Origin of the sequence: Pseudomonas sp. NFACC24-1, from assembly GCF_900115235.1 — a bacterium.
GTDB classification, from domain to species: domain Bacteria; phylum Pseudomonadota; class Gammaproteobacteria; order Pseudomonadales; family Pseudomonadaceae; genus Aquipseudomonas; species Aquipseudomonas fluorescens_AA.
In genome coordinates, this window is record NZ_FOVS01000004.1 from 229,082 (window position 1) to 286,752 (window position 57,671).

The following is a 57,671-nucleotide window of genomic DNA, read 5'->3' on the forward strand; positions in this document are numbered from 1 at the left end:
TTCGAGGACTGTCTTGTGAAGCGCTCAACGCTGTTTATCGGCCAGTTGATGTTTACCCTGCTGGTCTGCGCATTCATGTTGGTGCCCGTGCTGATGTCGCTGCTGGCCGGGCTGACGCGCAATTATTTCCAGGGCATCGCCAGTGGCCTGACGTTCGATTGGTTGCAGCAGGTCTGGCAGGCCTATTCGCCGACGGTCTGGCTATCCCTGCAACTGGCCGTGGCCTGTGCGCTGTGCGTCTGCGTGGTGGGTGTCCCGGCGGCTTACGCGCTGGTACGGATGAACAACCGCTTCAGCCGTGCGTTCGAGGAACTGATGGTGCTGCCGGTGGCGATGCCAGGCTTGGCCAGCGCCCTGGCGTTGCTGCTCACCTATGGGCAATTCGGCGACTTTCGCAGCAGCTGGCTGTTCATTCTCGTCGGCCATGTGCTGTTCACCTTGCCGTTTCTGGTGCGCCCGGTGATGGCGGTGATGCAACGTCAGCACTTGCCCGTGCTGGAAGAAGCCGCGGCCAGCCTTGGCGCCGGGCCGCTACGACGATTCTTCAGCGTAGTGGTACCCAACTGCCGGGCGGGGATCCTCGCCGGGGTCTTGATGGTCGTCACGCTGTCGTTGGGTGAGTTCAATCTGACCTGGATGCTCCACACCCCGATGACCAAGACATTGCCGGTAGGCCTGGCTGACAGCTATGCCTCGGCCAGGCTGGAAGTGGCCAGCGCCTACACCCTCATATTCCTGCTGATGATCGTGCCGCTGTTGATTGCGTTGCAGGCCATCAGCGCCCGCCTTTCCCGTGGAGAAAAACGATGACCGGAACCACCATTCGCCTGGCGGGTTGCCGCAAGGCGTTCGCGGACGGCACCGTTGCCGTACATGATCTGGACCTGACCATCAATGCCGGGGAAACCCTGGCGATCCTCGGCCCATCCGGTTGCGGTAAAACCACGACCTTGCGCCTGATCGCCGGTCTTGAGCGTCCGGATGCGGGACAGGTGTTTTTTGGCGACACCGACGTCACCCGCCTGCCCATCGAACGACGCGACGTAGGCATGGTGTTCCAGAACTATGCGTTGTTTCCCAATCTGGATGTGGCCGGCAACATCGTTTATGGCTTGAAAATTCGCGGCATGGCACCTGCTGAGCGAAACAAGCGTTGCTCGGAGTTGCTGGAACTGGTGGGGCTTGAGGATCATGGCAAGCGCAGCATCCACGAGCTGTCCGGCGGTCAACGCCAGCGGGTCGCCCTGGCCCGCGCCCTGGCGCCCAAGCCTCGGGTATTGCTGCTTGACGAACCGTTGGCGGCACTGGATGCGCAGTTGCGCGAGCGCCTGCGCAGCGAGTTGGATCAGTTGCTACGCCATCTGGGCATTACCGCGGTGTTCGTCACCCATGACCAGGGCGAAGCCATGGCCTTGGGCAATCGGATTCTGGTCATGGAGCACGGTCGCGTCGCGCAGTTGGCCAGCCCAAGGGACATCTACCAACACCCGGCCAACACGTTCGTCGCCAGTTTCGTCGGCAACCTCAACGCTTTTCCAGTGCTCGAGCACACGCCCCAAGGCTTGAAAGTCCATGGCGGAGAGTTGCCATGGCGGGGGGCTGGCCGGCCTGCCACCGTCTATTGCCGCCCGGAGCATCTGCGGGTGATGGACAGCGAGGGGCATCTGCGCGGGCGCCTGGTGGGCCAGTTTTTCCAGGGTGCCCAAAGCCGCCTGTTGGTGGAGGTCGGTGCCGCCCAGCCATTGCTGGTAGACAGCACCGACAGCGTCATCCACGCCCCAGGTGCCCTGATCGCCTTGGCCGTCGAGCCGCAAGTGCTGTTCACCCTGTCATCGTGACATTCGTATTTTCAGAGGGTTTGTCTTGAAGCGTCCGTTTCTTGTTGCGCAAATCAGCGATTTGCATCTTAAAGCCGGGGGAAAGCTGACCTATGGTGTGGTCGATACCCTCGCCGCGTTGCGTCGTGCGATCGATCATTTGAATACCCGCGTGCCGCGTCCCGACGTCGTGGTGATCAGTGGCGACCTGGTCGACTTCGGTCGCCCTGATGAATATGCCGTGCTGCAGCCCGAACTGGCGCGCCTGCACATGCCTTGCTACCTGGTGCCCGGTAACCACGACAACCGCGAGCATCTGCGGGCGGCATTTGCCGATCACGACTACTTGCCAAGCCTGGCCGGAACCCCCTTGGACTGGGTCGTCGAGGCGCATCCGCTGCGCCTGATCGGCCTGGACAGCACCATTCCCGGTGCCCATGGCGGCCGCTTGCTGGACAGCCAGTTGCGCTGGCTCGATGAACAGCTGGCTGCCCGCCCCGATGCGCCAACATTGCTGGTTTTGCATCATCCGCCGTTTATCAGCGGCATCGGCCACATGGACCGTGAACCGTTCATCAACGCGCCGGCATTGGAGCAGGTCATCGCCCGCCACCCACAGGTTGAGCGTTTGCTGTGCGGGCATTTGCATCGGCCGATGCAGCGGCGTTTCGGTGGCAGCCTGAGCTGTGTATGCCCCGGCGTCTCCCATCAAATCGTGTTGGATCTACAGCAAACCGCTCCAGCGCACTTCAATCTGGAGCCGCCCGGGTATTTGCTGCATCACTGGCATCCCCACGGACTGGTGACCCATAACGGCGTGTTGGGTGAGTATCCCGGACCCTATCCTTTTTATGACGCTCACGGATTGATCGACTGATAACCCAAGGACTTTCATGGTGCTGTTCTGAAGGTGTTCCTCGGAGGTTTGAACCACTGTCCCATTCCATTGATTGAAGTTTCTTAACGTTTTTTTTCACGCCTCGGCCAATCGACTGATCGGCTGAAGGCTTCCTGCTGCCTTTTCAATATGCCCGGAACAGTGATTCCGCGGTGGAGTTCGTCCTGATGAAAGCCCTATTGCAAACACTGAGTCTTTTAACTGGCGGTGTGAGTCTGGTCCTGAGTCCATTGGCGTCGGCTGATTTTATCAGCGACAGCAAAGCCAACTTGAACTTGCGCAACTTCTACTTCAACAACGATAACCGTGATGGGGCCGCCGCGCCTTCGAAGACCGAAGAATGGGGCCAGGCCTTCATGCTCAATTATCAGTCGGGGTTTACCGACGGCACCGTGGGGTTCGGCCTGGATGCTATCGGGTTGCTGGGCCTGAAGCTCGACAGTGGCGCGGGCCGTCATGTCGGTGGCTCGATGTTTCCCAATGACGGGGACAAGGCGGCGGACCAATGGGCGCGTCTCGGTGCCACGGCCAAGATGCGCGTCTCCAAGACCGAGCTGCGGTACGGCACCTTACAGCCGAAATTGCCGATCCTGGTCTCCAACGATGGCCGTTTGTTGCCTCAAACGTTCGAGGGGGGGCAAGTCACCAGCAATGAAATCGACAACCTGACCTTCACCGCTGGCCAGTTGGAGCACGCCACGGGGCGTGCTTCCAGCGACAGTGCCGGCCTGGCCGTTGCTGGCGGCACCCAGGAAAGCAATAAATTTACCTTTGCCGGTGGCGATTACAAACTGACCAAGGATCTGACCGCGCAGTATTACTACGCCAATCTCGAAGACTACTATCAACAGCACTTCGCCGGCTTGCTGCATGTCTTACCGTTGGGTGAATACGGTTCGTTGAAAACCGACCTGCGTTACTTCAAGACCACGTCCGACGGCAAGAACAGCAGCGCCGCCGGTCGCGCCAGTGGTTACAAACTCGGTGGCTATACCAAGGACGGCAGTGGTGAAATCGACAACGATACCTGGAGCGCAGCGTTCATTTATTCGTTGGGTGGCCATGCCATTACCGCGGGTTATCAGCGTGTTTCCGAAGACAGCAACTTTACGCAACTGAACCAGGGCGGCCTGGTGGGCAAAGGCGAAGGCGGCGCGAGTCTTTACCTCTACACCGACCGCACCATCCAGACGTTCATCCAGGCCGGCGAGCGCACTGCGTTTGCTCAATATGCCTATGACTTCGCAGCACTTGGCGTTCCAGGCTTGAAGGCGTCGGTCATGTACCTCAAGGGCGATAACATCCAGACGACCAGCGGCCAGGACGCCAGTGAATGGGAGCGTGATATCTCCCTGGACTACGTGATCCAGAGCGGCGCGTTGAAGAATGTCGGCTTCGGCTGGCGCAACGGGATGTCGCGAAGCGATATTGCCCGCGACCAGGATCAGAATCGCCTGTTCGTGAGCTATAGCATTCCGTTGATGTAACCTGCAGAAGGAAGGAGCCGGAAGCACGCCCACCGCGGCGCCTTTCCTCCTTCCCTGTTGCACTGATAAAACAGCGTGCACCTTCGCGGGGCACGCTGATTCGCATGATCAGGCAATAATCAGCCCGGATCGTGCAAGCCCCCCCAACCATTCCTTCCTATAGTTAACCAGAGCCAAACCATCTGGAGCTGGTCCCCCTATGAGCGCCCTGAACATCAACGGCCGTGAGTACACGGTCGACGTCGACCCTGGCACCCCTATTCTCTGGACCCTGCGCGACACGCTGGGCATGACCGGCACCAAGTTCGGCTGCGGCGCGGCGCTCTGTGGCGCCTGCACCGTGCACCTGGATGGCCAGGCCATTCGTTCCTGCGTGACCCCTATCGCCGCCGCCGAAGGCAAGAAAATCACCACCATCGAAGCGGCAACCGACGGCAGTGATCCGGTGGGCAGCGCCGTGCACGAGGCGTGGGTCAAACACGACGTGGCGCAATGCGGCTACTGCCAGAGTGGCCAGATCATGAGCGCAACAGCTTTTCTCAAGGCCCAGCCCAAGGGCAAGCAGCCTACGACGGCCGAGATCGACTCGGCCATGGCCGGCAATATCTGCCGCTGTGGCACCTACGCCCGAATCCGCGCCGCGGTGGCTGATGCCGCCAAAGCCATTGCCTGATCGGAGCTGACCATGCTGAACGAGATCTTCCCAAACGAGCTCCCCCGCGCCTTGCAACATATGCTTGAACGTGACGAGGCTGACGGCCCCGCTGCCCTGCCCCGGCGCAGCTTCCTCAAGATCGTCGGCATCGGCGGACTGGCATTGGGTGCGTTTCCACACCTGGCCCTGGCGCAGGAAGCCAATGGCGCCGTCGCAGCGCCGCTCAAACCGACCCAGCAGCCCTCCGCATTCGTGCAGATCGCGCCCAATGGCGAGGTCACGGTAACCATCAATCGCTTGGAATTCGGCCAGGGCGTGCAGACCGGCCTGCCCATGATTCTCGCCGAAGAGCTGGATGCCGACTGGAGCCTGGTACGCAGTCGCAACGGCAGCAACGACGCCGCCTACATGGACCCGGCCTTCGGCATCCACCTCACAGGTGGTTCCAACACGATCAAGAACAGCTACACCCAGTACCGCGAACTTGGCGCCCGTGCGCGCGCCATGCTGCTGGGTGCGGCCGCCGAACGCTGGAACGTGGACGTGGCGAGCCTGACTACCCAGGCCGGCATGGTGCTCGGCCCGGCGGGCCGTAAAGCGAGCTACGGCGAACTGGCGCAAGCGGCGATGGCGATGCCTGTACCCGAGCAGATCACCCTCAAGGATCCCAAGGATTTCCGCATCATCGGCCAGGCCACCACACGCATCGATGCCAAGGCCAAGAGCAGCGGCCAGCAGGATTTCGGCATCGACATGCACCTGCCGGGGCAACTCACGGCGGTCGTCGCCCGACCACCTGTGTTCGGCGCCAGAATCGCTTCTCTGGACGACAGCGCGGCGCGGGCCACCAAAGGCGTGAAGGCCGTGTTGCGCGTACCGCTGGATGGCGGCGCCGAAGGTGTCGCGGTGATTGCCGACAGTTACTGGCAGGCGAAGCTGGCACGCGATGCACTGAAGGTGGAATGGAATGCGTCCGCCGTGGAAAAGGTGGACAGCGAAAAACAATTGGCTCAATACCGCGAGCTGGCCAACCAGCCCGGCCCGTTGCACTTCGATGCCGATATGACGCCACTCGCCACGGCGCCGCATCGACTGGAGGCCGAGTTCCTGTTCCCCTACCTCGCCCATGCCCCCATGGAACCGCTCAATTGCACCGTGCAGCTTGCCGGCAATGGCGCTCAGTTGTGGGTCGGCACACAATTCCCCGGTGGCGATGCCGCGGCCGCCGCCAAGGTGCTGGACCTCAAGCCCGAGCAGATCCAGGTGAACGTGCAAACCGCTGGCGGGGGTTTTGGCCGGCGCGGCGTACCCACCAACGATTTCGTGGTACTGGCTTGCGAAGTGGCCAAGGCCGCCCGCACCGCTGGGGTCGATGCGCCTATCCGCACGCTCTGGAGCCGGGAAGACGACATCAAGGGCGGCTACTACCGCCCCATGCACCTGCACCGTGCGCGCATCGGTTTTGATGACAGTGGCAAGGTTCTCGCCTGGGACCACGCTTTGGTTGGCCAATCGATCATCACCGGCACCGTGTTTGGCGGGCGGGTAAAAAATGGCATCGACCCGACCGCTACCGAGGGCCTGCGCAACCCGTATCCGCTGCCCATGCGGCTGACGGTGCATCACCCCAAACTCAACGTCCCCGTACTGTGGTGGCGCAGCGTCGGTTCCACCCATACGGCTTTTGTGATGGAAACACTGATCGACGAGATCGCCCGCACCACCAAACAGGATCCGGTGGCCTACCGGATGAAGCTGTTTGGCGACCAGAGCCCACGCCATCGCGCGGCGCTGCAATTGGCCGTGGACAAGAGCGAATACGGCAAGCGCCAGCTAGCGGCGGGCCGTGCCTGGGGCGTGGCGGTCCACGAGTCGTTCAGTTCGGTGGTGGCTTATGTGGTCGAGGCCTCGGTGCAGGATGGCCGGCCGGTGCTGCACAACGTGACCGCTGGCGTGCACTGCAACCTGGCCGTCAACCCACGCAGTGTCGAGGCCCAGGTCCAAGGCGCGGCGCTGATGGGCTTGTCGATGTGCCTGCCCGGTGGCGCCATCACCCTGAAAGACGGTGTCGTGCAGCAGAGCAATTTTGCTGACTTCAGCGTGCCGCGCATTACCGACATGCCGGAATTCGCCGTCCACATCGTGCCCAGTGCCGAGCCGCCCACGGGAATGGGCGAACCCGGCCTGCCGGCGTTGGCCCCGGCGTTTGCCAATGCCGTGGCGAGCCTGACGGGCAAACCGTTGCGTGAGTTGCCGTTCAAGTTGACGTAACGGGCGATGTTTTCACCTGCTTCGGTTTGCGCTGTTAACGCAGATGATCAGCATCGATCACAGCCTGGGCGAACGCCTGCGGCGCCTCTTGCGGCAGGTTGTGACCGATGCCGCCATCGATCAGGCGATGCTCATATTTGCCGGTGAAGCGCTTGGCATAGGCTTCAGCGGGCGGATGGGGAGCGCCGTTGGCGTCGCCTTCCAGGGTGATGGTCGGTACGCCGATCGAGGGGAACGTTGCCAGTTTCTTTTCCAACCCGTCGTACTTGGCTTCGCCCTTGACCAGGCCCAGGCGCCAGCGATAGTTGAAGATTGAAACCGCGACATGATCGGGGTTCTGCAAGGCGGCGGCGCTTCGGTCGTACGTCGCGTCATCGAAGTTCCACTTCGGCGACGCCAGCTTCCAGATCAGCTTGGCGAAGTCGTGGGTGTTTTTCTCGTAACCGAGGCGGCCACGTTCTGTCGCAAAGTAGAACTGATACCACCACTGCAACTCCGCGGCCGGCGGTAGCGGTGCCTTGCCGGCCTCCTGGCTGCCGATCAGATAGCCACTCACCGCCACCAGCGCCTTCACCCGCTCCGGCCAAAGGGCCGCGACAATGTCAGCGGTGCGTGCGCCCCAGTCATAACCGCCCAACACAGCCTGCTTGATGTTCAGCGCGTCCATGAAATCGATGAGATCGCTTGCCAGTGCGGAGGGCTGGCCGTTACGCAGGGTCTTGGCAGACAGGAAGCGCGTATCGCCATAACCGCGGGCATAGGGAATCAACACGCGATAGCCCTTCTCCGCCAGCGCCGGCGCCACATCTGCATAGCTATGGATGTCGTAGGGCCAACCGTGTAACAGGATCACCACGGGCCCATCGGCGGGACCGACCTCGGCATAGGCAACGTCCAGCAACCCGGCCTTGACATGCTTGAGCGGGCCAAACGATGTGTGGCTGCCGGGGGTAATCGCGCCGACAGTGCTCGCCGGCACATCGGCCGCGCTTGCCTGGGACGAGGTCAATCCCAAGGCGCCAAGCTGCATCATTGCCAACGCCAGAAGGGTTGGCGCGAGCAGGCGGCGATGCCGGGAAGCAGAGGTAGGGTTTATGTTCATGTGAAGCTCCTTGCGAACGACGTGGGGTGAGCCGGTGAGACGGCTTGGGCTGTCTCGGTGGGCCCCATTTGACGTTGGCCAGGTATCGCGGATGTGTCAGCGCCGGGCTTGAATGCAACGGCTCGTATCGGTCGTGAGCCTGGATACACAGAGATACATTCGTATCGGGAGGATCTGTTTTGTGTAGGAGCTGGCGAAGCCTGCGATCTTTTGATCTTTCGCTTGAGACTCAATTGTTTGGGGAAAGATCGCAGCCTCGTTGCACTCGACAGCTCCTACGCAGCTCCTACGCGCACCTACGCGGCTTTTACACGGCTTTTGCGCTTGCTGCGGGGTTCTATCGAGTGGACAGCCAGTCGCTTAAAGTGGCTTCCCATGAAACGCCTGCCCCAACACCGCCAACCGCTCCGCCAACGGTGGCAAGCATTGGCTGCTGCGGGTCAGGATGCCGATGTTGTCGGCGTTGCGCTCAGCCACGGCCTGTACGCTTTGCAGGCGCTGGTTGATGCCCATCGACGCCTTGGATTGTTCCTGGGTGGTGCTGGCGATCAGGTCGTTGAAATGATTGATCACGGCGATGTCTTCGACGACGGCATGTAACAGCTGCGAAGCCAGTTGGCTGGCGGACACGCAGCGCTCCACCCCATCGCGGCTGTCTTGCATCGCGACGGCGGCCTGGCGGCTGCCTTGCTGCAGCTTGGCGATGATTTGCTGGATCTCGGTGGTGGACGTCGAGGTCTTTTGTGACAGCGTGCGGACCTCGTCAGCCACTACTGCGAACCCTCGGCCTTGCTCACCAGCGCGGGCCGCCTCGATGGCGGCGTTGAGGGCCAGCAGGTTGGTCTGCTCGGCAATGCCGTTGATCACATCCAGCACCTGGCCGATCTGCTGTGCCTGATCGGCCAGGACCTGCACGGTTTCGTTGGTCAGGTTGATGCGCCCTGCCAGCTCGACAATCTCTTCCCGGGTCTGGTCAACCGTGCTGCGTCCGCGGTTGACCTGCTCGTTGGCCTGGCCGGCGCGCTGCAGGGTCTGGTCGACATGGCCGGCGATGTTCTCCATGGCCGTCACCAGATGGCTGATCGCACCACTCATCTGGGCCACTTCGTCGAGTTGGTGACGGGCACCGGTTTCCAGGGTCTGGCCAACCTGGGACAGGTCCTGGCCCAGGTCCGAGAGGTTGCGGGTGTCGCGCACCACGCCGTCCACCAGTTGGGTGACCTGCTGGAGGAAATGATCGAAACGCTCGCTCGAAGAGACCTTGACGCCGTCGCTGTGCTGCCTGTCGGCGTCGTGGCTCAACTGCGCGGCCGCCGCCAGCACCTTGTCGAGCACCTCCTGGTTTTCCGTGGCGTCGGCCAGGCTCTGGTTCGCCAGGTAAATCAGGATCACGCTTTCCACCACCACATAGAACGCGTGAAGAAAGATCATCGACCAGCCACCGTGACTGTCCATGACGAATACCGGATAACCCTGGTGTTGAAGCCAGTGAAAACCAAGGTGATGAACCGCAATGGTGGCGGCGGCAACGACTATCGGCAGCCAGTCACGGTAGAACGTCAGCACGGCCAGCAGCACGAAGATCCCGAAGTGGAATTCGATCACGCCGTGGGTCTGGTTGATGTGCAATGCCGCCATGACCATCAGCGCCACCGCGATGACGCAGCGCATGGCCCGGGTGCCGGCCAGGACGCGATAAAGCGCGGTGCTCGCCACGCAGGTGGTCGCCCCCACCAGCAGCGCCTGGGTGAACGTCGAGTGCAGGAATGCCAGGCTCAGGGAATACAGCAACGTGAGCCACAGTAGCCCCAGCATGATGCGGTCGGCCTTACGGTGGTGATCGTTAAAGCGCACGGGCGATGTCATGGGGGGCGTCCTTTTCAAAGGCTTGGAGGTCCGTTATCGAATGCCACTAACGGCTTAGCGGCGTTTCGAGAGGGAACTTTAACTGATTATCATCAATTAATAGCACTACGCCACCAAGCTTTTCTCAGCGACCTTTGCTTTATGATGTGCGCCATCTCATGACTGACTGATGGAACCCCCATGACTTTCGATTTCGACACCGTATTGGAGCGCCAGGGCACCGGCAGTACCAAATGGAGCCGCTACCCGGCCGATGTGTTGCCAATGTGGGTGGCCGACATGGATTTCCCCGCCCCACCGGTGGTCATCGACGCGTTGCACAAGCGCCTCGAACATCCGATGCTGGGCTACAGCGTCGCCCAGGACAATCTGCGCGCGGCCATCGTGGCGGACCTGTGGAGCAAGTACGCCTGGCGCGTCGAGCCTCAGCAGATCGTGTTCCTGCCTGGCGTCGAGCCGGGTTTCAATATGGCGCTGCATGCCCTGGTGGCCCCCCGACAGAATGTCGTGGTGCAGGTGCCCAACTACCCTCCGCTGCGCCACGCCCCCGGTCACTGGCAGTTGAACAAAGTGGAATTGCCGTTCACCTCGGTCAAGGGTGAATTCCATACGCCGTTGGCCGCGTTGCGCGAAGCGTTGCAGGGCGGCGGCGCCCTGTTGCTGAGCAATCCTCACAACCCGCTGGGCAAGGTGTTTGGCCGCGAAGAACTCAAGGCCGTGGCGGACATTTGCCTGGCGCAGGACGCCTGGATCATCTCCGACGAAATCCATGCCGAATTATGCTTCGACGGCCGGGTGCACATTCCCACCGCCTCCCTCAGCCCGGAGATTGCCGAGCGCACCATCACCCTGATGTCCGCCAGCAAGGCCTACAACATCGCCGGGCTGAAAACATCGTTCGCCATTATCCAGAACGCCAAGCTGCGCGAGCGGGTCAACAACGCGCGGGCCGGCATGGTCGACAGCGTCAATGCCCTGGGCCTGGAAGCGACCCGCGCGGCCTACAGCGAAGCCGGCCCATGGCTGGAGGCCTTGAAAGCTTATCTGCAAGCCAACCGCGATTACCTGGTCGAGGCGGTGAGCACCCGTCTGCCGGGCATCACCATGACCGTGCCCCAGGGCACTTACCTGGCCTGGCTGGACTGCTCCGAACTGGGGCTGGATAACCCACAAGGATTCTTCTTGAATGAAGCCAAGGTCGGGCTGAGTGCCGGGCTGGATTTTGCTGACGATGCCGGGCAATTCGTGCGCCTGAACTTCGGCTGCCCGCGGGCATTGCTGGAGGAAGGCATCGCGCGGATGGAGCGCAGCCTGAAAGCCAGGGGCTGATTCAACTGCCAATGCCCCCTGTAGCGAGGGGATTTATCCCCTCGCCACAATAGTCATCTGCCGCGATCGTTTTATTCATGCATATCCGGTGCATGGACAAAGCACAGCTTGTTCCCCTCCGGATCGCGGCAATAGGCTCCGAAATAACCTTCGCAATACTGCGGTCTCGGGCCGGGTGGACCTTCGTCGGTACCGCCCATGGCCATCGCTTGCTCCCAGGCAGCGCGGACGGTTTGCGGGGAATCGGCGGCGAAGCTCACTTGCATGCCGTTGCCCCAGGTCGCGGGCAGGCCATTGAAAGGCAACTGGACAAAAACCTGTGGCCAATGCTTGCCGGGCTGACGCCAGCCTTCTCCCGGCGGGCCCGAATCTTTTTCGCCCTCGATGCGCTCCAGCCCCAGGCAGCCGAGGACTGCATCATAAAAAGCGACCATTGTCGGCAGGTCGCGCGCGCCGATCTGTATGTGGCTGAACATTGCCCTGCTCCTTAAACGACACCTGTACTGACATTGGAGAATACAGGCTCGTCCAATGTTCGCCACAGCCCACCCTTCACCGACGAACGACCACCGTCACGCTCATCGACTGGCCGGACAATCCGACCGAACTCTGCCGGAAAACCCAAAGTCCACCCTCCATCGCAACCCACCTGGAGAACGACGATGGTCGACTACCCTTTCCCGCCTTTCCCTAAACAAAGCCAGCCGGTGCCCGGCACCCAGCGCAAAATGGACCCTTACCCGGACTGCGGCGAACAGAGCTACACCGGCTCCGGACGCTTGGCGAACAAGATCGCCCTGATCACGGGCGCCGACAGCGGTATCGGTCGTGCCGTAGCCATTGCTTTCGCCCGTGAAGGTGCGGATGTGGCGATTGCCTACCTGGACGAGCATGAAGACGCCCGGGAAACCGCACGCTGGGTCGAGCAGGCCGGGCGTCAGTGCCTGTTGTTGCCCGGTGATCTGGCGGACAAAAGCCTGTGCCGCAAGATCGTCGATGAAACCGTCGCCCGCTTCGGCCATATCGACGTCCTGGTCAACAACGCCGCGTTCCAGATGACCCACGAAAACCTGGAGGACATTCCCGACGAAGAATGGGTGCGTACCTTCGATATCAACATCACGGCGATGTTCAGGATCTGCCAGGCTGCTGTGCCGCACATGAAGCCGGGTGGCTCGATCATCAATACCAGCTCGGTCAATTCCGACATGCCCAAGCCCACGTTGCTGGCCTATGCCGCCACCAAAGGCGCCATCGCCAACTTCACCGGTGGCCTGGCGCAGATGCTCGGGCCCAAGGGCATTCGCGTGAACAGCGTGGCGCCAGGACCGATCTGGACGCCGCTGATCGTGGCGACCATGCCCGAGGAAGAAGTGCAGAATTTCGGTTCCCAGACACCCCTTGGCCGCCCTGGCCAGCCGGTTGAAGTGGCCCCGATCTATGTGCTGCTGGCCTCGGACGAAGGCAGCTACATTTCCGGGGCCCGTTATGGGATTACCGGGGGCAAGCCGATGCTTTGATCAAGGTTAAGACTGTTTTTGTGGCGAGGGGATTTATCCCCGCTGGGCTGCGAAGCAGCCCCAAAAAGCTCACTCGTTATATCAGGCTGGTCCCGGGGGCTTGTTTAGTGGGGCTGCTTCGCAGCCCAACGGGGATAAATCCCCTCGCCACAATGAGGTTTACCAGCACTCGGGGCTACTCCTTGGCAATCACCGATATCTTCCCGTTGCGCTCGATGATCGCAAACTTGATCTGTTCCAGGGTCTCAATGCCCTGGCTGGAGCGTGCCGCTTCCATGATGTCCGCCTCCACCAACCGCGCATGACGCATCCGCCCGTGCAGGATTCGCCCGTCCTCGACGATGATGGTCGGACCTCCGTCGATCAGGCGCGACACCCATTGGGAGCGCAGCTTGAGCAGTGAGAAGCCGACATCGATGGCAATCAGCGTCACGATGACCATCAGCGCGTTGGTCATCGAGAAGTCATCTCCCAACAGCGCCTGTTGAGTGGCTTCGCCGATGATCATCAACAACACGAAATCAAAGGTGGTGAGTTCTGCCAGCGAACGTCGCCCGGCGATCTTGAACAACACCATCAACGCCGCGTACATCACGGCAGCTCGCAGCACCGAGTCCATAGGTCACCTAAGGAAAAATGAACTGATTGAAACTCACCGAGGCACCGCCGGGGGTTGCGATGCGGCAGTGATAGGTCCCGAAGCCATCGCCGAGCAATGACAGGTGCAGGCTGGCCTGGCCTCGTTCATCGGCCTGTACCCAGAGGGTCATGCCCTGCCCCGCGCCCGCGGAGCGCATCGGTAGAGGTTGCAACGCTTGCACCTCGAAACCTTCCAGCCAATCGCCGCCCAACTCGACTTCCAACACGGCGTGGGGCTGGCCCTCGAGACGGATGACCAAGGTGTTGCTGGAGCCGTTGCGGTGGAAGGCCTGGTACTCGACGCCAAGGCTGCCGTCGTCGGTATGAAGCTCCCGGTTGCTCAGCGGACCACGGGAAAACAGCCCCAGCAGGGCCAGGATCACCAACAGCACCAACACGTACCAGCCAACTCGCTCGAAACGCCAGACCTTGTGCTGGAACGCCATGTCTTCGCGTACCGGGAACTGGCGGCTCCGGTGGTCGTCCTGCTCGTATGGGTCGCTCATGGCCGCCCCTTAGCGCCGCTCGCCGGCCACGGCGCGTTGGTGAAAGCTGGGCAGTTGTTGCAGCACATATTCGGCGGCCCGCAATTGCACCTGACCGCGACTGCCGAAGAACCGCATGCAGCGGCTGAACAGTGCTCGCTGACCGTTCACATCGAACGCCCAGGCAAAGCAGACGGTACCGGCGGGTATTCCGTCCTTGTCGTCTGGCCCGAGCAGACCGGTGGTGGCCACTGCCGCGTTGGCATTGGCATCGTGCAAGGCTCCGAGGGCCATCTCCTCGGCGACTTCGCGGCTGGTGAGATTGAACGTCTCGATGGTGCGTGGGCTGACACCGAGCAAGCGCTGCTTGGCCTCTGGGGAATACACCACATAACCGCTTTCGATCAGTGAACCACTGCCGGGCACCTCGGCCAGCAATGTGACGATCTGTCCGGCGGTGCAGGATTCGGCCGTGGTCAAGCGCAGGTCATGATCGCGCAGGTAATCAACCAGGATTTGAGCAACAGTCATGGCAGACGGTCCTTCAGGGGGAGCTGATGGGTTGACCTTCGCCGTTGTGATTCATTCCCTTTATCGCCCCGTCGGCCAGGACCAGCAAATAAATGAAACCCGGATGTTTTTCCGTGCCTCAAACCCAATAAGGGCCTCATGCAGAGGCCGTCCTGATCAGGAGGTCGTCATGTCCGCACCTTTCGTCAAACTGTTCACGCAGCCCGAATTCGCCTGGGCCGACATACGCGAGCAAGAACAGGCACATCCACGCCATTACCTGGCTCATTTGCTATTGCTCGCGCTGATTCCCGCGGTATGCCTGTTCATCGGCACCACCTGGACCGGATGGAGCCTTGCCGAAAACGAAACGGTACGGCTCAGCAGTGCCAGCGCCCTTCAATTGTGCGTGCTGCTGTACCTGACCATCGTCGTCGGCGTCACGTTGATGGGGCTGTTCATCCGCTGGATGTCCCGCACTTTCGAAGCGCGCCCGACGGTCAATCAATGCATCGGCTTCGCCGCCTATACCGCAACGCCGTATTTCCTGGCCGGAATCTTCGGGCTTTACCCGAGCCGCTGGTTGGCCGTGGCGGTGCTGTTGCTGGCATCGGCCTACTCGACATTCCTGCTGTTCGTCGGGCTGCCCAAATTCATGGGTCTCAAGAAGGAACAGGGCCTGCTGTATTCGGCAAGTGTCTGGGGCGTGGGCCTGCTGGTCCTGGTGACGATCCTGGTGGAAATGATCCTGCTCTGGTTCAACTACCTGCAGCCGGAATATCTGCGTGTCCCGGTGGGCTGAACGCATTTCAGATTACCGATGCCAGGGGCTTGAGATGATCAGGTTCATCCTGTGGGAGCGAGCTTGCTCGCGATGGCGGTGGTTCAGTCACCTGGATATTGGGCTTGATGGCCTCCTCGCGAGCAAGCTCGCTCCCACAAAGGGACTGCGGCGTATAGCCGCTACACCTTAAACTTTCTTCATACCGATACGCCTGCGCATCTCAGCCGTAATACTCTGTCGAGTCTTCTTCAACCCAGCCCAAGGCTCATGCCCCACCTCCGCCAGACGCTCATGAACATTGTGCACATTCCACAGGTTCGCCCCCTTGAGCTCAGCCACCTCCTCACGAAATATCGGCACCGACACCGGCAACCCCTCCCGGGTCCGGGCGGCGTAGGCACAAATCGTCGTAGCGCCCAGCCCATTGCGCAGGTAATCGATGAAGATCCGCCCTACCCGGTTCTTCGGTCCGGACACTGCCGAAAAGCGGTCCGGCAGCAGCTTGGCCATGTGGCTGACAATCGCATGGCTGAAGCCCTTGACCTCGTCCCACCCCAGTCTGCGCGTCAACGGCACCACCACATGAATGCCCTTGCCGCCGCTGGTCTTGAGGAACGCCTTGAGCCCGAGCTCATCGAGCACCGACAAGGTGAGCTGCGTCGCCTCGACCATGCTTTTCCAGGGCAGCGCCGGGTCCGGGTCAAGGTCGAGGACGAAGCGGTCGGGCTTGTCCAGATCGACAGACGTGGCATTCCAAGTGTGCAGTTCCACCGTGCTCATCTGCACTGCGCCGATCAGGGCTTCGGCGTTGTTGATGATCATCACCGGCTGCCCGGTCAGTTCCTTGTCCAGGCTGGTGATACCGGGAATCGCCAGGCGCTCGGGGTTCTTCTGGAAAAACAGCTCACCGGCGATACCCTCCGGCGCCCGGACCAAGGCGACCGGGCGATCTTCCAGTTCCGGCAGGATGAATTCGGCAACGCTGGCGTAGTACTCGGCCAACTGCAGCTTGGTGGTGCCACTGCTGGCGTCGATGACCCGCTCCGGGTGCGTGATGCGAACCTTGCCGTCCATGGCCAGGGCCTTGGCTTTTGTCTTGGTCTTTGCCTTTTCCGATTTCGTGTCAGACTCATCCTGGGTGCTGTTTTTTTTCGCCGCAGTGGTTTTTTTCACGGGTTTGGCAAGCTCCTGAGTGATGTCCTTGGCCGGCTTGTCGTTGCGCAAGCCATGGAAGACCGCATGGCGCACCGAGCCTTCCTTGGTCATTTCGGCAAAGGCCACTTCGGCCAGCAGCTTCGGTTCCAGCCAGTGCACGCCCTTGGCTTCGTAGCCGGTGGGCGGGTTCACCACGGCGGCCTTTTTCGTCTCCAGGGGCAGCAATTGCTGGTAGATGCTTTTAAGGGTGGTTTCGTTGAACCCGGTGCCGACCTTACCGGCGTAGCGCAACTGGCCGCTGTCGGCATCATGCAACCCCAGCAGCAAGGCACCGAAGGCACTGCGGGCGCCTTTGGGATCGCTGAAGCCGACCACCACGAACTCCTGGCGATTCTTGCATTTGAGCTTGATCCAGTCATTGCTGCGCCTGGACACATAGGCGCTGCCGACGCGCTTGCCGATCAGCCCTTCCATCTGCATCTGGCAGGCGCTGTTGAGCAGCGCTTCAGGGGTTTCTTCAAAGGCATCGGAAAAACGCAACAAGGGGCTTTCGTTGGGCTCCAGCACGGCGGCCAATGCGGTCCGGCGGTCTTGCACCGGCACGTTGCGCAAGTCCATGCCGTTGAGGTAAGGCAGGTCGAACAGGTAATAGGCGATCTTGCCGCTGCTGCCGGCCTCGAAGGCGTTTTGCAAAGCCTGGAAGTCCGGCACACCCTGCTCGTTGGCGACGACCATCTCGCCGTCGAGCCAGGCCGACTCCAACCCCAGCGCGGCCAAGGCCTCGGCCTGTCTTGGCAATTTGTGGGTCCAGTCATGACCGTTGCGGGTGAGCAGCCTGACGTCACCGTTTTCGATCCGCGCCATGATCCGGTAACCGTCGAACTTGATCTCATAGAGCCATTCGCCGTCGGGCGCGCTTTCCACCAGGGTCGCCAGTTCCGGCTTGAGGGTTTCTGGCAGCGGCCCGGCGACCGCACCGCTGAGGGAGGTTTTCGAGGCGCGTTTCGGCGATTTCGGTGGCGCGGCTTTTTTCGGTTGTTTCACCGCTTTGGCGGCAGCCTTGCCTCGACGCTTGGGCACGAGGGTGCGATCGCTGAGCACGCTGTCCGGCTCGGCCTGGACCACGTCATATTCGCTTTCGGGACGGGCGGCCTGGTCCTGATGCTTGATCAGGAACCACTGTTCCTGCTTTCCGGGCATGTGGGTGCGTACCAGGTTCCACAGGCCGCTGAGCTTTTCTCCTTGCAGCTCGAACTTGAGCCGGCCTTTTTCGTAGGCTTCTTGGGCGTCTCCCTGGGGAATCCAGACGCCCCGGTCCCAGACGATCACGTCACCGGCGCCGTAGTGGCCTTCAGGGATGTTGCCCTCGAACGTGGCGTAATCCAGCGGATGATCTTCGACATGCACGGCCAGGCGTTTGGCTTTGGGGTCCAGGGAGGGCCCCTTGGGCACCGCCCAGCTCTTGAGCGCACCGTCCAGCTCCAGCCGAAAGTCGTAATGCAGCCGCGAGGCATCGTGCTTTTGAATGCAGAACTGCAAGGCGTGGGCGGTTTTTGCCGACTTGCGCGAACGTTTCGCCGCCGGTTCCGGGGTGGCGGCGAAATCTCGCATGCGGTTGTAGTCATCCAGAGTCTTGCTGCTCATGGACCACCTGCCACCTGTTGCAAGGTTGGGTCGGCTACCGGCATCCCGGCGGTTTCCGCGAGCAACTGATCGACCACCCGGCTCAAGGCCTGTTCGACCGAGTCGCCGAGCAGCAGGCCTTGTTCGTAGAGCACGATTTGCCGATCGGCGCTGGTGCCTTCCTGGACGATCCGGCGGGCCTGCTTGAACACGTCCTGGACGCCCAGCTCGGCCGCGGTTTCACCAAAAGTCTGCTCTGCCAGGGTCAGCCACTCACCGATCAGCATCGGCTGTTCCTGGCCCTCGACGATGAACTCCGCGAGAATCCCGTGGCGCTTGGCCCGCCAGCGGTTTTCCTTGAGGATCCACTGGGACATCTGGCTGTAGTGGGCGCCGGGCCGGTGCTGCGTCACGGCATGGGCCACCATCAAGCGAAACAGAGAGACCAGACAAAGGACGTCGTCCGCCCGTGGGCAGGCATCGCAAATGCGCAGCTCCAAAGTGGGATAACGTGAGGAAGGCCGTATCACCCACCAGCAATCGCTGGCCTGGCGAATGGACCCGGTGCGCATGAGCATGTCGACGTAGCCGCCGAACGCCGACTCATCTTCGAAATACTCCGGCACCCCCATGCGCGGCCATTCATCGCAGGCCACTTGTCGATAGCTGCTGAAGCCGCTGTAGCCACCGTTCCAGAATGGCGATGACGCGCTCAGGGCCAGGAACATCGGCAACCACGGCAGGACCTCATTCATGATCCGCACCCGATCCTGCGTGGCCGGGACTTCCACGTGTACATGCAGGCCCGACAGCACGCTGCGCCGCGCCACCCGCTGGTAATCATCGAACAGTTGCTGGAAATGCAGCTCGTCGGTGGGTTGCAGCACCTGGGTGGCCATCGGGTGTGAACCGGCACTGACCAGGCCCAGGCCATAGGGCGCCAGGCGCTGGTTCAGGCCCGTACGCACTTGGCTCAGGTAGTCGGCAGCCTCGGGCAGGCTGCGAAAGATGGGCGAGGCCATTTCCACCTGGCATTGGAACATTTCATGGGCGAAATGCTTGCCCAGCTCAGCCTGGCACGCGGCGACCGCCTCCGCAGGGGGTTCACCCGGCATGCAACGGGTGTTCAGGTCAGTGATGAAATACTCCTCTTCAACGCCGAATTTCATGCGTCTGTTCATCGATAGTCCCTCCGATAGCCCCGCCCAGACCTGCGCCAATGCGGGTTACAACCAACGCCACCACGGCGATCCTTTCCACGTCCTGATAACCCGGCGTGAGCAGTTCTTCACCGAACACGTCCGGGTCCAATTCCTTGTAGGTCCAGCCGAAATCCGCCGAGTCACGCCATTGCCCCAGCGCTTCGAGGAACGGATCGCGCCCATCCACCATGGCCACGCCGGTGTAGAGCACCAGCGAGCCGCCAGGTGTGAGCCGGGGCAAGGCTTGCTCGACGATGCGCAGCGACAGCCCGGCGCCCAGTGTGCCGCCGCCATGGCGATAGGCGCGCTCGGAGGGGTCGGCCATGTACGGCGGGTTGGCGACGATGAGGTCGAACTGGCCGGGCACGTCCTGCAACACGTCGCTGCGGGCGACCTCGACGTTGGCCACCTCCGCCAGCGCGGCGTTCACGGCGCTCAGGCGCAGGGCTTGGGGGTTGATGTCCACGGCCAGCACTTGCGCTTCACGACGGGCGCGGGCAATCACGATGGCCCCGACACCCGCACCGCAACCGATGTCCACGGCGCGCTGCACAGCCGTGAAGTTCTGTTGCAGATGAGTATGGATCAGTTGGGCGAAACGATAGCTGTCAGGGCCGAAGAACACCGCATCGCTGGCTTGCGTGGGAAATTGCGAATGGGCAAACAGCAAGCCATCCAGGCTCGACCAGCGTACCCGGCTACGCAACAAGCCGTTGTGTGCTTCCAGCACCTGGGCGTCTTGCAGTTGCCGCTGTTCGTCGGTGCTGATCAGCCCCGGCGCAAACGGCCGCGACCAGCCGAACACGTCCCGCAAGGTCTTGGCGCGCTCATTGCCGGGACGCTGGTTGACCCGTTCATGGGTCAACGGAGTCGGGGTGATGAAACGGTAGCCGTCGGCTTGCAGGCGTCGGCCCAGTTGCAGCAGTGCAAGGTCCGGCTCGGACAGGCGTTCTTCTTCATTCATGCAGGGCTCCCTAGCGAAGTGCGGATTTGAGTTCGATGAACCGGCGAGTCGCCAGCAGCCCGGCCGGATGGCTGTGGCAGCGGGCACAGAGCCAGGGCATCAGGACTTGCATCTGCTCCTCCGGCGTGCGGCCTTGCAGCGCCTGTTGCAGGCTTCGCACATCGGGATCATCCATCGGCATAGCCGGCGCGCAAGCCGCAACCGGAGCACGCCGGGCGCCGGACCTTACGCCCTCGTCCAGCCAGTCACCGGCGATCCAGTCATGCAGCAGTTGTTTTTCGTAGGGGCTGAACACCCCGAACATAGCCGCACCTGCACCCTCAATCAGCGTCCAGAAGCGGCTGTGTTGCGGGTCTTCATGACGCTTGATCCAACCTTTGTTCTGCATGGCTGTCAGGAACCCTTCCAACTGGCCCGGCGCCGAGAGCCACTGGTTGACGGTCTTGCCTTCGAATTTGCAGTAATCGGAATGCATGTGCTGACCGAACGGGCGTTTGCGTTCGAGCATGTCCAGCACTTCGCGATCCAGGTCGAACGAGCCGATGATGGCCCGGCTGCCCTGCCCCAGGTCATTGAGGCGATAGCCCAGCGTGACTCGCTGCCAGAAAGCCTCGCGGTCCGCTTCCATCGGCATCAGTTGCAGCAGCGCTTGCACGGCCTTGTGGGCATGGCCGGTGCTGGCGTTGTCGATGGTGACGTGGAGGGTGAAATAGTACGGATCGATGTCCAGTTCGCTCAGCTCATAGGCGCTGATCAACAGATGCAGGGGCAATTGTTCGTAGCCCAGGTTGTAGCCGATGACCTCCGGCAGGTACTCGTCGCCGGCATAGCCCAGGGCCAGTTGCACGGCGCCTTGCAGATACAGATCGTCGTCGATGTCCGGGGCGGCCGACAGGTCGTATTCGGCGAGCAACTTGCGATAGAGCACCACATGATTTTGCGCGGGATGACCGTCCCCCAGTTCTTCCAGGTAGGTGCACAGCAACCCTTCGAAACGGTGGTCGTGCCAGTGCTTGACCACGCCATACAGCCAGGCACCGTCCACCCGTTTGGTCGGCGCCACGGCCTGGAGGAAGTACAGGGCATGGGCCTTGCCGCTGAAGAACTCTCGGGGGCCGCCGTTTTTGCGCCGCTGCAGGTAGTCAGCATACTGCCGGGCCACGCCGGCGCTGTGTTGTTCGACCCAGGCCTGCAGCGCCGTGGGATCAGAGGGCATCTCTTGGGGAAGCGCCTCGGCGTTGGCGATGCATTGCCGGAGGAAGGTTCGGGCGACGGCTTGCTTGTCGCCATCGTCGGGGCCCTGGAACAGCCGTTCATAGCATTGGCGCACCTGTCCGTTATGGATGACGGGGTGCACGGTGGCCGGCTGGGATTGGAGGGGTGTCAGCGCAGTCATAAGGGCCTCTCGGGTTCTTGGCGGACGCTGAATCAGAACGTCTCTTCTGTTGCAGAGCGCGGGGAACGGCGAAAAATTCCGTTGGATTAAATGGCAGGCGGATGAACGGAGGCCTTCTGCTTTGGTGGGAACCCTCGCTTCGCTCCCGGCCTCGAATACTCAGAACCCGCCCGGTCGTTGAATGTGGCTAGCGTGCCGTTGTGGCGAGGGAGCTGGCGACACACTGTAGGAGCTGCCGAAGGCTGCGATCTTTTGATCTTTCGCTTTGGACTCAATCGGTAGGGACAAGATCGCAGCCTCGTTGCACTCGGCAGCTCCTACAGGACCGAGCGCAAAGCGACACCCTCACCATCCATTCGCCCGGCGGTACCAGGCGCTATCCATCCAAGGAGCAACGATGACGTTCACAGTATGGGTCGCGGTGCTCGGCGCGGTGTTGCTGACCCTGGCCCTGACCTCCTCTTATCTGCGCTGGATGCCGGTCACCACCTCGGCGATGTGCCTGGTGCTGGGTGTCGCCATCGGACCGCTGGGGCTGGACGTGCTGAAACTGGACGTCAGCGACTCGTCGGTCTGGATGGAACACCTCACAGAAGTCGCGGTGGTGTTTTCGCTGTTCGTCAGCGGCCTCAAGTTACGCCTGCCTCTCAAGGATCGTACCTGGCGCGTGGCCTATGGGCTGGCCGGGCCGGTGATGATCCTGTGCATCGCCGGCCTGTGCCTGGCTTTGCACTATCTGTTGGGCCTGGGTTGGGGCGTGTCGATGCTGATCGGCGCGATGCTGGCGCCCACCGACCCGGTACTGGCGGCGCTGGTGCAGGTCAACGATGCCCGGGATAACGACCGGGTGCGGTTCGGCCTGTCGGGCGAAGCAGGACTGAACGACGGCACGGCGTTTCCCTTTGTAATCCTGGGCCTGTTGATGCTGCGGGAGGGCGGCAGCGGTTTTCTCGGTGAATGGCTGCTGCGCAACGTCCTGTGGGCCGTGCCGGCCGGCTTGCTGGTCGGCTACTGGATGGGTCGCGGCATCGGCAAGCTGACCTTGTCGATGCGCATCAGGAATGCCGACAGCACCTTGTCGCCCAATGATTACCTGGCCCTGGCGCTGATTGCCCTGGCCTACGTCGTGGCCGAGTGGATCCAGGGCTATGGCTTTCTCTCGGTGTTCGCCGCCGGCTTGGGGCTGCGTCAGGCCGAGGTCCAATCCACTGATGAAGGGGCGCTACCGGCAGAACACCTGGTGCAGCCGGTGGTGGGCCACGAAACCGTCGAGCCCCAACAGGCCGTCGTAGGCGATACCGAGACGCTGGACGATGGTCAATTGGCCGCTGGGGTGATGATGAGCGACATGCTGGCGTTCGGCAGCTTGGTAGAGCGGTCGATGGAAGTGTTCCTGGTGACCCTGCTGGGGGTCGTGCTAGCCAACCATTGGGACTGGCGAGCCGTGGCGATCGGTGCCCTGCTGTTTGTCGTGATTCGCCCGTTGAGTGTGCTGGTGGTGCCCTGGCGGCGATTGCTCGACGGACCGCAACGGCTGCTGATCGGCTGGTTTGGCATTCGCGGGATCGGCAGTCTGTTTTATCTGTTCTTCGCCCTGAACCATGACCTGCCGCCTGCGGTGGCGCAACTGTGCATCGACCTCACCCTGTCGGTGGTGGCCCTGAGCATTCTGGTTCATGGCGTCACCACCCAGCCGACGTTGGCATGGTATGAGCGCCGTAAGCAGTCGAGTTGAGGCGAGTGCACCTCAACCGCCTGGATTGCTCAGTTGGATATAGACCGAATACGCCCCCAGCAATACCCAGAACGTGGCGAAGATCCAAGGGGTACGCAACGAAAACAGCAACGACTTGCGATAGCCCTTGTGGGTCGACTCCCGCTCGCTGAACAGCGGCGATTCGTCGTAGGCCAGGCCCATCAAGGGTTCGGCGCGCAATAGTTCGCTCTGTTTGAAATGCCAGTGATCGATGATCTCGTAGGCCGCCTTGATCCCCGGCCAGGCATTGAGCGAACTCAGGAATCCCAGCAAGGCCAGGAATGGCGGCACGATCAGCGTGAACAACTTGCCCCACTCCGGGTTCAGGTTGGCCATGCACGAGGCAAAGGCAATCACCAGGAAGGATTGGGCGGCCAGGTAAGCATCGGTTCGATTGGCCAGGATGCTGGTTTCGTATTGGATCTCCCGGCGATAGAAGTCCAGTCGCTCCTTGGGGGAGCCGAACAGTTTGGCGTTGTGTTCCGTCAGTTCTTCTTCCGGGGTGGGCCCGGTGAGTATTCTGGGCATTGCGCAGGTGGTGCCTCGGTGATGATTCGGACTCGTTAGAAGAACCCGGCGCGCGGCAAGTTCAAGCCAATGGACCACAGGTGCAACAAAGTCCGAGGAAACGCTCTCCGACCGCCAAGGTCTTTAATGTGTAAGGGCAAGAGGACCGCTGCGTGGATTATCTGGGATGGGTGCAATGGCCGGCGATGCTCGTCACGGTGCTGGCCGCCTGGTTGATCGGCTCACGCCAACCCCGCCGCAGGGTGGCGGGATTCAGTTGTTTTATCGCGAGCAATATTCTGTGGGTGGTCTGGGGGCTGCATACCCATGCGTATGCATTGATCGTATTGCAGTTTTGCTTGTGTGCGATGAACTTGCGTGGGTTCAAGAAGAACACTGAATAGGCAGATTCCCTTTGCAGGCAGGCATGTCCCCCTAGTGGTGAGGGGATTTATCCCCGCTGGGCTGCGCAGCAGCCCCCTCTATGGCCTGATACGCTGAGGCGTCGGTACTATGAAGGGCCGCTTCGCGCCCCAGCGGGGATAAATCCCCTCGCCACAAATAATCCGTTGCCACAGATAATCTCTCAGATGCTGTAACCGCCGATCCATGTCTATTTCATCGTCTGCCCAATGACCTGCATCAGGTCAATCTGCTTGAATGGCTTGATCAACCGAGGCAGTTGCGTGGCGAAACCTTCCAGGCGTTCGGCATAACCGGTGGCCAGGATGATAGGCAAGGTCGGTTGGCGGTCGCGCAACAGTTTTGCCAACTGCGCACCGTCCATCTGCGGCATGGCCATGTCGGTGATCACCAGGTCGATGTCCAGGTTGCGCTCGTACAGCTCCAGCGCCTGAGCCCCCGATGGGGCGCAAAGGACTCGATGCCCCAGGTCTTCGAGCAACAAGCGCGTGCTGGTCAGCACCAGGCTGTCATCGTCGACCACCAGCACTTTCAACTCGTGGACCGGCGGCGCTGCCTCTTCGATCGCCGCTTTGCCAGGGGCCGCATCGCCGGCCACCGGCAACCACAATTCGGCGGTGGTCCCCAGGCCTTTCCGGCTTTTGAGTATCAGGCGGCCACCCAGCTGTTCCGCCAGGCCATGCACCATGGACAGCCCCAACCCCGTGCCCTTGCCGACACCCTTGGTGGTGAAGAATGGGTCCACGGCCGAGGCCAGCGTGGCTTCGTCCATGCCCTCGCCTTCATCGGTCATCGTCAGGCAGATGTAGCACCCGGGGGCCATCGGCTTGTCCGGCCCGGCATCAGCCCCCCGCCGTTCCTCGGCTGCAATGAGGATCTGGCCGCCATGGGGCATGGCGTCCCGGGCGTTGGTCGCCAGGTTGAGAATCGCCAGTTCCAGTTGATTGACATCGGCCAGCACCGGCGACAGCGCCTCGGCGAAACGGGTCTGGATGTGTATCGACGGGCCCAGGGAACTCTGCAGCAGGCCGCTGATGCCCTGTACCAGGGCCGACAGCTCGACCGATTCGTAGGTCAGTTTCTGTCGCCGGGCAAACGCCAGCATGCGTTGGGTCAGCGAAACCCCGCGCAGCGCGCCCTGGGTCGCGTTGTCCAGCAACTGAGTGAGTTTCGGCTCGCCGGGCATGCGCTTGCGCACGATTTCCAGGTTGCCGAGGATGACCGTCAACAGGTTATTGAAATCATGGGCAATACCACCGCTGAGCTGACCGATGGCTTGCAGTTTCTGGGATTGAAACAACGCCTCACGGGCCTGTTCAAGGGCCTGCTGGGCTTGGGTGGCATCGGTAATGTCGCGGGTGATCTTGGCAAACCCCAACAGCGCGCCGGTATCGCTGCGAATCGCTTCGATGACCACGTGGGCCATGAAGCGCGTGCCATCCTTGCGCATGCGCCAGCCCTTTTTCTCGAAACGCCCTTCGCTGGCGGCGATGCTCAACGCGCGCTGCGGCTCGCCGGCATCGCGATCCTCGGGGGTGTAGAACATCGAGAAATGCCGGCCGATGGCCTCCACCGGCAGGTACCCCTTGATCCGCTGCGCCCCCAGGTTCCAGTTGGTGACCTGACCTTGCGGGTCGAGCATGTAGATGGCGTAGTCGGTGACGCTTTGCACCAGCAGGCGAAACTGCTGCTCGCTTTGCTTGAGGGTTTCCTCGGCCATCTTGCGGTCGGTCAGGTCGCGGGTGATCTTGGCGAAGCCGAGCAAGGTACCCGTCTGGCTGTCGATGATCGGATCGATCACCACATGGGACCAGAACAGCGTGCCGTCCTTGCGCACCCGCCAGCCCTCGCCTTCGAAACGCCCCTCATGCAGGGCCGTGTCCAGCGCCCGTTGTGGCAGGCCGGCGGCGCGGTCCTGATCGGTATAGAAACGGGAGAAATGCTGGCCGAGGATCTCGGACGCCTCGTAACCCTTGAAACGCCTGGCGCCAGAGTTCCAACTGGTGATGATGCCTGAAGGGTCGGTCATGTAGATGGCGTAGTCGACCACCGCGTCGATGAGCAGGCGAAAGCGCTGTTCTTCGTTCATGAGCGGGGGCTTGGGGGCATTATCGAGCATCTGGCCGAGGCATCCGTGTGGATTTTTTGCGGATTATGGAGCAAGTCAGGCGCCAGGAAAAATCCTCAAGCCTTCCACCCTGTGGGAGCGAGCTCGCGATAGCGGTGGATCAGTTTGCATCAATGCTGGCTGACAGTCTGCCATCGCGAGCAAGCTCGCTCCCACAAGGGGATTTGTGGGCCTCTTGGGTAACTGACCACCAGCGCGGCAATAGGTGCTGCACCCTGGCCTCGCCGAACCGATCATCGATCAGCATCACCACCCCGCGATCTTGTTGGGTGCGGATCACGCGCCCTGCCGCCTGTACGACCTTCTGCAAGCCGGGATACAGGTAAGTGTAGTCATAGCCATCGCCGAAGATCGCCGCCATGCGTTGCTTCATCTGCTCATTGACCGGGTTGAACTGCGCCAGCCCCAAGGTGGCGATGAACGCACCGATCAGGCGTGAACCCGGCAAGTCGATGCCCTCGCCGAACGCGCCACCCAGCACCGCAAAGCCAATGCCTTGGCTGTGTTCCATGAATCGTTCGAGAAACGCCTGCCGGGGGGCTTCGCCCATGCCCCGCGATTGCGTCCAGAGGGCTATTTGGGGGTGCCGCTCGGCAAACAGCCCGGCCACTTGCTGCAAGTAATCGAAGCTGCTGAAAAAGGCCAGGTAGTTGCCCGGGCGCTCGCTGAACTGGCGGGCCATCAACGTGACAATCGGTTCCAGGGACGCCTGGCGATCGGCAAAGCGCGTGGAGATGCGGCTGACCACCTGTACGTCCAACTGCTCGGCCTTGAACGGCGATTCGACATCGATCCACACCGTATCGCCCGGCGTTCCCAGCAAGTCTGCGTAGTAATGTCGAGGGCTCAGGGTCGCCGAAAACAGCACGGTGCTGCGGGCCGCCGTCAGCCTGGGCCGCAGGAACGCGGCCGGCACCACGTTGCGCAGGCACAGCGACGACAGGCTGCGCTGGCGGCCGAGTTCGCGCTTGTGGATGTCGAACAGGAAGTGCTCGTCGAAGGCTTCCGCCACCCGGCCAAACTGCAAGGCGTCGAAGTAGAACGCCTGCAAGCCGCTGTCCAGGCCCTGGGGGTGATCGTTGAGGTAATCGCCGATGGCGGTGGTACAGGTGGCCAAGGCCTGGAGCAGCTTTTCCGGCAGTTTTTCATAAGCCTGATAGGCCGCCACCTGGGACGTATGCAAGGCATTCCATTGGCGATTGACCCGTTCAAGGGATTTCTTCAGCGGTTCGGGAGCGGTTTTGCGCACGCTGCTCAACGTGGCCTGGTCAAGGGTCGCGCTGTATATCTGCCGTCCGCGCTCCACCAGGTTATGGGCCTCGTCCACCAGGGTCGCGACCGTCCAGCCGTTGGCCTGGGCCAGGCCAAAGAGCAAGGCGCTGAAGTCGAAGTAATAGTTGTAGTCGGCCACCACCACGTCGGCCCAGCGGGCCATTTCCTGGCTGAGGTAATACGGGCACACCTCATGGGTCAATGCAATGTCGCGCAATGCCGCCTGATCAAGCAACGAAACCCGGCTCGCCGCTGCCCGGGCGCCCGGCAGGCGATCATAGAAGCCACGGGCCAGCGGGCAGGATTCGCCATGGCAGGCGTTGTCCGGGTGTTCGCAGGCCTTGTCCCGGGCGATCATTTCCAGCACCCGCAACGGCATCGACGGCGCGCTGTGGGTAATCACCCGCGCCGCATCCAGGGCCAGCTTGCGCCCCGGGGTTTTCGCCGTGAGAAAGTACACCTTGTCCAGTTGCTGCGGCGCCAACGCCTTGAGCATCGGGAACAAGGTGCCGACGGTCTTGCCGATGCCGGTGGGCGCCTGGGCCATCAGGCAGCGGCCGGTACTGATTGCCTTGAACACCGACTCGGCCAAGTGCCGTTGCCCGGGCCTGAAACCCGCATGGGGGAAGGCCAGCGCCTGCGCGCCGAGGTTACGCGCCTGCCGATGGGCCATTTCCTGCTCGGCCCAGGCCAGGAACAGCGCGCATTGTGCTTCGAAGAAGGTTTGCAACTGGGCCGCCTCGAAGCGTTGGGTGAGGCAGGTTTCCTTTTCGCTGACGATGTCGAAATACACCAGCGCCACGTCGATGTGCGGCAACTGCAGCTTTTGGCACATCAGCCAGCCATAGATTTTCGCCTGGGCCCAATGCAACTGGCGATGGTTGGCCGGCTGTTTGCTCAGGTCGCCCCGATAGGTCTTCACCTCTTCAAGGCACTGACGGACCGGGTCGTAGCCGTCGGCCCGGCCTTTGACCGTCAATGTTTGCCAGTGACCTTGGAGGGCCACTTCAGCCTGATAGCCCTCGGTGCGCCGCGAGGCGACGGTACGATGGCCAGCGATGCCCTCCAGGGCCGTTGGCGAGGGGGTGAAGCGCAGGTCAAGGTCGCCCACCTTGGCGGTGAACTCACACAGCGCCCGCACGGCGATGCTGTAGCCGGGTGTCGGGCTCATGTGCGCCCATCGCGAGCGAGCTCGCTCCCACAGATGATCTGGGGTGGTTCGTCTTCTGTGGGAGCGCGCTCGCTCGCGATGGCAGGCTCTGCCCATTGCACATAACAAACGGCGACGGGCATCTGGTGCTCATGACAGAACTCCAGCCAACGCAGTTGGTTGTCTTGCAGGCGGTCACCGGGGCCTTTGACTTCGATCATGCGGTAAGTCTTGTGTTGCGGCCAGAACTGGATCAGGTCCGGCATGCCGGCGCGATTGGCCTTGATATCCAGCAGCAGGCGCTGGAACCAGTGCTTGAGGTGCTCGGCCGGCAAGCAATCGAGGGCCTGTTCCAGCAAGGGCTCGGACAACGCGCCCCAGAACACGAAAGGCGATTGCACGCCCCACTTTTCAATGTAACGACGCCCGATGGTCTGCCGGTAGCGACCATCGTCCAACTCCGCCAGGCAGGCCGCGAACAACTCGGCGCGACGGGCATGGAAATCCTCATTGAGCAGGTCGACCGGCCCGCGCTGGAACGGGTGGAAAAACGCGCCCGGCAACGGCGCGAAGATCGCTGGCCAGCACAGTAGGCCGAACAGTGAATTGATCAGGCTGTTCTCGACGTAATGCACCGGCGCGGTTTCATCGTGCAGGTGGGCCTGGACGTGATATTCCACCGACAGGCCCGGATCGACGCGCGGCAGATGCAGTTCCAGGCGCTCCACTTCCCGGGCCATGACCCGTGGCACTGGCGGGCCGCCCAGCTTGCGCCGCAGGCGAGGCACGATCCGAAGCAAGGCCTGGGTTTCGGCAGCGCTCTGTGGTGTCTGCGCCGCCGCCTCGCCCAGTTCAAGGGCCAGGGCATACTCGCCGATTCGCTCCAATACCCGGACCATCCGCAGCCGCGCGCCTGGGTAGGTGCAATCGCGATAGATGCACAAGGCCAGGGCGAAATCGCCGATCCGCTCGCCGTGCTGGCCGATCTGGAACAACAACTTGCCCCGGCGTCGCTCCAGCCACGGATTATCCAGGGACAGTTCGTTGACCTGGGCGACGATATCTTCCAGGGGCTCGCCGGCTTCGAAGCGCTGCTGGCAGTCGTGCAGGAACAGACAGGCATCGACGTCGCCGCGACTGCGCAAGCCCCGTGACTCGGCGCTGAACTCAACGGTTTCGTAGGTGAAGATGCCCAGGTCCGCCAGGACGAATTCCGACCAATCCTGGTAGAGGTTGCCAAAGAACATCAAGCGCAGCCTGTCGCACAGGTCCATGATCGTCAGGCTGTACAGGCGGTCGTCAAGCTGCGGACACCAGGTACGAAAAGGCTGGAGCGGGCTGGGATGATTATCCAGGGCCTGGAGCCATTCGGCCTTTTTCGCCTTGGGCTGTTCGATCAGCTGACCCAGGCACAGAAGGATTTCCGTCTTGAGCAGCACGTCGAATAGTTCAACGAGCCCGATGGGGGCCTGTTCCTCGACCCATCCCAGGGCCAATAGCGGTGCGACGGCGGCGCCAATGTCGCCGATTTCCGGGTAACTCAGCTTGCTATGACGAAACCGCAGCCCCTTGCGCATCACCATCCGCACCAACAAGCCTTGGGAGGTACGGGGCAGCGCTGCGAAATCGCCGATGAAGCGCTGCTCTTCGTGGCTGAGCACGTCCGCATAACGCTGGCTCAACCAGACGAGCACTTGCTGGAAGTTGTTCAGGTAGTAATACGGATCGTCGAGAGAACGGGTTGCCACGGGAAGAAACGCCAAGGGTGTTGGAGACACTGGTTATGCATACAGATAACAGCTGTAAACCACTCAGGCAACCGCAAAAGATGAACGGTCTCCTATATTTAACGTGAAATCCTTCAGCTAGCGATGAACTTTCCTACGGCAAGCGAGACCAATGGCGGTTAGCTAATGTGATGGCGCGGTCGAATCAGTTGCTCCGTGTCCTTTTGATTGAGAGGTTATGGTTATGAACATCAGGTTTCTGGGCGTACCCCTGGTCGCCGTGGCATTTATGGCTCTGGCTGGCTGCGCGTCGCCCACGGTAGTGACCTTGCAAAACGGTACCCAGTATTTGACCAAGGACACCCCTAACACCCGCACCGCCGACGGCTTCTACGAGTTTGAAGATATTTCCGGCAGGAAAGTCCGGGTCCGCGCCGATGATGTGGCGACCATTCGCAAGGAAGACTGATTTCCAGTGACTCGCCTGGCAGACGGCCATCGCGAGCAAGCCCGCTCCCACAAAGTCCGGTGGTGAACACAAATCCTGCGTACACCCGTGAACCCCTGTGGGAGCGGGCTTGCTCGCGATAGCGAACTCAGGCGAACACGATCCCTTCGTCGCCGACCTGACCGATACCAACCCCCACAAGGGTCACGGAACTGTCACCGACCTTGAGCAGCGTGTCATTGCCCACTTGTGACAGGTGCTCCCTGTAGTCATGACCTGCCCCGGCGCCGGGTACGCCGAGGAACACCAGCTTGTCCCCCGCCTCATAACCGCTGATCCGGTCCTGGCCGAACGCACCATTGAACAGGAAGGTGTCGTTGCCACCGCCCGATTGCATCAGGTCGTTGCCCGCACCACCGACGAAGGTGTCGTTACCCGCGCCGCCCACCAGCACATCGTTGCCGTCCTGGCCGAACAGCCAGTCACCCTTCGCGCTCGCCACAAGGGTGTCGTTGGCCGCACTGCCCTTGACCGAAGACGCATACGCCGTCAGGTTGCCGCCCGCCACCAAGCCATTGACGGTGACGCCGTGGCTCACATCATCCTTGAGCAGCCCCCAGAACAACCCGGACTCCTTACTGACCAGCGTGCCGATGTCGCGGGTGATGCTGATCGCGCCATGGGCATCGCGCAGGTACAGGGTCCCAGCCCCGTCATGGGCGAAACTGAAATCCTTCACCGACTGCTGCAGTTGCAGGCTGTTGCTGCCCTGCCCGCCCAGTATCACGTTGTAACCACCGCCATCGCGAAAGGTGTCGTTGCCGGCGCGGCCTTCCAGGTAGTCGTTGCCCTGGCCGCCCTGGATCAGATCGTCGCTGTCGCTGCCGATGATGAACGTGCTGCCGGTATGGGTTTCAGCGTTTCGGTTGAGGTCCTGCACCCAGGTATTGGCCCGGGCGGGGTCTGAGAGGTTGGCGACGATAATGGTGGAGTCTTTTTCGGTGAGGTCGTAGAACGCCGAGTTCATGATCCGGCCCATGCCATCGCTGTAGCCGCTGGGCAGGTGGGAAATCCAGGTGGGGATGTTGAGGATGGAGAACGGCAAGACGTTCCATGCCGCCGAAGCGTAGTGGTCGTTGAAGCTGACGATGTTGTTGGTGGCCGACTCCTGTTGCCCATCGTGCACGCCCACCGACGCGAGGTTGAACGTCGAGCCGTCCAGGGCGCGGAACACCGGATCGTTCTCGTAACCGATGTTCAAGACCTTATCGGTACTGCTCTGGGTCGGCGAAGCGTAGGCGATGTAGTTGGCGTCGGCGTAGAACCCCGACCATTGGCCGGCGCTCAAGTCCGCCAGGCTGTTGACCGCCAACCCGCCCAGGCTGTGACCGCTGACCAGCACGTCCGCACCCGTCAGGCCATGGGCCTGGGCAAACTTGGCGACGTCCCCCAGCAGGTTGCCAAAGGCTTCGCCAGCGTAGTTTTTTGCATAGTCCTTGGGCCCCAGGGCGGCCATCAGGTCGTTGATCACGTCGCCAATGGAATCGCCAATCAGGTTTTCCCGAGGGCCGCTGGTGCCGCGAAACGACACACCGATTTCCTGCAGGTGACCCGCGCTGTCGTACTTGCCGAGGATCTCGACCTGCGCGGTGGTGTAACCGGCTTTTTCACCAAAAAACGTCCCGCGGCCATCCACCTTGCCGGCGTAGCCCAGTTGCGTGGCGCTGATGGGTGTCCAACCTGCCTTCTGCACCGCCTCCAGGGCCAGTTTTTCCGAATCCGGGTTCCACGGCACGCCGGGAATCACGCCTTGGGAATCGGTGCCCCCCAGCAGTGCGGTGACCAGGGTCGCCGGCAGGCCGGCACCGAAGCCGTTGTGCTGGTACCCGGCGGCAAAGCCGTGGTCGAGGTTGTGGTAGGAGTACAGCATGATCGCCATTGCGTCGCTGACCAGTACCTTGGATTCGGTGGTGCCGAGGTTCTTGTAGTCGTAGATACCCATGGTTGTTGCTCTCTTTTTGTTGTTGGAATGCTAGAACCGGGTGGCCTGCGGCCCGTAGGAGCTGCCGAAGGCTGCGATCTTTTGATCTTTCGCTTGAGATTCAAGTGTCCAGGGAAAGATCGCAGCCTCGTTGCACTCGACAGCTCCTACATGGCTCCTGCGCAGCTCTTGAACGCACAGAAGTGCGTGTTGAGTTCCTTGGTCAGAACTGCCAATCCAGGGTCAGGCCCACGCCGTGGGTTTTGTCCCGGGAGCCGATCAGGCCGTTGTAGTCCAGGTTGACCCGCACATCCTTGGCGAGCGCGAGCCCGGCGCGGGCGCCGACCACGGCGGCGTTACGGTCCATGGACACGCTCTGCACCGCGAAGGTATTGCTGCTGCCGGCGAAGGCCAGGTCCTGTTCGGACGTGGTATGGCTCAGGTTGTGCTGCCAGCCGAGGGAGCCGGACAGCTGCAATTGCTGTTGATCCGACAGCGCCAGGGTGTGGCTGGCCCGCAGGCCCAGCGTCGAGAGCACGGCATCGCGGCGGTCGTCGCCACCGTGCAGGGCCGCGTTGTCGCCTTTCTCATGGAAGCTGTCGCTGTCCAGGTGCACATAGGCCAGGTTGGCGAACGGTTCCAGGGCCACCGCTTGCCCGTCCAGGCGATACGCCGCTTCGGTGAAGAGCTGGGTGGTCCGGGCATCGCGCTTGGTTTTCTCCCGGCCACTGACGTCGCCCCATTGCAGGTCACGCTTGACGTCGATGCGATGCCAGCTGTGGGCGCCGCCGGCGGTCAGGCGCAGCGCGTCGATCTGATGCCCAACATAGACACCCAGGTGATAGCTGTCGGCCTTGGCCGAGGAATGGGTGCCATCGCCCATGCTCAACGAACTGTCACTGTAGCCGGTGACGAAGCCCAGGCGTGTCTGTTCGCTGATCAGGCCATCGACACCGGCCAGCAATCCACCGATGGAGCTGGTGGCACTGGCTTGATCGTGCCCACCCTCGTTCTTGCCCCAAGCGCCCAGCACTTTGAACCAGGCATTGCTGCTGGCGTCGGTCGGCGTCCCGGCGTCGTAGAGCGCGCCTTGGCGCAGGCGATCAGCCATGGCGTCGCGCAATTGACGGCTGTCATTGATCAGCAGCGTGCCGATGGCCGGATGGATTTCACCGGACAACTGCTGGAACGCCTGCTGTGCCACGGCGGCGCTGGGTGCCAGCAGCAAGGCCTCGTACAACCCGTTGCCAGCGCCCAATTGCTCGGCGGCAGTGGCCACGGAACGCTGGTTGGGCGTCAAGCCGAGGCTGGCAAATGACGCATCGTTACGCTCGACCACCAGTTGAATGCCGCTGGCGCTGTACGCCAGGTCGCCCCCCAGAAACGCGTAGTTGGGCAAGACTTCAGCGAAACGCCCATCAATGCCACCAGCGGCCTGCAAGATATTAAACTGCCTGCCCAGCAAGCTCTTCACTTCGCCAGCCGTCAGCAGCGTCGGGCTGTTTTCCAAGGACAGCGACACCGTCGCCCCGTCGATGGATGCCTTGCCGCCCGCCACGATCAGGTCGCTGGAGGTGGGCGAGACTTCCACTGCGTAGTTCGAACCGGGTTGAAAGGTCACGTCGCCGGCCACCTGCAAGGTGCCGATGGAGTTGCCCGGCGCCACGCTGCCGCCGCGGCTGGCGGTCAGGCTGGCGATGCGCCCGTTGCCGCCGAGAATGCCGCCGTCGTTGACGGTAACCGCCGACGCCAGCGAGCCATTGATCGCCAGTCGCCCTTGATTGACCAGGGTCGGCCCGCTGTAGGTGTTTTCGCCGGTGAGCACCAGGGTGCCGATGCCTTCCTTGGTCAGCCCGCCGTGACCGGCAATGTCGTTGCGCCAAACGTCCAGGCCACATTGGACGCCGCTGCACACCCGTTCCGTGGGTTTGCCAGGATCGATGATCGCGCCGATGCCCGGCAAGTCCGCCACGAACTGACCGGAACCATAGGCGCCATCGATACGAAACTCCGCGGGAATGTCCTGTTCGGTCACCAGCATCGACGGACCGTCGATGGCCTTGCCGAGGTTGATCATGCCCCAGCCGTACAGCGAATCGACGCCCGGCGCGCCCATGTCGGTGGCGGTGGTACGCAACACGCTCGCGACCTGGTCGCCGGTCATATAGGGGAAACGCTCCATCAACACCGCCACGCTGCCAGCGACATGGGGCGCGGCCATGGACGTGCCGCTCTTGTTGGCGTAGCCCACGGTCAGGTCGTCGGCACGGGTGCCGCCGATCACGGCGCTGTAGACCCGGGTGCCCGGTGCCGACACGCAGAAACTGGCGGTGTAGCCGCAGCGCGACGAGAAGGTACTGATGGTGTACGGATCGGCGCTGGCGGTGTCCGGGTTGACCTGCAGCGCCGCCACGGTGAGCCAGTTCGGCGCGATGTCCGGGACGAAATACGCCAGGCCCGCAATGGCATCGGGATTATTGAGGTTGTAGTCGTTGCCCGCGGCGAAGATCGTCACGATCCCGCTGCGCGCCGCGGCGATGGCTCCCTCGTAGGCGCCGCCGGGCTTGGTGCCCAGCAGGGGTTTGATCTGATCGAATTGCAGTTGCGCATCCTGCACGGTGAAGTGCGGGAACGCCGGATCGCGGCCACCCTGGTCGAAACGGTCGGTGATACCAATGCCCCAGCTGTTGTTGATGATCCGTGCGCCGCTGGCGATCAACGCGTCCCAGCCGGCCTTGTACACCGCGCCATCGTTGCCGCGGATGATGCCGTCCTCGGGCCCCGGGTCGCCATTGTCAGCGCTGATGATCTGCGCATCGAACGCCACGCCGTGCATCGGGCTGCCATCGCGACTGCCGGCGGCGATCCCGCCGACATGGGTGCCATGGGACCCCAGCTTACCGTCCGAGCCGACGGTGGGTGAACCGTCGTAGCGGAACGGATCACCCGCCTTCACCGGGATGTAGGGGTCGGTGTATTCACGAATGCCGCTGGTGACCAAGGTCACGACTTTGCCGGTGCCGGAGAACTCCGGGTGGGCCGCGTAGACCGGCTGGTCGAAGATCCCCAGCTTGACGCCCTTGCCGGTGTATCCGGCGGCGTAGGCCTGCTGCGCGTTGATCGCCCCCAACCCCCATTCGGCGTTGAATTCGTTGCTGCGCCAGCTGTCCGGGTCACCGGCCCTGCCGCCCTCTACATAAGGCGCCGCCTGGGCCGTGCCCAAGGTCGCCAGTGCGCAGAGCATGGCGTGGTTGAGGGCCTTGAGCAGGAACAGGCGACCTGTCGGCCTGGGGTGTTTTTTGTTATCGACTTTCATCACGAACCATCCTTAGTAGCGCTTTATCAATTGTTGTAAATCCCTTCTGTGGCGAGGGGATTTATCCCCGCTCGACTGCGAAGCAGTCGCCTGAGGGCCCGAGGTCTGTCTGGAAGAACACGGTGTTTGGGGTGGGGCCGCTCCGCAGCCCAGCGGGGATAAATCCCCTCGCCACAGGTCATTGAATGGGCACCCGGGACACAAACGCCTCATCCACCTTCGCCAGGTCCTGCGGGCCAAGGGTGCCGGCGTAGTAATGCAGCTTGGTCCAGGCCATGAGGTAGTCGTAGCGGGCCTGGGCCAGGTCGCGGCGAGTGGTGTAGAGCTGTTGCTCGGCATTGAGCGCGTCGAGGTTGACCCGCTCGCCGCCGAGGATGCTTTGCCGGGTCGATACCACCAGCGCTTCGGCGGAGCTGAGGGCTTTCTGGTAGGCGCGCAGTTTGTTCATCCCCGACACACAGGCGCTGAACTGACGGCGCAGTTCGATCAGCGTCTCGCGGGTCTTGGCCTCCAGCTCGTATTCGGCCTGTTCCATGTTGCGGCTGGCCTGGCGGGTCGACGCCGAGACACCGCCGCCGGCATACAGCGGCACGCTGACTTCCAGGCCGATGGTGTTGGTGTCGTAGCGCTGGTTGTAGGTGTTGCCACTTTCCGATTCGTTCTGGCGCATTGTTGCGTAGGCACTGACCTTGGGCAGGTGTCCGGCGCGGTTGCGTTCGACCTCGAAGCGCGCCACATCCACCGCTTGGCGCTGGGACGCCAGGCTGGGGTTATTGCTCACCGCCAGTTCGTGCCAGGTGTCGAAACTGGCCGGCTGCAAGGCAAAGGTCTGGAAGGTGTCGTGCAAAGGCGCCAGGTCGCCGATATCCAGGGCCGGGACGCCTATCAGCGAGCCGAGCTCACGCAAGGCGGCGTCCTGCTCGTCCCGCGCCTCGATTTCTTCGGCGATTGCCAGCTCATAGCGCGCCTGCGCCTCGAGGATATCGGTACGCGTGCCTTCGCCCTGGCGAAACAGTTGTTCGTTTTGCTGGAATTGCTGCTCGAACGCCTTTTTCTTGGCCTGGGCAATGTCGATCTGATCCTGGGCGAACAACGCCTGGGTGTACTGACTCAGCACCCGCACCAACAGCGCCTGGCTCTTGTCCCGAAAACTTTCGTCGGCGAACAATGCCTGGGCCACGCCCTTTCGGTAGGCCGCGTACGCTTCGTAGTCCAGCAAGGGTTGTTGCAACGTCAGGCTGGAGCCGTAGCTGCTGTAGTTGCGATCGTCATGCTGGCTGGCGCCACGTTCATTGAGGTAGGTGACCTTGGATTGGTTGCGGCCCTTGTTGTAGCTGTAGCCCAAGTGCGGCAACAGCCCGGCACGGCCGATGGCGCGGTTCTCCAGGCCCGCATCGCGCTCCTTGATCGCGCCCAGGTAGACCGGGTCATTGCGCAGGGCCTGCTCGTAGAACTCGAAGGGCCCCATGGCCCAGGCGTTGCCGCACACGGAAACGGCCAGCACGGCCATCCAATAGAAACGCTTCATACCGCCAGACATCCTTATTCTTCGGTCAACGCAGAGCCGGCTCGGTCGAGCAGCGGTTTGAACAGGTAGTTGAGCAACGAGCGCTCGCCGGTACGTACGAACATTTCGGCCGGCATGCCGGGCTTGATCACCAGACCGTTGAGCTTGTCCATCGCCACGTCGCTGACGCTGCTGCGCAGCACGTAATAAGGCGCGCCGGTCTTCTCATCGAGCATCTGGTCGGCGGAAATCAGGCTGACTTCCCCCGGCACCCGCGGCGTGCGGTTCTGGTTGAAGGCGGTAAACAGGATGTCCACCGGTAAATGCGGGCCGACCTTGTCGATCAGGTGCACCGGCAGGTGCCCTTCCACCTCCAGCCGCGTGCCCTGGGGGACGATCTCCAGCAAGGTGTCGCCCTGGCGTACCACTGCGCCTTCGGTGTGCACGCCCAGGTTGACGGCGATGCCGTCGGCGGTGGCGAGGATTTCGCTGTGTTGCAACTCGAACCCTGCGGATTTCAGTTGCTGTTGCAGGGTTTCGCTCTTGAGCTGGGCGTCGGCCAACTGACTGCGCACTTCTTTCTGGTATTCCTCGTTGTGCTGCTGCAACTTCAGGCGCGACTCGACGATCCCTTGCTCCACCCGCCCGCTTTCGCCGCTGTTCTGCGCCAGTTCCTGCTGCACCTGCGACAACTGGCGCTGATAGTCCAGCAGGCGGTTGCGCGGGATGTAGCCGTTGTCCGCCAAGGGCTGCAGGTTGCCCAGTTGCAGACGCAGGGATTCGGCCTGGGCGGTCAAGTCGCCGCGGGCCCGACGCATGCCGGCCAATTGCGCCGTGGCGCCCTCGATGCTGGCGCGTAACGCAGCCTGCTCCCGGGCGAAGGCTTCGCGGCGACTGCTGAACAGTTGCCGCTGGCCTTCGAGCACCAGGGCCAGGCGTGGATCGGGATCGCGACTCAGTTCAGCCGGGAAACTCACCTGCAACAGGTTGTCCCGCTCGCTTTGCCAGCGTGCCAGGCTGGCCCAGGTCATCCGGTACTGGGCCTGCAGCGATTGCACATCGGCGGCCGCCTGGGTCTGGTCCAGGCGAAACAGCGGCTGGCCCTGCTTCACCGCCTCGCCTTCGCGCACCAGGATCCGGCTGACCACACCGCTGCTCATCGATTGCACCGCCTTGCGCTTGCCTGAAACCACCACGGTGCCTTGCACGGGGATGCCTTGGTCCAACGGCGCCAGGCTGGCCCAGGTGAAAAAACTGCCGGCCCCCACCAGCGCCAGTATCCAGCCCATGCGGGTGAAGAAACGGGCGTCGCGCTCCGGGCGTTCAATGTCTTGAGCCTGTTCGAGGTTCATCTGGCATTCCTTGCTCATGCGCCACCCGGTTTGCTGGCAGCTTGGTACTGGCGACTCATGCTCAATCCGTTGGGGGTCGGCTGGGAACGGTCCCGCTGTGGTGTCTCCGATTGGCCGGACAGCGCCCGCAGCACTTCCTGACTAGGCCCGAAAGCCTGTAGCCGGCCTTCGTTGAGCACCAGCAGTTTGTCGGCCTGGGCCAGCGCCGAGGAGCGATGGGTGACCAGCACGACGCTGGTGCCCTGGGCCTTCATCTGCGCAATGGCACCGGCAAGCGCGGCCTCGCCAACCGTGTCGAGATTGGAGTTGGGCTCGTCGAGCACCACCAGGCTCGGTCGGTCGTACATCGCCCGGGCCAGCGCAACCCGTTGCTTCTGCCCGCCGGACAAACCACCGCCGTCCTCCCCCAGCACGGTGTCATAGCCCTGGGGCAGGCGCAGAATCAGCTCATGAACCCCGGCCTGTTGCGCGGCGGCGACGACTTTCTGCGGATCGGCATCGCGAAACCGGGCGATGTTCTCGGCGATGCTGCCGCTGAACAGTTCGATGTCCTGAGGCAGATAGCCGATGTGGGGGCCGAGTTGGTCGCGATTCCAGCGATGAATGTCAGCCCCGTCGAGGCGCACCGTCCCGGCGAGGGTCGGCCACACGCCCACCAAGACCCGGGCCAGGGTGGACTTGCCGGAACCGGACGCCCCCAGCACGCCCAGCACGTCCCCGGCAGCCAGGCTGAAGCTGACCTGCTGCAATGTCGCGTTGCGTTGCCCCGGCGGGCCGGCACTCACGTGCTCAAAGCTCACTTGGCCTTTGGGCGCTGGCAGCGTCATGCCGTCGTCCTGGGGCGCAAACGCCTGCAACAGCACATCGAGACGGCGGTAAGCCAGCTTGGCGCCGCTCCACTGCTTCCATACGGCAATCAATTGGTCGATGGGGCTCAACACCCGTCCCATGAGGATCGACCCGGCAATCATCATCCCGGCGGTCATGTCGCCCTTGATCACCAGCAATGCGCCCAGGCCCAGCACCAGTGATTGCAGGCACAGGCGCAGGGTCTTGCTCAGGGAACTGATCACCGCGCCGGTATCGCTGGCCTGGTTTTGCAGGCCGAGAAAGCGTGAGTGCACGGCAAACCAGCGGCTGCGCAGCGCCGCGAGCATGCCCATGGCCTGGATCGTTTCGGCGTTGTGCAAATGGCTGGTGGCCAATTGGCTGGACTGTTGCGAGTAGACGCTGGCCTGCCCCAAGGCTTTTTTGGTCATAGCCTCGTTCAGGCATGCCAAGCCGATCAACAACAGCGTGCCGACGGAGGCAAACACGCCGAGCCACACGTTGAACAGGTAGATCACCAGCAGATAGACGGGAAACCATGGCGCGTCGAAGAACGCGAACAGCGCCGGGCCGGTGAGGAATTGGCGAATGTGCGTGAGGTCGCCCAGGGATTGCCCGGCGTTGCCTTCACCCTGGCGCAGATTGCGCTCGAACGCGGCCCGGTACACCTGAAGGTTGAAGCGTCTTTCCAACTGGCTGCCGATGCGGATGACCACGAAGCTGCGTACCATTTCCAGCAGCCCGATAAACACAAAGAAACCCACCACCATCAGCGACAACATCACCAGGGTGGTTTCGTTCTGTGATGACAGCCCGCGGTCGTACACTTGCAGCATATAAATCGAAGGCGCGAGCATCAGGACGTTAATCAGCGCAGTAAAACAACCGACACTGATCAGAATACTTTTATAATCGCCCAACGCTTTAAACAGCGGCGCCGAGGCAGCGCTCCTTGCCTTGTTCATGAACCTTCCTTGTTGTTGGCGTCGCCAGCGAACTGGCCGTTAGTTCAACTGACCAATCTTTGATTCTTTATTCGGTCCACACCGACACGCACGCCTGTTTGAACAAGCGTGTTTCAATCATTGCGCAACTGTACTAACTCGTTAATGAGCGCTCCGGGGCTTATTCCGTTCAAGGCTAAGTATCAAACCGGACTTCAAGGTGATTTGATAATGATGTTCCTGACGCAACCCCAGGTGCGTCCTGGAGTCTTGCTTGCCGATCAGGGAAAGACCGTCTGGCTCGGTAAACCAACGAACCGGCTCATCCCCCAACCAGTGCCCCAGGCACTCGGTTTGCCCACCCAGGGTCTGGTCTGCCTTGAGCTCGACAATGCACGTGTTGGACGGTTTGTCCTGCATCGCCTGGCTTTGCGCGGTGTCCTGCGGGCTCGACAAGACAGCCAGCCATTGACCGGCCAACTGCGAGGGTTCTGCTAACAACAGGCTGCGCGCCATGGCGACTTCTCCACAAAACATCATCAGCGTAGCGAGCAACCCGACGGTTGCCTGAACGCTACAGGGCATCGATTTTCTACGCATTCGCTTGATCCTGGCGCGGTTCCTGTAGGCGCGTCGCGCGAAGCGAGGCTGCGCCTACAGGGGTTTAGCCTTACGCCACGATATCCGAGGCCGCCGCCTGGCCAACGGTGCTGACCAGGAAGTCAGCCACGCCGTGCCCGGAGAAGTCCACCGACAGCAGGCTGTTTCCACCCGACGTCGACAGCACCGCATCGCCCGCCGCACCGGTGAAGGCGCTGACGAAATGCAGGCCGGCGCCTTTGGTGATGCCGGTCAGGTCGATCTTGTCCAGGCCGCTGACGAAATCGAGGATCTGATCGGTTGCCCCCGGCCGCGAATCGGAACTGGCGGCGAACACGAAGGTGTCCGAACCCGAACCGCCCCAGAGCTTGTCCGCACCACCGGCGCCCCACAGGATATCGTTGCCGGCACCGCCCTTGAGTTCGTTGGCCACCGAGTTGCCGATCAACAGGTCGCTGCCCGAGCCACCGATGGCGTTTTCGATGACGGCGCCCTTGGCGATGGACACGTTACCCACCATGCCACCCACGTCAGAGAACGAAGCGCCATTGAGGTTGATCTTCTGGTTCTGGGTGAACCCGGAGAAATCCAGGGTATCGCGGCCGCCCGCGTCCCATACCGAAAACACCACTTTGTCCGACGACGAAGAGGCACTGAGAAAATCGCGACCGGTGTTGGAGTTGAAACCGTAGGTCGAGTCGCCGGTACGGGTCGAGGTGTTGGCACCGTAGAGCTTCTGGATCGCCGCGATGTCATCCATCAGCGGACCCGAAGCGTAGGCTTCGACGCCGCCCTTGCTGAAGTTCTGGTCGGTATTGCTTTCGCTCCAGTAGCTCATGATGCTGTAGCCACGGGTGTCCTGGCCATAGGTGGCGTCATCGTAGGTCGGGCTGCCTTCGCCGGCGTTGTAGTCACCCGGGTGGGCCAGGCCGAGGGTGTGACCGATTTCGTGGGTCAGGGTCTGGCGGCCGTAGTTGTTCAGGTCCGGGTTCTTGTTCTGGGTGTAGCTGCTGTTGATCAGGTACCAGGACGTCCCGTCATAGCCGGCGCCGGTCCCCGGCAGATAAGCGAACGCCGCCGCGCCATCCTGGCCGCCGCTGTAGTTGCCGAAGGTCATGTGACCGTCGCCACCGCTGGCTTTCTCGGTGAAGGTGACATTGGCCACGTCCGCCCAGGATTGCATGGCCAGGGCGGCCTGGCCTTTCTGCTGGGCGCTGAACTGGCTGAAGCCGCTGATCCCATGTTTGTTCATGGTGCTGGAAGAAGCAGACGTCAGGAAGGTATAGGTCAGCTCGATCTTGCCGCTGCCGTCCCGGTCCTGGTAAGCGGCGCCGTCGCGCAGCAACTGCGTGGCCGCCTCGTCGACGGAGTACGACGGCTTGCCGTTGACGGTCAGGTTACCGCCGCGGTCGTATTGGTGGCTGAAACTATTGATCTGGTTGAACGCATTACTGGGAGCCGCCAGTTGCGGAGCCCAGAGCAGTTGTTCGGCAGAATCGATAGCGCTGTTTTTGACTTTCGACATAAACACACTTCCTTGTTTGCAAATGGAACAATTTAGTCAGACAGACGATCTCTGGCGAGATCGTCCTATCACTCGCCCAATGAGGACGTAAGAAACCTGACACAATTGGAAATCAAACGTCTAGCAATTTTTTTGTTCAATTTCACGCCCTGCCCTTTAACGCCCATAAACAATAGGTTTCTGCCTCGCTAGTGCGCGCACTCAACTGCCCGAGTTGCAGATTGTCGGACAAAACTCTATTTAAATATTAAATAGCGATAACTAGTCATTCGCCCACGGTGTCGCACTTCCACCAACTAAGTGCCAGCGAAGTGCTATTAATGAATATCTACCAAACCTCTACGGTTTACTTGCGCACACTTCTCGCAAACAGCCTCGAAGCCAGCGATGTACGGGGTCAGCGTCCATCCGCGGATGCCAGAGCATGGCGATCGTGAACCCAGGCACCGGGAACGGCAGCGCGAAACTGTACAGACCGACCCGCAGGCTAGTGGTGTAGCGCTCAGGCACGCTGGCTATCAGGTCGCTGGAGCGAACCAACCCCAGCGCCGAGGAGAAACCCGGCACGGTGGTCACGATGTCCCGGGACAGGCTCAGCGCCGCCAGGGCCTGGTCGATAAGGCCATGGTCCAACCCGCGCATCGAGACTCCGACATGCCCACCCGCCGCATAGCCAGCGGCGCTCACCGCCGCGTTGCTCAGCGGGTGGCCCGTGCGCACCACACCAATCAAGCGGTCGCTGAACAACGCCTGGGTTCGCAACTCCGGGCTGGTGTCCTTGTCTACGACGGCAGTCTCCAGGTCCACGGTGCCTTCGCGAAGCGCCGTGCTGTCCCGGTCGGTCTTTTCCACGAAACGCAACCGCACGCCCGGCGCTTGCTCGCGAATACGGGCGATCAGATCGATGGCGAAGTTTTCCACAAATCCCTCGCGGGTGCGCAGGGTGAAGGTACGGCTCAAGCGCCCAAGATCCGGCGTCGTCACCGGGCGCAGTACCGCCTGAGCCTGCTGCACCAACTGGCTGACCTGTTCACGCAACTCCAGCGCACGGGGTGTCGGCACCAGCCCTCGCCCGGCCCGAACCAACAGCGGGTCACCGGTGGTTTCCCGCAGCCGCGCCAGTGCCCGGCTCATGGCCGACGGGCTGAGCCGCAGCCGCCGGGCAGCACGGACCACGCTGCCTTCCGAGAGCAGCACATCGAGGGTGACGAGTAGATTGAGATCAGGCGAAGACATGGCGAAGTCCTGAATTGAATAGATGGCGTCTGGTGCAGCTATAATCTGCAAACGCTGCGCCTTCCGCCATGTTATGCCCAGCTGTAACGTTCTGACAGCGCCGTTTCGAGCGCCACGCAGACAGGTGAGACAATGAACCCCATCAACACGCAACCAAGCCAGCCGGCAACCGCACCTGCGAGCCGGTTCTCTTCACCGCGTTGGGCCCTGGCCAGCCTTGCGCTCTCGACGCTGTTGGCCTCCCTGGGCGCCAGTGTGGCTGCCGTGGCGTTGCCGACGCTGGCCCAGGCCCTCGAGACCTCCTTCCAGCAGGTCCAATGGGTGGTGCTGGCCTATCTGCTCGCCATGACCACGCTGATTGTCAGCGTCGGCCGCTTGGGTGACCTGATCGGCCGTCGCAAACTACTGTTGGCCGGCATCGCCTTGTTCACCTTGGCCTCGCTGCTTTGCGGCCTGGCCCCTTCGCTTTGGCCGCTGATTGCAGGCCGGGCGCTGCAAGGCCTGGGGGCTGCCATCATGATGACGTTGACCCTGGCCTTGGTCGGCGAAACGGTCGCCCAGGAAAAAACCGCCAGCGCCATGGGGCTGCTGGCAACGCTGTCGGCGGTGGGCACGGCTCTTGGGCCGTCCTTTGGCGGCCTGCTCATCAGTGGGTTCGGCTGGCAGGCCTTGTTCCTGGTCAACATCCCCCTCGGCCTGCTGACGTTATGGCTGGCGTGGTACTCGCTACCGGTGCGGCAAGTGCCGTCGAAGGCGGAAACGATTCGTTTCGATATCACCGGTACGGTGCTGTTGGCGTTGACGCTCGCCGCCTATGCCTTGGCCATGACCGCCGGGCGCGGGAGCTTTGGCGGGTTGAACATTGCGCTGCTACTGGCCGCGCTGGTGGGCGGCGCGCTGTTCGTTCGGGTCCAGTCCCGGGCCGTGTCGCCGCTGATTCCCTTGGCCGTATTTCGCGACAAGTCATTGGTCTCGGGCCTGGCGACGAGCGCCCTGGTTGCAACGATCATGATGGCGACGCTGCTGGTCGGGCCTTTTTACTTATCCATCACCCTTGGGCTACCAGCGACCTTCGTCGGCTTGGCGCTGGCGACAGGGCCAACCGTCGCGGCACTGGCCGGGGTGCCTGCCGGACGCCTGGCGGGTCGGTTCGGTGTGCAACCCATGCGGCTCGTCGGCCTGGCGACCATGGCCCTCGGCTGCCTGATGCTGTCACTGGTTCCCCCTGCCCTTGGCAGCGCCGGCTATATCAGCGCCATCGTGGTGACGACCCTGGGCTACGCGTTTTTCCAGACCGCCAACAACACGGCCGTCATGGTCGATGTGGCCGCCCAAAGGCGAGGCGTCATCGCCGGGCTGCTCAACCTGTCGCGCAACCTGGGTTTCTTCACCGGTGCCTCGGTGCTCGGCGCAGTGTTTGCGAGCGCAGCGGCGACGAATGGCATCACCCACGCCAGCCCCGAGGCCGTCACGAACGGCCTGCACACCACCTTCGCCGCCGCCCTGGCGATGGCGGCCCTGGCGGTGTTCATCGCCTTGAAATGCCGCGTGCCAGAGCGGTTAGGCGATGCCAAGGACACGCCCAGGCAAGCGTGATGGCATTCTGAGCAGCGCCGCTTAAGTCGTGATCCAGATCAAAAAAAGTGAACCAATCGCAAAACGGACTGAAAAAATCCACATGAGCTTCATTTTCAGGTGCTATTTTTAGTTCTCACTGGTAGAGCCATGATGGCTCTTCCTTCCTGACATGAGCAAAAGGAAGCGCTCGATTGAAGAAGGCGGGCAACACATGAATAAAGGATCTTTCAGCAAGGTTACGTTCCCCAACGCTTGCCAGTTGATGCGCTGGCACTTCCATCCCATGGGATTCGAAGCGAGCATGGATGCGCCTGGCAGTATGGTTGCCCGGTTGTTTGACCGTGCCAGCGGCGAGACGATGATCGCCATTGCCGGAATTCCCTGCGCGACGGTGATGAATGCGCCGGATGTGGAACGAATAATCGAGGCCGTGGAGGCCGAGCTGGAAGCGTTTGTGCCACCGGTAGGGTTGCGGCGGTTCGCTTCCTGACAGGGAACAGTGCTTATCATTTGAAAGCGGCGCCTTCCTCTCCAGGGAAGGCGCCGCTTTTCTATGGCTTCTCAATACGCCTTTGCCACAGCTTCATCCTTTGCGGGCACGACGGTGGTCAGCGAAAAAGGGCTTGTCCGCTGCAATACGATCCGAAGCCTTAGGTGCATTGGCCGCCTGTGCATCCTGCCCATCGACATACCAATAACAATGCTGCACGGCACGAGTGATGCCCACATACGCCAGGCGCAGGATTTCGTCTTTTTGCGCCGTGTCGTAGGGTTCGGCGTCTCCATCCTGACCTAACCCGGCCATGCGATAGACCTGATTCTTGTAGGGTGAACTGCTCAGGTGCTGGCAGTCGCCCAATAAGAACACCGCATCCGCCTGGAGCCCCTTGGCGCTGTGGTAGGTCATTTGCCTGAGCCGCCGGGCGTCGTACGGCAAGCTAGAATCGACATTAACTGTTGACTGAATATGCTTTTCCATCAACAGCTTATCGCTACTTTTTCGATACAGCATCAAGATGGAGTCACCCTTGCGATAGTGCTCCTCCAGTCGCAGGGCCAGCCCTTCGTCGTCTCGATCCAGCACATTGACCGGGCTCAGCGATCGGGGCACGCCACTGGCCTTGGCTTTTTTGCCTGGGATAGCCGCAGCGGCACGCACGATGTGCTCGGCCGCGTCGATGATGTGTTGGTGGCTGCGGTAGTTGTCGGTGAGCATCACCCGAGTTGTCGTCGGTGACGGGAATTGCTTGTTGAATGCCATGAAGTAGCTCGGCGAGCTGCCGCGCCAGCCATAGATCGATTGCCAGTCGTCCCCGACACACAACAAGGAAGAACGCTGGGCACCGCGTCCCACGTGCAGCGCAGGACCACGGCTGCGAACCTCCCGAAGACTGGCGCGAAGCCAGGAGACGATCTGCGGCGATACGTCCTGGAACTCGTCGATCATCAGGTGCGATAGCGGCCTGAGCAAGGCATCACCCAGCAACTTGAAATTTTCCGGCGAGTGTTCGCTGAACAGCGCGAACATACGGTTATAGGTCATGATCGGCGGCGATTGATCGAGCAAATGGTCTTCGAATGCCCGCCAGTAACGGCTCAGCGCCTCGAAGAAATACCGGTCGGGGTCATCCTGGGCAAAGGCCATCCGGCCCACGGCGTCGGGGACGTCCAGGCCAAGGTTCTCGATAAAGCCCGCCGCCGCGACAAAACAGTCCAACAATGGCGCCGAACCCAGTTCGCCCTTGACCTTATAGTCGAACCCGGGGCCGGCGCTGGCGTCGCCGGCCATGGATGCCACCACACGTCTTGATGCCTCGTAACTTTCAAGCCATATCAGTGGCTTACGGCAGAAAGCTTGAAACAAGGTACGCTTTACCGCCCACTCCGCACGGATACTCAACTTGGCGCCCGGACGACTGAGCCGGGCGTCTTCCCGCGGATCGAAACCCAGCATCACCCAGGCATCCAGTGAGGGCGCGTAGCCATGGCAGTGGAACGTCGAACCATTGATTTCGAATGTGTGTCGCTTTGGCTCGATCCCCTTGATTGGCCAGGCACCGGCGCGAAACCACAGGTCTTCGACGGCATCGCACAATTCTTCGTCGCGCTGGGCCGCCAGTTCGGTCACGGCCACCCGTTTTTGCACATCCGGGTGATCGCGCTCCAGTTCCTTGAGTTGCAGGGCGTGGCGGGACAACGGCTGGATCAGCTCACGGAAACGCGCATCCCGCTGGTAAAGGTTGTAGTAACAGGCGTTGAGTTGCTGACGTTGGACATCGTTGATGCGCAATTCAAAGGGATTGCCTTGGGCGTCGTCGTCCGCTTCGGCGCGATGACTCAGGGTCTCGAAGGCCTGGAGCCGCTCGAACCCGGGCAGGCTGCGGACCATGGGCAAGATACGCGAATGAAAGGTGCGCACCAGATCACGCGCTTGCTTGAGGCTGACGGTTCGCTCCCACAGGGCAAACACTTCGATCAATTTCTGAATGAAGTCCTTGCGCGACTCCCGGGTAAACGTCACCACGGTCATTGAGTCCAGTTCGAAGCCCAGGTAGTGGGACAGCAACACAATCCGCAGCACCAGGGTCGTCGACTTACCCGCACCCGCCCCGGCGACCACCGAGGTAGACGGTGTGTCGCTGAAAATCATCTTCCATTGCGCGGCACTCGGTTGCGCATGGGCCGGCAGCAATCGGGCGACGTCGGCCTTGATACGTTTCTTCAACTCGGTGGTCAGCGGCAGGCGCCAGTCATCGAACAGCAAATCATCCACCTGCGGTGCCGGATGCTCTGTGCTGCGCGAATCACGGATCAACAGGACCTGGCGGCCCTCCTCAAGCCCTTCGGCCCTGCCTTCCTTATAGCCATAGTCGAAACCGGCGGTATGACCACTGCGGAAGCCGTCGGCCTGGCCGTGCAACCAGGACGCTCGGTGCTGGGCGCGCAGACGCGTCAGGCCATGGCCGAAGAGTCGGGCGGCCAGGCGCTTGAGCAAGGGCATTTGGGCCAGGGGCAGGAGCTCGGGGGGAAGATCGGGAGTGTGTTGCGACACGCTGGGGACTCCGGTGTTCATGAACCATGACGGCTATGGTGTCTGTATTTGCTGTCAGGTTCCACCCAAAAGCTTTTAAGTCATGGGTTTAGGCGATGAAGTGAAAGTTGGCTCACGATTTCATATCTGGTTAGCCGATAGGTTTGACGCGTTTTTTACGCTTTTTGTCGATGATTTCCTTCGCGAGAATAGCGCCATCAACCATTGCTTTCGCTCCCAGCGAAAAGGACACCAACATGCTCGAACTCAGGCCCTTCGCCACGTTGGGCGCCGCCAACCACGGCTGGCTGGATGCCCACCACCATTTTTCGTTCGCCGAGTATTACGACCCGCAACGCATGCACTGGGGCAACCTGCGCGTCTGGAACGACGATGTCATCGCCCCCGGCAGCGGTTTTCCCCAGCACCCGCACCGGGATATGGAAATCATCACCTATGTGCGCGAAGGCGCGATCAGCCACCAGGACAACCTGGGCAACAAGGGCCGTACGGAGGCTGGCGACGTACAAGTCATGAGCGCGGGCACAGGAATCGCCCACAGCGAGTACAACCTGGAGTCGACGGCCACGCGCATTTTCCAGATATGGATCATTCCCAACGAAGAAGGTCTGGCACCGTCGTGGGGCGCCAAACCGTTTCCCAAGGACTCGCGCGAAGGCTTCGTGACCTTGGCCAGTGGCAAGGCCGACGACGACCAGAGCCTGCGCATTCGCGCCGACGCGCGACTGGTAGCGGCCAATCTCAAAGCGGGTGAAAGTGCGGAATACCGGCTGGACGCCGGACGACGAGCTTATCTTGTGCCGGCCACAGGATTGATAGAAATCAATGGGTTGCGCGCACAAGCTCGAGACGGTGTTGCGATTGAAAATGAACGGATGTTGCGGGTGACCGCGATCGAAGACAGCGAAATCGTGCTCGTGGACCTCGCCTAACCCAGCATCGCTGCACTGCTGCTCTTGTGGCGCGGGAGCAAGCTCCCTCGCCACAAGCTCACATCACAGGTATCACTTGCTGGTGATCGCCCCATCCACCAACGTTTGCGCCTCAGCCACCAGTTGCTTGAGGTGCGCATCGCCAATGAAGCTTTCGGCGTAGATCTTGTAGATATCCTCGGTACCGGACGGACGCGCCGCGAACCAGCCGTTTTCGGTCATGACCTTCAGGCCGCCGATGGCCTGGTCATTGCCCGGTGCATGGCTGAGGATGCTCTGGATCTTCTCCCCCGCCAGTTCGGTAGACGTCACCTGATCCGGCGACAGCTTGCTCAACAGGGCCTTCTGTTGCGGGTTGGCCTTGGCATCGACGCGTACCGAGAACGGTTCGCCCAGTTCGTCGGTCAGGGCGCGGTAGGCCTGGCTTGGGTCGCGACCGGTGCGCGCCGTCATTTCAGCCGCCAACAACGCCGGAATCAGGCCATCCTTGTCGGTACTCCAGACACCGCCATCCTTGCGCAAGAACGAAGCACCGGCGCTTTCTTCACCGCCAAAGCCCAGGGAGCCATCGAACAGGCCGTCGGCAAACCACTTGAAACCCACCGGCACTTCATAGAGACGGCGCCCCAGGCGCTTGGCGACGCGATCGATCAGGCCGCTGCTGACCACTGTCTTGCCCACGCCCGCATCGGCACGCCATTGCGGGCGATTCTGGAACAAGTAGTCGATGGACACCGCCAGGTAATTGTTCGGCGCCAACAGGCCGCCGGACGGCGTCACGATGCCATGGCGGTCATGGTCCGGGTCGCAGGCGAAGGCCACGTCGAAACGCTCCTTCAGGCCAATCAAGCCTTGCATGGCGTGGCTGGAAGATGGGTCCATGCGGATCTGCCCATCCCAGTCGACGGTCATGAAACGGAAGGTGGAATCCACGTGGGTGTTCACCACGTCCAGGTCCAGACGGTAATGCTCGGCAATGGCCGGCCAGTAGCGCACGCCCGCGCCGCCCAACGGATCGACGCCCAGGTGCAACCCGGCGGTGCGGATGGCATCGAAATCGATGACATTGATCAGGTCCGCCACGTAAGTGTTGACATAGTCGTGACGGTGGGTGGTATCGGCCTTCAGGGCCTGCTCGTAGCTGACTCGCTTGACGCCGGCGAGCTGGTTGGCCAGCAGTTCGTTGGCCTTGGCTTCGATCCACTTGGTGATATGGGTATCGGCCGGGCCGCCGTTGGTGGGGTTGTACTTGTAGCCGCCACTTTGCGGTGGGTTGTGGGACGGCGTGATGACGATACCGTCCGCCAGGCCCGAGGTGCGTCCACGGTTGTAGCAGAGAATGGCGTGGGAAACCGCCGGCGTCGGGGTGTATTCATCCCCCTCGGCGATCATGACGGTCACACCGTTGGCCGCGAAGACTTCCAGTGCGCTGGCGCCCGCCGGGGTCGACAGCGCGTGGGTATCGATACCGACGAACAACGGCCCGTTGATGCCTTGCGCTTCGCGGTACAGGCAGATTGCCTGGCTGATAGCCAACACGTGCCACTCGTTAAAGCCCAGGTCGAAGGAGCTGCCACGGTGACCGGAGGTGCCGAAAGCCACGCGCTGGGTCGCAACCGAGGCATCGGGTCGGCCGGTGTAGTAGGCCGTCACCAGTCGCGGGATATCGATCAACAACTCTGCCGGTGCCGGCTTGCCCGCAAATGGACTGACTGTCATGCAAAACCTCTGAGTGGAGTGGCTCGGGAAATGGGGTTCAGTTTACTGACAGTTCGACCGTGGCGCGACGGGTTCGATCCATCGCCGCCGATTACGCTTGTTCGAGCCTCAGGGCGTCGGCCAGCGCGCAGAGTGCGGCATCCAGGTCCTGGGGCCCATTGAGCGCATGGGTCAGACGCATATGTTGCCCATACAGGCCATGAAGGCTGAACAACTCCCCCGGGGCGATGACGATTCGCTGGGCCAGCAGCCGATGGAAAACCCGCCGCAAATCAACCCGTCGCGTCGAGCGTATCCAGATCGTCGCGCCACCTTGGGGTTCTGCCCATTGCAGGCTATCGCCCAGCCGTTCGCGCAGCAATTGTGCGGTCGAAACCGCGCTTTCGCGCAGCAGGCGCCGCAACACCAGCAAATGCTGGTCAATCCGCCCATTGCTGTACAGCCGGGCGATGGCTTTCTGGCGAATCGGCGACAAACGAAACGCGCGCAACAGGAAATGTCGTTGCAGGTGCAGGGTCATCTGGCGCGACAACACGTAGCCATATGGCGCCTCTGGACCGATGGTCTTCTCGAACGTGGAGTAGACGATCAATCGGTCCGGGTCGAGCAAGTCCCGAAAAGGCGTCGCCCCGGCCTCGAACGCCAGGTCTGTATGGCTGTCGTTCTCCAGCACCCAGGTGCCATGCCGTTCCAGCAAGTGGGCGATGGCACGACGGTTCTCTTCAGGAACCAGCGAGCCCGTTGGCATGTTCAGGACTGACGACAGCACCACCAGGCGCACCGTTTCGCTCTCCAGCAGTTGCTCCAACTGCTCGATGTCGATTTCCCCGCCAGCCAGCAGTGGCAGCTCGATGATGTTGATGTCGGCCGCCTGTAGCAGGCGCAACACAGCCCAGTCGCAGGGCGACTCGATCAGTACTGTGGCGCCCCTGAGTGCCAGCACGGCGATCAGGATCTCCAGGACACCCCGCAGGTCGGCACCGATGTAGACGTCATCGGCATTCCAGCAACGGGCCGGCGAAGAGGTGTAGCGGGCCGCCAGTGCGGTACGCAGCTCCAGCTCGCCCCAGGGTTGCGAGGGCGTCTGCGAGGAACGTGGGTACTGGCGCAGCAGCTCGCGCTCGAGCAACAGCATCGGGCTGTCCAACGGCTGCATCGATGCTGGCTCGTCTGCACTGAGCACCAGCATCCCGGGCCGCCGGGCATTGACGTACACGCTCTCGAGCAAATCGTCCCCGCCATCCAGGGTCGTCATGCTGGGTGCCGGCAGCGCGTAATAACCGGACTTGGCGATCGAGTAGACCCGCCCTTCCTTCTCCAGCAATGAATAAGCGTACTGGATGGTCGATATCGACACGTTCAGACGCTCGGCCAATTGCCGCAACGAAGGCAGGCGCACCCGCGCATCGACCTCCAGTTCGTTGATCAACGTGGTCAGGTAGCGATAAACCGCCTGGTAGGCGAAGTCTGTCTCCCGGCAACCTTTCATGGGGTCACGCCAGGCGAACAGGTTGCAGTCGGCCAGGCCGCAACGCCGGGCATCACGACCAGGGACGAGGTAGACGAGTCCATCAAACCTCGTTCCTCAGTGCCTTGCCGAGCGTTCGTTCGGCTCATCGGCGGCCTGCCCGGCTTCTACGGTATCAACGTCGTCAAGGGCCTGCTGCAGATCAACTTCCGGAACTGCCTCCGGCTGTTCCGGCACGGTGACGCTCGCCCGGTACAGCTTGCCAAGGATGTCGATGGGCAGGCCACTGACGTCGACCATCCATTGCGCGATCTGATCGGCGACCGGCGCGCCCTGCATGGCCTTGTGCAGGTCCGGCATCGCCACCAGCATGCCCGGGTGGCAACAGCGCAGGAAGTGTTCCAGGCCCTCGCCCTGCCCCACGAATGGCGCGAACAGCATGCACACCAGTTGTGTTTCGCTGAGCCCCAGGACCCTTTGCGCTTCGAGGGCGGCGTAGGCGCGGCGCTCGGGAATCGCCGAAGGTGAGCCGAACAACGTCCGGGCCTGCTCGCAGGCGTGTTCCGGCAGTTGCTTGCGATGCATGATCATGATTGCCCGCTGCACGTAGTCGCTGTATCCCGTTTCGTAGCTGCGCCCTTGCACGTAGCAGGCCTGCAGGCCATGTAAATGAGCCGACAGCAGCGGGCTAAGGTATTCGTTTTCAATCGCCGAGGGCATGAGGCCATCGGTCTGCACTCGCAGGAATTCGTTGAAAAGCGGCCAGTTGGTGCCCTCCAGGCGGTCGACGATCAGGTCGTCGATGCCGATGTGGCTCATCCGCCGGCAGGCCTCGAAATGCCCCTCGGGCTTCCAGGCGCCAAGGCGCTCGGGACCGTAGAAATGCTCGTAGAGGTCACGGCTCAAGGTATCGAGGTGCGCGAAGAGGCTGTCGAAGCACCCGATATTGTCGGTCGGCAGACCGATTTTGCGGGCCGCACGACGCAGGCCTGAAATGAACTGTTTTTGCTGGCGCGGCGTATCGCTGCTGACCATCGAGTCCACGCCAGACTCCCACCGGGCCATGTGCCGATAGAATTCGGCCATCGCCAGGTAACCGTCGTTCCCGATCTCCAGGGGACTGTCGACCGAACGAAGGTGCCCCAAGGCCAGCAGGTCCATGCGATTGGCCTCGTGCCCCGCCACCGACAAGGGCTGCCGGTGATTGAACGGCAATACCTCGCGGTTATCCGCCATCAGCAATTCGACCCGGGGATCGTCATAGACAAACAGTGCGCTGTAGCAGCGGTGGATGTTCTCCAGCGTCGCCTGGGTGGTTTCGCTCAGGCGCGGCGTGGCGACGCGCAAGGCGAAGGTCACCGGATGCCGGCCCGCGATGCTCAACTGGGCGGCCCGCAAGGCGGTCAGTACATAAAAGCTCTCCCGGCTCCCGTTCTGGACCGTCAACACACGATAATCGCCAATCCGATCAATGCCCCCGGCGGCGACAATCAAGCGCTGGATCAAAAGCTGCAACGCGGTCCGTTCGGCCCGGGAATAAAAACCCAACAAACGTTGCAGTATCTGTTGATATACGTGAGTCATTGCCTGCTCATGAATTGCACTCATAGCCATTTACCTGAAATTCAACTATCGGCGCCGCACCCGCACCAACGTGACCGCGCGACGTGTTGGTCTGAATGAATCGTTCTAGTACTCAAAGAGTATTAGCAATACGCCCAAGCGTTGCTTGTCGTAATTATTTGATACATACGCAGAAAGTCACCCCATGCGCCTGGGTGCCGCCGCTGCGGGCCTTTAAAACGCGGGGCCTTGCCGGGCTAGCGGTACGTCCTAGGAGAATTCCGACAACGTCCCACAGACAATGAGTACGAGAAATAAGGAACTTACCGAACTTTAATTGACCTTCTACCCCACCCTGTTTTCTCCAGGATCGATAGATAGCCCCGTGCCAATTAACGCTCGCTGTACCTTGAATGCGCCTTGAAGGATGAAAGCCTTCGAAAAAGTTACACCGCACCACGACTTCTTCCTTGATATGGAAATCAGCGTTCAATTATCAGGACTTAAATAATGATTAGAAGATACAGATTGAGGGCAAAAACCAGTTCAGATGTTCACCGGCAAACCGTTTCTGCTTCAAGCGAACCGGGACAGGTTGCTTGAGGGGCACTGCGAGGCACAAACGCACCGCCGTCAGGCTGCCAGTGCGTGGGAAAGGAGGGATGGAGATCGAATCGAAGGCAGCGCAAGAGCCCGGCGATGACTCTTGCGCAAGACAGGTATCAGGCGGGGTCGACGACCTGAAGGGCAACGCGCTCACGGCAAGGGCATTCACCCATGTACCGGTGCGCTTCGACAAACTCGGAGAACGGGAAAACCCGAGTCTTGAGTGGCAACAGCACGCGATCGGCGGTCAGTTGGTTGATATCTCGCAATGCTCGCTGCAACGCCACCTGGTCCTGGAGGATGCCCAGTTCCGGTTTGCCGGTAAAGTTGCCGATGCAGTGCACGAAGAACTGAATATTCTTCTGGAACGCCGCGCAGGCCGGGAACGGCGTCTGGTTGCCGCCCTGCAAGCCATACAGCACCAGGCTGCCACGGGGTGCCAGCACATCGCCCAACAGCGACATCTGCGGCCCGCCAAGGCCGTCGAATACCACATCGACGCCACGGCTGTCGGTGAGCTTGTTGATTTGCATCAGCAAGTCCTGCTCCTCGGTGACGATGACTTTCTCGGCGCCCAGCGACAGCAGGTATTCACGCTCGTCAGCTGTCTTGGTGGCCGCAATCACCCGCACGCCCAAGGCCTTGCCCAACTGGACAAAAGACGGGCCGGCGCAATGACTGGCATCGGTGACCAGGGCGAATTGCCCCGGTTTGACCCGCGCCAGGTCCATGTAGGCGAAATAAGCGATCAACAGCGGCGTGTAATGCACGGCGGCTTCGATCGGGCTGAGCACGTCGGGATAACGGGTCAGCGCGGTGCGCGGCAGTACGATGACTTCACCGTACACCGGATAATCGTTCGGGCTTTCGGCTGGAAAACTGGCGACCTTGTCGCCCACGGCCAAGTCATCGATGCCGTCGCCGACGGCGGTGACCACGCCGGCCATTTCATGGCCGAGCCCCGAAGGCAGACGTGCCTGGGAGGACGCCAGGTTCTGGCGCCACAAGGTGTCGTACCAACTGATGCCGATCGCTTCGACGCGGACCTGCACTTCTCCTGGCGCAGGAAGAGCCGCCGCATGCTCTTCGCATTTGAGCACCTCGGCACCACCAAACTTGTGAAAACGGATCGTGCGGGACATCGCAAACCTCGTCAAAGTAACCTCTAATGCCATGAACTCTATCCGGGCTTTGTGGCCAAGACTATCAGTGGCTATTAATAGTCGACATGCCTGTCATTGATTCCGCAGCAAGAAAAACCAACCACTCCTGTAGGACTTAACCTAAGAAAACTCAATTAGCCGGTGCAGAGTACCAGCCTTTCCCCGTAAGATTCATGCCGGCCATTGTTCCCATATGGCCGCTCACGTCAAGCTTACCGAATCTGCCAGGACCCCAGATGAATCGTAATGACCTGCGGCGTGTCGATCTGAACCTGTTGATCGTATTCGAAACGTTGATGCATGAACGCAGCGTGACTCGCGCGGCCGAGAAGCTGTTTCTTGGCCAGCCGGCCATCAGCGCCGCACTGTCGCGCCTGCGTAGCCTGTTCGATGACCCGCTGTTCGTGCGCACCGGCCGTAGCATGGAACCATCGGCCCGGGCGGTCGAAATCTTCGCCCTGCTCTCTCCGGCCCTGGATTCGATTTCCACGGCAGTCAGCCGCGCCGCGGAATTCGACCCGGCCACCAGCACCTCGGTGTTTCGCATCGGCCTGTCGGACGACGCCGAATTCGCCCTGCTGCCCATGCTCCTCAAACGCCTGCGGGCCGAAGCGCCGGGCATTGTGCTGGTGGTGCGCCGGGTCAACTACATCCTGATGCCGGGCTTGCTGGCGTCCGGTGAAATCTCCATCGGCGTCAGCTACACCGACGACCTCCCGGCCAACGCCAAACGCAAGGTCTTGCGGCGTAGCATGCCCAAAGTATTGCGGGCCGACACCGCGCCGGGACGACTGACCCTGGACGAATTCTGCGCCCGCCCCCACGCCCTGGTCTCCTTTGCGGGGGACTTGAGCGGTTTCATCGATGAAGAGCTGGCAAAACTCGACCGTAAACGTCATGTGGTGCTGGCCGTGCCGCAGTTCAACGGCTTGAGCACCCTGTTGTCGGGCACCGACATCATCGCCACCGTGCCCGACTACACCGCCGACGCGCTGACCGCCGCCGGTGGCGTACGCGCCGAAGACCCGCCCATACCGGTGCGCAGCTTCGAACTGCATATGGCCTGGCGGGGGTCTCAGGACAATGATCCTGGGGAGCGCTGGTTGCGTTCGCGGATTCAGATGTTTTTTGGCGACCCTGAGAGTCTTTAGGTGTCGTCGGGCAGGCTGTTTAGCTGATCATTTTTG

44 protein-coding genes (1 of these 44 cut by a window edge) are annotated in these 57,671 nt (G+C 61.7%); 17 read left to right on the forward strand and 27 right to left on the reverse strand.

The genetic code is table 11. The features are described 5' to 3' along the window. The 7 genes from BM317_RS06425 to BM317_RS06455 form a co-directional block, all read left to right on the forward strand. Positions 1 to 19 carry the end of an ABC transporter permease gene (locus tag BM317_RS06425; RefSeq protein ID WP_092165015.1) on the forward strand. 836 nt of this gene lie to the left of the window's left edge, so 19 of the gene's 855 nt are visible here — the last part of the coding sequence; its start codon lies beyond the left edge, outside the window; its stop codon occupies positions 17 to 19. After that, positions 16 to 810, forward strand: coding sequence for an ABC transporter permease (locus BM317_RS06430; RefSeq protein WP_092164553.1), 795 nt, complete (start codon positions 16 to 18; stop codon positions 808 to 810). The genes BM317_RS06425 and BM317_RS06430 overlap by 4 nt, the downstream gene beginning before the upstream one ends. After that, the gene (locus BM317_RS06435) at positions 807 to 1,838 is read left to right on the forward strand and encodes an ABC transporter ATP-binding protein (RefSeq protein ID WP_092164555.1); all 1,032 of its coding nucleotides are present in this window, start codon (positions 807 to 809) and stop codon (positions 1,836 to 1,838) included. The genes BM317_RS06430 and BM317_RS06435 overlap by 4 nt, the downstream gene beginning before the upstream one ends. Before the next feature lie 25 nt (positions 1,839 to 1,863). Further along, positions 1,864 to 2,694, forward strand: a complete 831-nt coding sequence (locus tag BM317_RS06440) for a phosphodiesterase (protein ID WP_092164556.1) — start codon at positions 1,864 to 1,866, stop codon at positions 2,692 to 2,694. 188 nt (positions 2,695 to 2,882) lie between these two features. Beyond that, entirely contained in the window at positions 2,883 to 4,202 is a 1,320-nt protein-coding gene (locus BM317_RS06445) for an OprD family porin (protein ID WP_092164558.1), read from the forward strand. A gap of 199 nt (positions 4,203 to 4,401) precedes the next feature. Beyond that, on the forward strand, positions 4,402 to 4,875 hold the full coding sequence (locus BM317_RS06450; protein WP_092164560.1) for a (2Fe-2S)-binding protein: 474 nt from the start codon (positions 4,402 to 4,404) through the stop codon (positions 4,873 to 4,875). A gap of 12 nt (positions 4,876 to 4,887) precedes the next feature. After that, positions 4,888 to 7,128 carry a xanthine dehydrogenase family protein molybdopterin-binding subunit gene (locus BM317_RS06455; RefSeq protein ID WP_092473569.1) on the forward strand — a complete coding sequence of 747 codons (2,241 nt, stop codon included), beginning with the start codon at positions 4,888 to 4,890 and terminating at the stop codon, positions 7,126 to 7,128. A gap of 34 nt (positions 7,129 to 7,162) precedes the next feature. Here BM317_RS06455 and BM317_RS06460 read toward each other — a convergent pair whose 3' ends face one another. Together BM317_RS06460 and BM317_RS06465 are read right to left on the reverse strand one after the other, a co-directional pair. Continuing rightward, positions 7,163 to 8,230, reverse strand: coding sequence for an alpha/beta fold hydrolase (locus BM317_RS06460; protein ID WP_092473571.1), 1,068 nt, complete (start codon positions 8,228 to 8,230; stop codon positions 7,163 to 7,165). Positions 8,231 to 8,590: 360 nt separating this feature from the next. Then, on the reverse strand, positions 8,591 to 10,096 hold the full coding sequence (locus BM317_RS06465; RefSeq protein WP_092164566.1) for a methyl-accepting chemotaxis protein: 1,506 nt from the start codon (positions 10,094 to 10,096) through the stop codon (positions 8,591 to 8,593). 180 nt (positions 10,097 to 10,276) lie between these two features. Between BM317_RS06465 and BM317_RS06470 the strand changes: the two genes are divergently transcribed. Then, on the forward strand, positions 10,277 to 11,425 hold the full coding sequence (locus BM317_RS06470; RefSeq protein ID WP_092473573.1) for a MalY/PatB family protein: 1,149 nt from the start codon (positions 10,277 to 10,279) through the stop codon (positions 11,423 to 11,425). A 71-nt stretch (positions 11,426 to 11,496) separates the two neighbouring features. Here the strand turns inward: BM317_RS06470 and BM317_RS06475 are convergent, their stop codons facing one another. Further along, on the reverse strand, positions 11,497 to 11,901 hold the full coding sequence (locus BM317_RS06475; RefSeq protein ID WP_092164568.1) for a VOC family protein: 405 nt from the start codon (positions 11,899 to 11,901) through the stop codon (positions 11,497 to 11,499). 186 nt (positions 11,902 to 12,087) lie between these two features. Between BM317_RS06475 and BM317_RS06480 the strand changes: the two genes are divergently transcribed. Further along, on the forward strand, positions 12,088 to 12,945 hold the full coding sequence (locus BM317_RS06480) for an SDR family oxidoreductase (protein ID WP_092473575.1): 858 nt from the start codon (positions 12,088 to 12,090) through the stop codon (positions 12,943 to 12,945). Between the two features lie 175 nt (positions 12,946 to 13,120). On the opposite strand, the gene BM317_RS06485 is transcribed toward BM317_RS06480, so the two are convergent. From BM317_RS06485 to BM317_RS06495, 3 genes are read right to left on the reverse strand one after another with little or no spacing between them, the layout of a single operon-like run. Continuing rightward, positions 13,121 to 13,564 carry a DUF421 domain-containing protein gene (locus tag BM317_RS06485; RefSeq protein ID WP_092164570.1) on the reverse strand — a complete coding sequence of 148 codons (444 nt, stop codon included), beginning with the start codon at positions 13,562 to 13,564 and terminating at the stop codon, positions 13,121 to 13,123. 7 nt (positions 13,565 to 13,571) lie between these two features. After that, entirely contained in the window at positions 13,572 to 14,090 is a 519-nt protein-coding gene (locus BM317_RS06490; protein ID WP_092164571.1) for a hypothetical protein, read from the reverse strand. A gap of 9 nt (positions 14,091 to 14,099) precedes the next feature. Beyond that, positions 14,100 to 14,600 carry a CinA family protein gene (locus BM317_RS06495; protein WP_092164572.1) on the reverse strand — a complete coding sequence of 167 codons (501 nt, stop codon included), beginning with the start codon at positions 14,598 to 14,600 and terminating at the stop codon, positions 14,100 to 14,102. A gap of 169 nt (positions 14,601 to 14,769) precedes the next feature. Between BM317_RS06495 and BM317_RS06500 the strand changes: the two genes are divergently transcribed. Next, positions 14,770 to 15,381, forward strand: coding sequence for a Yip1 family protein (locus BM317_RS06500; RefSeq protein ID WP_092164573.1), 612 nt, complete (start codon positions 14,770 to 14,772; stop codon positions 15,379 to 15,381). A 168-nt stretch (positions 15,382 to 15,549) separates the two neighbouring features. On the opposite strand, the gene ligD is transcribed toward BM317_RS06500, so the two are convergent. From ligD to BM317_RS06520, 4 genes are read right to left on the reverse strand one after another with little or no spacing between them, the layout of a single operon-like run. Beyond that, positions 15,550 to 18,162: a DNA ligase D gene (ligD, locus tag BM317_RS06505; RefSeq protein WP_092473577.1), complete on the reverse strand. Its 2,613-nt coding sequence runs from the start codon at positions 18,160 to 18,162 to the stop codon at positions 15,550 to 15,552. After that, positions 18,159 to 19,322 (reverse strand): carboxylate-amine ligase, encoded by a 1,164-nt coding sequence (locus tag BM317_RS06510; protein WP_092164575.1) that lies wholly within the window; start codon positions 19,320 to 19,322, stop codon positions 18,159 to 18,161. Before BM317_RS06510 ends, ligD begins: the two co-directional genes overlap by 4 nt. Next, positions 19,294 to 20,307: a methyltransferase gene (locus BM317_RS06515; protein ID WP_092164576.1), complete on the reverse strand. Its 1,014-nt coding sequence runs from the start codon at positions 20,305 to 20,307 to the stop codon at positions 19,294 to 19,296. Before BM317_RS06515 ends, BM317_RS06510 begins: the two co-directional genes overlap by 29 nt. A 10-nt stretch (positions 20,308 to 20,317) precedes the next feature. Further along, the gene (locus BM317_RS06520) at positions 20,318 to 21,703 is read right to left on the reverse strand and encodes an iron-containing redox enzyme family protein (RefSeq protein ID WP_092473579.1); all 1,386 of its coding nucleotides are present in this window, start codon (positions 21,701 to 21,703) and stop codon (positions 20,318 to 20,320) included. A gap of 397 nt (positions 21,704 to 22,100) precedes the next feature. Between BM317_RS06520 and BM317_RS06525 the strand changes: the two genes are divergently transcribed. Continuing rightward, complete coding sequence (locus BM317_RS06525; protein WP_092473581.1) at positions 22,101 to 23,438, forward strand: cation:proton antiporter; 1,338 nt, start codon at positions 22,101 to 22,103, stop codon at positions 23,436 to 23,438. Between the two features lie 12 nt (positions 23,439 to 23,450). Here the strand turns inward: BM317_RS06525 and BM317_RS06530 are convergent, their stop codons facing one another. Beyond that, the gene (locus BM317_RS06530) at positions 23,451 to 23,987 is read right to left on the reverse strand and encodes a hypothetical protein (protein ID WP_092199857.1); all 537 of its coding nucleotides are present in this window, start codon (positions 23,985 to 23,987) and stop codon (positions 23,451 to 23,453) included. Positions 23,988 to 24,139: 152 nt separating this feature from the next. Between BM317_RS06530 and BM317_RS06535 the strand changes: the two genes are divergently transcribed. Continuing rightward, a complete protein-coding gene (locus BM317_RS06535) occupies positions 24,140 to 24,370 on the forward strand; it encodes a hypothetical protein (protein ID WP_060742403.1) in 231 nt (76 codons plus the stop codon). A gap of 209 nt (positions 24,371 to 24,579) precedes the next feature. Here the strand turns inward: BM317_RS06535 and BM317_RS06540 are convergent, their stop codons facing one another. The 3 genes from BM317_RS06540 to BM317_RS06550 all read right to left on the reverse strand — a co-directional run bounded on the left by BM317_RS06540 (position 24,580) and on the right by BM317_RS06550 (position 30,687). Then, positions 24,580 to 26,508 carry a hybrid sensor histidine kinase/response regulator gene (locus BM317_RS06540; RefSeq protein ID WP_092473584.1) on the reverse strand — a complete coding sequence of 643 codons (1,929 nt, stop codon included), beginning with the start codon at positions 26,506 to 26,508 and terminating at the stop codon, positions 24,580 to 24,582. Between the two features lie 109 nt (positions 26,509 to 26,617). Next, a complete protein-coding gene (locus BM317_RS06545) occupies positions 26,618 to 28,960 on the reverse strand; it encodes an ATP-dependent DNA helicase (RefSeq protein ID WP_092473586.1) in 2,343 nt (780 codons plus the stop codon). After that, on the reverse strand, positions 28,957 to 30,687 hold the full coding sequence (locus tag BM317_RS06550; protein WP_092164587.1) for a VRR-NUC domain-containing protein: 1,731 nt from the start codon (positions 30,685 to 30,687) through the stop codon (positions 28,957 to 28,959). Before BM317_RS06550 ends, BM317_RS06545 begins: the two co-directional genes overlap by 4 nt. Before the next feature lie 223 nt (positions 30,688 to 30,910). On the opposite strand from BM317_RS06550, the gene BM317_RS06555 reads away from it, so the two are divergent. Continuing rightward, the gene (locus tag BM317_RS06555; protein ID WP_060743223.1) at positions 30,911 to 31,135 is read left to right on the forward strand and encodes a YgdI/YgdR family lipoprotein; all 225 of its coding nucleotides are present in this window, start codon (positions 30,911 to 30,913) and stop codon (positions 31,133 to 31,135) included. Positions 31,136 to 31,262: 127 nt separating this feature from the next. Here the strand turns inward: BM317_RS06555 and BM317_RS06560 are convergent, their stop codons facing one another. From BM317_RS06560 to BM317_RS06595, 8 genes are all read right to left on the reverse strand, one after another. After that, the gene (locus tag BM317_RS06560; protein ID WP_092473588.1) at positions 31,263 to 33,116 is read right to left on the reverse strand and encodes a polyurethane esterase; all 1,854 of its coding nucleotides are present in this window, start codon (positions 33,114 to 33,116) and stop codon (positions 31,263 to 31,265) included. Positions 33,117 to 33,318: 202 nt separating this feature from the next. After that, a complete protein-coding gene (locus BM317_RS06565) occupies positions 33,319 to 36,411 on the reverse strand; it encodes an autotransporter serine protease (protein WP_092164589.1) in 3,093 nt (1,030 codons plus the stop codon). A 178-nt stretch (positions 36,412 to 36,589) separates the two neighbouring features. Next, complete coding sequence (locus BM317_RS06570; protein WP_092164590.1) at positions 36,590 to 37,939, reverse strand: TolC family outer membrane protein; 1,350 nt, start codon at positions 37,937 to 37,939, stop codon at positions 36,590 to 36,592. A 14-nt stretch (positions 37,940 to 37,953) separates the two neighbouring features. Further along, positions 37,954 to 39,288, reverse strand: coding sequence for an HlyD family type I secretion periplasmic adaptor subunit (locus BM317_RS06575; RefSeq protein WP_092164591.1), 1,335 nt, complete (start codon positions 39,286 to 39,288; stop codon positions 37,954 to 37,956). Continuing rightward, positions 39,285 to 41,063, reverse strand: coding sequence for a type I secretion system permease/ATPase (locus tag BM317_RS06580; protein ID WP_092164592.1), 1,779 nt, complete (start codon positions 41,061 to 41,063; stop codon positions 39,285 to 39,287). Before BM317_RS06580 ends, BM317_RS06575 begins: the two co-directional genes overlap by 4 nt. A gap of 141 nt (positions 41,064 to 41,204) precedes the next feature. After that, positions 41,205 to 41,627: an AprI/Inh family metalloprotease inhibitor gene (locus BM317_RS06585; protein ID WP_092165017.1), complete on the reverse strand. Its 423-nt coding sequence runs from the start codon at positions 41,625 to 41,627 to the stop codon at positions 41,205 to 41,207. 85 nt (positions 41,628 to 41,712) lie between these two features. Beyond that, complete coding sequence (locus tag BM317_RS06590) at positions 41,713 to 43,167, reverse strand: serralysin family metalloprotease (protein WP_092473591.1); 1,455 nt, start codon at positions 43,165 to 43,167, stop codon at positions 41,713 to 41,715. Positions 43,168 to 43,506: 339 nt separating this feature from the next. Next, complete coding sequence (locus BM317_RS06595; protein WP_092164604.1) at positions 43,507 to 44,403, reverse strand: LysR family transcriptional regulator; 897 nt, start codon at positions 44,401 to 44,403, stop codon at positions 43,507 to 43,509. 132 nt (positions 44,404 to 44,535) lie between these two features. On the opposite strand from BM317_RS06595, the gene BM317_RS06600 reads away from it, so the two are divergent. Both BM317_RS06600 and BM317_RS06605 read left to right on the forward strand, forming a co-directional pair. After that, entirely contained in the window at positions 44,536 to 45,999 is a 1,464-nt protein-coding gene (locus BM317_RS06600; protein ID WP_092164606.1) for an MFS transporter, read from the forward strand. Between the two features lie 193 nt (positions 46,000 to 46,192). Then, positions 46,193 to 46,471 carry a DUF1652 domain-containing protein gene (locus BM317_RS06605; RefSeq protein ID WP_003201764.1) on the forward strand — a complete coding sequence of 93 codons (279 nt, stop codon included), beginning with the start codon at positions 46,193 to 46,195 and terminating at the stop codon, positions 46,469 to 46,471. 93 nt (positions 46,472 to 46,564) lie between these two features. Here the strand turns inward: BM317_RS06605 and BM317_RS06610 are convergent, their stop codons facing one another. Beyond that, positions 46,565 to 49,033: a UvrD-helicase domain-containing protein gene (locus BM317_RS06610; RefSeq protein WP_092473594.1), complete on the reverse strand. Its 2,469-nt coding sequence runs from the start codon at positions 49,031 to 49,033 to the stop codon at positions 46,565 to 46,567. Positions 49,034 to 49,269: 236 nt separating this feature from the next. On the opposite strand from BM317_RS06610, the gene BM317_RS06615 reads away from it, so the two are divergent. Next, positions 49,270 to 49,965 carry a pirin family protein gene (locus BM317_RS06615; protein ID WP_092164610.1) on the forward strand — a complete coding sequence of 232 codons (696 nt, stop codon included), beginning with the start codon at positions 49,270 to 49,272 and terminating at the stop codon, positions 49,963 to 49,965. Positions 49,966 to 50,037: 72 nt separating this feature from the next. On the opposite strand, the gene pgm is transcribed toward BM317_RS06615, so the two are convergent. The 4 genes from pgm to BM317_RS06635 form a co-directional block, all read right to left on the reverse strand. Next, positions 50,038 to 51,684 (reverse strand): phosphoglucomutase (alpha-D-glucose-1,6-bisphosphate-dependent), encoded by a 1,647-nt coding sequence (gene pgm / locus BM317_RS06620; RefSeq protein WP_092326467.1) that lies wholly within the window; start codon positions 51,682 to 51,684, stop codon positions 50,038 to 50,040. Between the two features lie 91 nt (positions 51,685 to 51,775). Further along, on the reverse strand, positions 51,776 to 53,173 hold the full coding sequence (locus BM317_RS06625; RefSeq protein ID WP_092473596.1) for an aminotransferase-like domain-containing protein: 1,398 nt from the start codon (positions 53,171 to 53,173) through the stop codon (positions 51,776 to 51,778). Between the two features lie 96 nt (positions 53,174 to 53,269). Then, positions 53,270 to 54,760, reverse strand: a complete 1,491-nt coding sequence (locus BM317_RS06630) for a hypothetical protein (protein WP_092473598.1) — start codon at positions 54,758 to 54,760, stop codon at positions 53,270 to 53,272. 677 nt (positions 54,761 to 55,437) lie between these two features. Next, a complete protein-coding gene (locus BM317_RS06635; protein WP_092164618.1) occupies positions 55,438 to 56,463 on the reverse strand; it encodes a zinc-dependent alcohol dehydrogenase family protein in 1,026 nt (341 codons plus the stop codon). 257 nt (positions 56,464 to 56,720) lie between these two features. Between BM317_RS06635 and BM317_RS06640 the strand changes: the two genes are divergently transcribed. Then, a complete protein-coding gene (locus BM317_RS06640) occupies positions 56,721 to 57,635 on the forward strand; it encodes a LysR family transcriptional regulator (RefSeq protein ID WP_014338228.1) in 915 nt (304 codons plus the stop codon). Positions 57,636 to 57,671 lie beyond the last annotated feature (36 nt).

What these genes read in the sequence shown, in the direction of transcription:
- BM317_RS06435 (WP_092164555.1), top strand. Translation starts at nt 807, where the DNA reads ATGACCGGAACCACCATTCGCCTGGCGGGTTGCCGCAAGGCGTTCGCG.
- BM317_RS06445 (WP_092164558.1), top strand. Translation starts at nt 2,883, where the DNA reads ATGAAAGCCCTATTGCAAACACTGAGTCTTTTAACTGGCGGTGTGAGT.
- BM317_RS06450 (WP_092164560.1), top strand. Translation starts at nt 4,402, where the DNA reads ATGAGCGCCCTGAACATCAACGGCCGTGAGTACACGGTCGACGTCGAC.
- BM317_RS06455 (WP_092473569.1), top strand. Translation starts at nt 4,888, where the DNA reads ATGCTGAACGAGATCTTCCCAAACGAGCTCCCCCGCGCCTTGCAACAT.
- BM317_RS06460 (WP_092473571.1), bottom strand. Translation starts at nt 8,230, where the DNA reads ATGAACATAAACCCTACCTCTGCTTCCCGGCATCGCCGCCTGCTCGCG.
- BM317_RS06465 (WP_092164566.1), bottom strand. Translation starts at nt 10,096, where the DNA reads ATGACATCGCCCGTGCGCTTTAACGATCACCACCGTAAGGCCGACCGC.
- BM317_RS06470 (WP_092473573.1), top strand. Translation starts at nt 10,277, where the DNA reads ATGACTTTCGATTTCGACACCGTATTGGAGCGCCAGGGCACCGGCAGT.
- BM317_RS06475 (WP_092164568.1), bottom strand. Translation starts at nt 11,901, where the DNA reads ATGTTCAGCCACATACAGATCGGCGCGCGCGACCTGCCGACAATGGTC.
- BM317_RS06480 (WP_092473575.1), top strand. Translation starts at nt 12,088, where the DNA reads ATGGTCGACTACCCTTTCCCGCCTTTCCCTAAACAAAGCCAGCCGGTG.
- BM317_RS06485 (WP_092164570.1), bottom strand. Translation starts at nt 13,564, where the DNA reads ATGGACTCGGTGCTGCGAGCTGCCGTGATGTACGCGGCGTTGATGGTG.
- BM317_RS06490 (WP_092164571.1), bottom strand. Translation starts at nt 14,090, where the DNA reads ATGAGCGACCCATACGAGCAGGACGACCACCGGAGCCGCCAGTTCCCG.
- BM317_RS06495 (WP_092164572.1), bottom strand. Translation starts at nt 14,600, where the DNA reads ATGACTGTTGCTCAAATCCTGGTTGATTACCTGCGCGATCATGACCTG.
- BM317_RS06500 (WP_092164573.1), top strand. Translation starts at nt 14,770, where the DNA reads ATGTCCGCACCTTTCGTCAAACTGTTCACGCAGCCCGAATTCGCCTGG.
- ligD (WP_092473577.1), bottom strand. Translation starts at nt 18,162, where the DNA reads ATGAGCAGCAAGACTCTGGATGACTACAACCGCATGCGAGATTTCGCC.
- BM317_RS06510 (WP_092164575.1), bottom strand. Translation starts at nt 19,322, where the DNA reads ATGAACAGACGCATGAAATTCGGCGTTGAAGAGGAGTATTTCATCACT.
- BM317_RS06515 (WP_092164576.1), bottom strand. Translation starts at nt 20,307, where the DNA reads ATGAATGAAGAAGAACGCCTGTCCGAGCCGGACCTTGCACTGCTGCAA.
- BM317_RS06520 (WP_092473579.1), bottom strand. Translation starts at nt 21,703, where the DNA reads ATGACTGCGCTGACACCCCTCCAATCCCAGCCGGCCACCGTGCACCCC.
- BM317_RS06525 (WP_092473581.1), top strand. Translation starts at nt 22,101, where the DNA reads ATGACGTTCACAGTATGGGTCGCGGTGCTCGGCGCGGTGTTGCTGACC.
- BM317_RS06530 (WP_092199857.1), bottom strand. Translation starts at nt 23,987, where the DNA reads ATGCCCAGAATACTCACCGGGCCCACCCCGGAAGAAGAACTGACGGAA.
- BM317_RS06540 (WP_092473584.1), bottom strand. Translation starts at nt 26,508, where the DNA reads ATGCTCGATAATGCCCCCAAGCCCCCGCTCATGAACGAAGAACAGCGC.
- BM317_RS06545 (WP_092473586.1), bottom strand. Translation starts at nt 28,960, where the DNA reads ATGAGCCCGACACCCGGCTACAGCATCGCCGTGCGGGCGCTGTGTGAG.
- BM317_RS06555 (WP_060743223.1), top strand. Translation starts at nt 30,911, where the DNA reads ATGAACATCAGGTTTCTGGGCGTACCCCTGGTCGCCGTGGCATTTATG.
- BM317_RS06560 (WP_092473588.1), bottom strand. Translation starts at nt 33,116, where the DNA reads ATGGGTATCTACGACTACAAGAACCTCGGCACCACCGAATCCAAGGTA.
- BM317_RS06565 (WP_092164589.1), bottom strand. Translation starts at nt 36,411, where the DNA reads ATGAAAGTCGATAACAAAAAACACCCCAGGCCGACAGGTCGCCTGTTC.
- BM317_RS06570 (WP_092164590.1), bottom strand. Translation starts at nt 37,939, where the DNA reads ATGAAGCGTTTCTATTGGATGGCCGTGCTGGCCGTTTCCGTGTGCGGC.
- BM317_RS06575 (WP_092164591.1), bottom strand. Translation starts at nt 39,288, where the DNA reads ATGAGCAAGGAATGCCAGATGAACCTCGAACAGGCTCAAGACATTGAA.
- BM317_RS06580 (WP_092164592.1), bottom strand. Translation starts at nt 41,063, where the DNA reads ATGAACAAGGCAAGGAGCGCTGCCTCGGCGCCGCTGTTTAAAGCGTTG.
- BM317_RS06585 (WP_092165017.1), bottom strand. Translation starts at nt 41,627, where the DNA reads ATGCCCTGTAGCGTTCAGGCAACCGTCGGGTTGCTCGCTACGCTGATG.
- BM317_RS06590 (WP_092473591.1), bottom strand. Translation starts at nt 43,167, where the DNA reads ATGTCGAAAGTCAAAAACAGCGCTATCGATTCTGCCGAACAACTGCTC.
- BM317_RS06595 (WP_092164604.1), bottom strand. Translation starts at nt 44,403, where the DNA reads ATGTCTTCGCCTGATCTCAATCTACTCGTCACCCTCGATGTGCTGCTC.
- BM317_RS06600 (WP_092164606.1), top strand. Translation starts at nt 44,536, where the DNA reads ATGAACCCCATCAACACGCAACCAAGCCAGCCGGCAACCGCACCTGCG.
- BM317_RS06605 (WP_003201764.1), top strand. Translation starts at nt 46,193, where the DNA reads ATGAATAAAGGATCTTTCAGCAAGGTTACGTTCCCCAACGCTTGCCAG.
- BM317_RS06615 (WP_092164610.1), top strand. Translation starts at nt 49,270, where the DNA reads ATGCTCGAACTCAGGCCCTTCGCCACGTTGGGCGCCGCCAACCACGGC.
- pgm (WP_092326467.1), bottom strand. Translation starts at nt 51,684, where the DNA reads ATGACAGTCAGTCCATTTGCGGGCAAGCCGGCACCGGCAGAGTTGTTG.
- BM317_RS06625 (WP_092473596.1), bottom strand. Translation starts at nt 53,173, where the DNA reads ATGAAAGGTTGCCGGGAGACAGACTTCGCCTACCAGGCGGTTTATCGC.
- BM317_RS06630 (WP_092473598.1), bottom strand. Translation starts at nt 54,760, where the DNA reads ATGAGTGCAATTCATGAGCAGGCAATGACTCACGTATATCAACAGATA.
- BM317_RS06635 (WP_092164618.1), bottom strand. Translation starts at nt 56,463, where the DNA reads ATGTCCCGCACGATCCGTTTTCACAAGTTTGGTGGTGCCGAGGTGCTC.
- BM317_RS06640 (WP_014338228.1), top strand. Translation starts at nt 56,721, where the DNA reads ATGAATCGTAATGACCTGCGGCGTGTCGATCTGAACCTGTTGATCGTA.